Below are 57,671 nucleotides of genomic sequence, written 5' to 3'. Positions count from 1 at the left end.
ACCGAGTGCGGCGCCATCAAGGGTGCGGTGGACGACGCCAGGCTGGGCCATCTCACCGGGCTGTTGGCGCAGATCCGCCCCGCGCTCACGGCGCTGAAATACGAAGGCGTGCCCAGCTCCAAGGACAAGGCGCTGGTGCAGCGCGTGGCCGAGCGCAATGTGCACGACAACGTGGCGCGGGTGGCTGCGGCCCCCGTGCTGGCCGCGCGCCTTCAGGCGGGGCAGCTCAAGGTGGTGGGCGCCATGCACGATGTGGCCACGGGAGTGATCCGCTGGTTCTGAATCGGCAAAAAACGGCCACCCGCGGGTGGCCGTTGCGTTGTACTGCGTGGCGCGGGTTTATTGCGCCAGCTGCGCGTGCATCTCCTGCACCGAAATCACGCCGAGTTGCTGCATCGCTTGCATGCCCTGCACCGCGGCCTCGGCACCGAAGATGGTGGTGATGGTGGGCACGCGGTTGGCCAGCGCGCTGGTGCGGATCGCTCGGCTGTCGGCAATCGCGTTGCGCCGCTCTTCCACGGTGTTGATGACCAGAGCGATCTCGCCGTTCTTGATCATGTCGACCACGTGCGGGCGGCCTTCGGTGACCTTGTTCACCGTGGCGCAGGCGATGCCCGCCGCCGTGATGGCCGCCGCCGTGCCGCGCGTGGCGATCAGGTTGAAGCCCATCGCGGCCAGATCGCGTGCGATCGCCACCGCCTGGGGCTTGTCGTGGTTCTTCACGGTGAGGAAGACCTTGCCGACGGTTTTACCGGCCTTGGGCGGATGCGGCAGGCGTTCGCCCGCGCCGATCTCGGCCTTGATGTAGGCCTCGCCGAAGGTCTTGCCCACGCCCATCACCTCACCGGTGGATTTCATCTCGGGGCCCAGGATGGTGTCCACGCCGGGGAACTTGACGAAGGGGAAGACCGCCTCTTTCACGCAGAAGTAGGGCAGCTTGGGCTCTTCATGAATGCCTTGCGTGGCCAGCGTGTCGCCGACCATGCAGCGCGCCGCTACCTTGGCCAGTTGCACGCCGGTGGCCTTGGAAACGAAGGGCACGGTGCGGCTCGCGCGCGGGTTCACCTCCAGCACGTAGATCACGTCTTCCTTGCCACCGCCTTCAAGCGGCTTCTCTTGAATCGCGAACTGCACGTTCATCAGGCCCACCACATTCAGCCCCTCAGCCATCGCGGCGGTCTGGCGCTTGAGCTCGGCCACGGTGGCGGTCTTGAGGTAGTAGGGCGGCAGCGAACAGGCCGAGTCGCCCGAGTGCACGCCGGCCTGCTCGATGTGTTCCATCACGCCGCCGATGTAGACCTTGCCATCGCTGTCGCGCACCGCGTCCACATCGCATTCGATCGCATCCGACAGGAAACGGTCGAGCAGCACCGGTGAATCGTTGCTCACCTTCACCGCCTCGCGCATGTAGCGCTCCAGGCCGAGCTGCTCGTGCACGATTTCCATCGCGCGGCCACCGAGCACGTAGCTCGGGCGCACGACCAGCGGGTAGCCAAGGGCGGTCGCTTTTTCGATGGCCTCTTCCTCGGTGCGCGCGGTGGCGTTGGGCGGCTGGCGCAGCTTGAGCTGTTGCAGCAGGTGCTGGAAGCGTTCGCGGTCTTCGGCGGCGTCGATCATGTCGGGGCTGGTGCCTATGATGGGCACGCCCTCGGCAGCGAGCGCCAGTGCCAGTTTCAAGGGTGTCTGTCCGCCGTACTGCACGATGACGCCGGCGGGCTTTTCCTTGTCGACGATCTCCAGCACGTCTTCGAGCGTCAGCGGCTCGAAGTACAGGCGATCTGACGTGTCGTAGTCGGTGGACACCGTCTCTGGGTTGCAGTTGACCATGATGGTCTCGTAGCCGTCCTCGCGCATCGCGAGCGCCGCATGCACGCAGCAGTAGTCGAACTCGATGCCCTGGCCGATGCGGTTCGGGCCACCGCCCAGCACCATGATCTTCTTCTTGTTGGTGGGCTCGGCCTCGCACTCTTCGTCGTAGCTCGAATACATGTAGGCGGTGCTGGTGGGAAATTCACCGGCGCAGGTATCGACCCGCTTGTACACCGGGCGCACGCCCTGCGCATGGCGCGCATCGCGCACCGCCTTCTCGCTGGTCTTCAGCAGCTTCGCAAGCCTTCTGTCGGAAAAACCTTTTGATTTAAGCGCGAGAAGCTCTTCTTTCGATAGCTTGGCGACGGCTTGCTCGCCGTATTGCTCGGTGTGCTGATCGAGGTCGAGCTCGATCTTCACGATCTGCTCGATCTGCGCGAGGAACCACGGATCGATCTTGGTGAGCTGGTGCACCTCAGCCACTGACAGACCCATCGCGAACGCGTCGCCCACATACCAGATGCGCTCGGGGCCGGGCGCACCGAGTTCCTTTTCCAGCAGCTCGCGGTCCTGCGTCTTCTCGTTCATGCCATCGACGCCGACTTCCAGACCGCGCAGCGCCTTCTGGAATGACTCCTGGAAGGTGCGCCCGATCGCCATCACCTCGCCCACGCTCTTCATCTGCGTGGTCAGGTGGCTGTCGGCGGCAGGGAATTTCTCGAAGGCAAAGCGCGGCACCTTGGTGACCACGTAGTCGATCGAGGGCTCGAACGAGGCGGGCGTGATGCCGCCGGTGATTTCGTTTCTCAGCTCATCAAGCGTATAGCCCACCGCGAGCTTGGCCGCGACCTTGGCGATCGGGAAGCCCGTGGCCTTGGAAGCCAGCGCCGAAGAACGCGAGACGCGCGGGTTCATCTCGATCACGATCATGCGGCCGTTGGCTGGGTTGACCGAGAACTGCACGTTCGAGCCGCCGGTATCGACCCCGATCTCACGCAGAATGGCGATGCTCGCATCGCGCATCACCTGGTATTCCTTGTCAGTCAGCGTCTGCGCGGGTGCGACGGTGATCGAGTCGCCGGTGTGCACGCCCATCGGGTCCAGGTTCTCGATCGAGCAGATGATGATGCAGTTGTCGGCGTGGTCGCGCACGACTTCCATTTCGAACTCTTTCCAGCCCAGGAGAGATTCCTCGATCAGGAGCTCGTGCGTGGGCGAGGCCTCCAGCCCGCGCTTGCAGATGAGCTCGAATTCCTCGGGGTTGTAGGCGATGCCCCCGCCCGTGCCGCCGAGCGTGAAGCTGGGGCGGATCACCGTGGGGAAGCCCACCTTCTTCTGCACGGCCCAGGCATCGTCCATGCTGTGCGCGATCCCTGAGCGCGCCGATTCGAGGCCGATGCGCGTCATCGCGTCCTTGAACTTGAGGCGATCCTCGGCCTTGTCGATGGCCTCGGGGCGCGCGCCGATCAACTCGACGCGGTATTTGTTCAGCACGCCGTTGCGCCACAGGTCGAGCGCGCAGTTCAGCGCGGTCTGCCCGCCCATGGTCGGCAGGATGGCGTCGGGGCGCTCCTTGGCGATGATCTTCTCGACCGTTTGCCAGGTAATGGGCTCGATGTAGGTGACGTCGGCCGTGGCCGGGTCGGTCATGATCGTGGCGGGGTTGCTGTTGATCAGCACCACGCGGTAGCCTTCCTCGCGCAGCGCTTTGCAGGCTTGCACGCCGGAGTAGTCGAACTCGCACGCCTGGCCGATGATGATGGGGCCGGCGCCGATGATGAGAATGGTTTTGAGATCTGTACGTTTTGCCATGGTGTTCTTGCTTTATTCGGTAATGGGCAGGCTGGCGGGGCGGCGGGCCAGGTGCTGCAGGAGTTTTTCGGCGCGCTCGGGCGGCAGGTTTTTCTGCATCAGTTGCAGCAGGCCGTCGCCTTCTATCAGCGGGCGCAGCACGGCGGCTTCGGCTTCGTGAAAGCTCACGTCCCACTCGGCAAGCGCTTCATCAAACGTGGCGACGTCCCAGGTCTTGCCCTTCGCCACCAGGGTGACCAGCGGCATGGCCTTGCGTTCGATAAAGGCCTTCTTGTAGGGCTTTTGCTGCCAGTGGGCGGTGAACCATGTGCGCTCCTCACCCTGCAGCGAGAGGATGCGTTTGGCGATCGCTTTTTCCAGCATGGCCTGCGGGAAGCTGAAGAGTTTCATCGTGCTGCTGCGCGGCGGCCGTTCACTGTGCCTTGGCCGCGTGCAGCAGGTCGGCGAAGCGGTCGAACAGGTAGTCCACGTCGTGCAGGCCGGGCGAGGCTTCGGGGTGGCCCTGGAAGCTGAACATCGGCTTGGCCTTGCACTGCATGCCCTGCAGCGTGTTGTCGAACAGGCTGATGTGCGTGGCGCGCAGGTTGTCCGGCAGCTGCTGCATGTCTACCGCGAAGCCGTGGTTCTGGCTGGTGATGGCCACGCGGCCGCTGTCCAGGTCCTTCACCGGGTGGTTGGCTCCGTGGTGGCCGTGCGTCATCTTGAAGGTTTTGGCGCCACTGGCCAGCGCCATGATCTGGTGGCCCAGGCAGATGCCGAACACCGGAATGTCGCCCGCCATGATGGAGCGCACGGCAGTCACCGCGTAGTCGCAGGCGGCGGGGTCACCAGGGCCGTTGGAGAGGAAGATGCCGTCGGGCTTCATCGCGAACACCTCGGCGGCGGGCGTCTGCGCGGGCACCACCGTGACGCTGCAGCCGCGTTCGGCCAGCAGGCGCAGGATGTTGCGTTTGATGCCGAAATCGTAGGCCACCACGCGGTAGCGCGGCTCATCGAGCGTGCCATAGCCCGTGCCCAGTCGCCACTTGGTCTGGTTCCAGACGTAAGGCTCCTTGGTGCTGACCACCTTGGCCAGGTCCATGCCGGTCATGTCGGGCACGGCCTTGGCGGCGGCGATGGTCTCGGCAATCCGTTCCCTGGTGATGGTTTCATCCGCGGCCAGCGCCAGGATGGCGCCGTTTTGCGCGCCGTGCTCGCGCAAGTGGCGCGTGAGGCGGCGCGTATCGATGTTGGCGATCGCCACCGTGCGGTGGTGCGTGAGGTAGGCGGGCAGTGTTTCGATCATGCGCCAGTTGCTCGCCAGCAGCGGCAGATCCTTGATGATGAGTCCGGCGGCCCAGACTTGTCCGGCTTCGTTGTCTTCTTCGTTGGTGCCGGTGTTGCCGATGTGCGGGTAGGTGAGGGTGACGAGTTGCCGGCAATAGCTGGGATCGGTGAGGATCTCCTGGTAGCCGGTCATCGCGGTGTTGAACACCACCTCGCCGCTGGTGCTGCCTGGGCTGCCCACTGAGTTGCCTGTGAAGACCGTTCCATCGGCCAGCGCGAGGATCGCGGGCGGGAAGGTTTGCTTGAGTGACGAAAGCACGGGGTTCTCCGAAAAAAGCTCGGGTCGCCCGGTCGCGCTCGGAATGGATGGCATCCTGAGCGCGGTTTCGTGAAGCTTGCTTGGGATGCTGCCGGGCGACTGTTGTGTGTGAAAGCCGCCCATTTTAAACGGTTGCAGCCCAGACCGTTGGCTTCTGGCGAAATTTGATGCAATGCAGCATGATTGTGAATGGGACAATCGGGACATGACGACCTCCGTGAACGCCGATCCGGCCGAACTCGAAAAATTTTCTGAGCTTGCCCACCGCTGGTGGGATGCCGACGGCGAATTTCGCCCGCTGCACCAGATCAACCCGCTGCGCCTGGCGTGGATCGATGGCATTGCGCCCTTGGCGGGCAGGCAGGTGCTGGACGTGGGCTGCGGCGGCGGCATTCTGGCGGAATCCATGGCCGGCAAGGCGGTGCAGGTGACGGGGATCGATCTCGCCACCAAGCCGCTGCGGGTGGCGCAGCTGCATGCGCTGGAGGCGGGCATGACCAACCTGGCGTACCGCGAGGTGAGCGCCGAGGCGCTGGCGGAGGAAAGCCCGGCTGGCTTTGATGTCGTAACCTGCATGGAAATGCTGGAGCATGTGCCCGACCCGGCCTCGGTCGTTGCCGCCTGCGCACGCTTGGTCAAGCCTGGCGGCTGGGTGTTTTTTTCCACCATCAACCGCAATCCGAAGTCGTTCGCATTCGCCATCGTGGGCGCGGAGTACGTGCTCAAACTTCTGCCGCGCGGCACGCACGAGTGGAACAAATTCATCACCCCCAGTGAACTGGCCAGCGCCTGCCGCGCGGCCGGTCTGGACGTGCTGCACACCCGCGGCATGCAGTACAACCCGCTCACGCGCCGCTATTGGCTCGATGGCGATACCAGCGTGAACTACCTCGTTGCCACGCAGCGGCCGGCGGCATGAGCGGCGCGGTGTTTCACGGCATCCGGGCGGTGCTGTTTGATCTGGATGGCACCTTGATCGACAGTGCGCCGGATCTGGGCGCCGCCGCCGAGCAGATGCGCCTGGCGCGGGGGCTGCAGCCGCTGGGGCTGGCCGCCTATCGGGCTTATGCCGGCATGGGCGCGCGCGGCATGATGGGCGTGGCGTTTGGCGTGGCGCCCGATCAGCCAGCGTTTGCCGCGCTGCGCGAGGAATTCTTCGACCGCTACGAGGCCTGCATCCACCACCGCACGCAGGTGTTCGAGGGGGTGCTGCCACTCATTGAAGCGCTGCAGGCGCGGAGCTTGCCATGGGGTGTGGTCACCAATAAATACGAGCGGTTCACCCGCCTGATTGCTGCGCGCCTGCCCCTTTTTGCGACCAGCAGCGCGTTTGTGAGCGGCGATACCACGGCGCACATGAAGCCGCATCCCGCTTCGCTGCTGGAGGCCTGCGGGCGGCTGCAGCTTGCGCCGTCAGACTGCATCTACGTGGGTGATGACGAGCGCGACATGCTGGCTGGGCGTTCGGCGGGCATGGGGACGGTGGCGGCGCTCTATGGCTACCTTGGCGTCGATGCGAATGCGCAGGGCTGGGGCGCGGATGCCAGCGTGGAACACCCGATGCAGTGCCTGGACTTGCTCGGTTAGATTCCCGCCACTGCGCCGCCATTGCGCCGCCACTGTCTGGGACAGCTTCCCCGTCGCACTCTTGTTTCGCTGATTCGGGGCGAAAAGTGCCTCCAGCGCATATAGAGCAAGCGTAGTCAGCTATTGAAAATAAATGGCAGGCTGGGCTGGGTGCCCGCACCCAACGCGGCGCGCGGGCAATGTGCACACCCGGCGTCGGTCGCGCGGGACTTGGCTTGCATTAGGATTTACACGTTTTTTCCGCTCATCAGCCAACCGGGGAGTTCCGTGATGCGTGTGTCCTGTCTTGCCGCCGTAGCGACGGCGGTGCTGGGTCTGGCGGGGTCGGCGCTGGCCGCGCGGGCGGCGGATGATGCGTGCTACCAGAAGGCGCAAACCCAGGCCCAGCTGAACGCCTGCGCCTCGGCCGCGCTCAAGCGCGAGGACGATCAGCTCAACCAGCTCTACCGGCAGATCATGGATCGTCTGGGCGCGGACCAAAAGGCGCGCGACCTGCTGACGCATGCCGAGCGCGACTGGTTGCGGTTTCGCGGCAGTGCCTGCAGCTTCACCGCGATGCGTGTGGCGGATGGCAGCATCTACCCGATGATGATGAACGACTGCATGGCCGGGCTGACGCGGACGCGCAACATCGAACTGCAGGACCATCTGGCCTGCTACAAGGGCGGTGAGCAGGCGGCGGCCCAGTGCGCGGTGCCCGGGCCTGCGATGAAATGATGCATCCGCCTCGGCGCCGCCGCCCTGCTGCATGGCTCGCGGGCATCTGGCTGGCCTTGCTGGTGCTGGCCGCGGGGGCGGCAGGGGCGCAAACGGCGTCTGGCAAAACGCTGGCGGTGGGCGTCGCCATCGCCCCGCCTTTCGTGATGGAGGAGGGCGGGCGCACCACGGGCCTGGCGATCGAACTGTGGGAAGAACTGGCGGCGCGTGACGGCCGTGCCTTTGAATACCGCCGCTACGCCAGCTTCGGCGAGCTGCTGGATGCCGTGAGCGCCGGCCAGGTGGATCTGGCGATCAGCAGCCTGACGATCAACCAGGAGCGCGCGCGGCGCATGGACTTCACCCAGCCGTGGTTCGATGGCGGCATGCGCATCATGGTCAGCACCGAACAAGGTAGCGGCTGGCTGGGGTTTGTGCGTGGCATGCAGCGCGCGGGCTATGCCAGGGCGTATGCATGGATTGCGTTGGCGTTGCTGGTGGCTACCTTGCTGTTCACGCTGTTCGATCGGCGCTTCGACAAGGCATTTCCGCGCCGCTGGCCTGACGGCCTGGCCGAGAGTTTCTATACCGCGATGAAATTTGCCGTCAGCGGCCAGACGCCGGTGCGCAAGAACTGGTTTGGCTGGCTGGGGCGCATCTGGCAGGCGCTGCTGCTTTTGTGCGGCATTGCGGTGGCGGCCTTCGTCACCTCGTCGGTCACCAGTGTGATGACGGCGCAGACGCTGCGCAGCCAGATCAGCGGCGTGAACGATCTGCGCGGTGAACCGGTGGGCGTGCTCGCTGGCACCGTGGAGGAATCCTATGCCCGCGACCAAGGCTTGGCGGTGCGGACCTATCCGGATTTGGCGCAGGCCAGCCGCGCCCTGAGCGATGGCCAGGTGCGCGCGGTGATTGCCGATGCGCCGGTGCTGGAATACCACGTGCACGCCAACCCGGGTAGCGGCTTGGCGGTCGTGGGGCGGGTGTTCAACCGCGACCGCTACGGTTTTGCCCTGCCGCGCGGCAGCGCGCTCACCGTGCCGCTGACCCTGGACGTGCTGGGCGCACTGGACCGAGGGCGGGTGGAAGCGCTGAAGCGGCGTTATTTCGGCGCAGCACCCTGAGCCCGCGGCCTGTCAGTTGTTCTGGATGGTCTTGAAGAACGCCAGAATGTCGTTGATCTGGTCTTCCTTCAGCGTACCGCCCCAGGTCGGCATGCCGGCGTCGGGGCGGCCTTCCTCGATGGTTTGCTTGGCCTCTTTCAGCCAGTCGTCGCCGTACTTGCCCTTGAGCCGGCGCAGGTCGCGCGCGCGGATGGGGCTGGCGCCGTTGGGCGAATGGCAGTGTGAACAGGTGCTGTTGAACAGCTCGCGCCCGGCTGCCGCCGGGTCGGCGGCAGCCACTGCCATCATCCGGTAGGGCGAGGGCTGCCCGTAGGGTGTACCACCGGCAGCCGTCGGCACCAGTGCGACGTCGGCGGGCCCGGCCTGGACCTGTGCCATGCCTACCGCCACGGGTTGGCCTTGCGGAAAGCCGTATTTATCAGCGAGTGCCGTGATCTGGGGGCGCAGTTCGGTCAGTGCGGCGTCGATGCGTGCCAGCAGCGCGGCATCTTTTGCCGGCACGGCGACCGCGACCTGGTGGTCCATGTGTTCACCCGCGACCGGCGTCACGCGCCAGCGGCCGTGATAGCGGGTGAGGTTGTCGTAGCCCGCGGCGGGCCCCCACATGAAGGCGACATCGATTTCACCCTTGTCCAGCGCCGCGAGGATCTCGGCGTCGGTGCGGTAGGTGACGGTGGTGTAGCCACCCTGCGCCGCCAGGACGATCTGCGGGGTGGACGCAAATCCGACGCCGATGCGCTTGCCCTTGAGGTCGGCCAGCCGCGAGAAGCTGAATGATGGCGGCGCCACCACGGCGTAGGCGACATCCAGGAAGGCCTGGGTGCGCTTCATGCCGCGCGTGCCGTAGTCCTTGTCGGCCGGCAGGGCGAAATAGGCATCGCACTTGCCGGCGAGGATGGTGTTGCGCAGCGCCTTGCGCTGGTTCATCGAAAGCCACCAGACGTATCGCGGCTGCGCGCCGAGCTTCTGCGCCACCAGGTTGGCCAGATCCACGTACAGGCCATGCTCGGCGCCTTCGGCCTTGCTGTAGGGGAGATTGTCCGGGTCGCTGCAGATGCGCAAGGTTTCGGCGGATGCAGCCGGCGCCGCCAGGGCGCCAGCTGCCAGCACTGCAGAAACCAGACCCCAGATCCATGCTGTCTTGAGGTTCATGGTTTCACACTTTCTTCATCAGTTCAGGGCAAAGACGAACAGGGTGCCGCCTTCGGAGCTCGCGTTGACCACGTCCGCGCCGATGTCTCCCATGAAGGCCGGGATGCTTTCGGTGCGGCCCGAGACCACGGCGACATACTGCTTGCCGTCCAGGGTGTAGGTCATCGGTGCGGCCGAGATGCCGGAGCCGGTGTTGAAGCCCCAGAGCTGCTTGCCGCTCTTGGCGTCATAGGCGTTGAACCAGCCTTGCACATTGCCCTGGAAGACGATGCCGCCGGCCGTGGACATCGTCCCGCCCGTCCATGGCAGCGGGTTCTTGTCCAGCCAGGCCTGCTTGTGCGTCACCGGGTTCCATGCCGTCAGCCCGCCCATGTAGTCGCCCTTCACCGGCTTCTTGACCTGGAAATCATTGCCCAGGTAGAAGGCGCCGCGCTTGTACTCCGGCTGCGTGTCGACCATGTCCATGCACAGGTTGTTGGTCGGGATGTAGACCAGGCCCGTGGACTGGTCGTAGGTCATGGGCATCCAGTTCTTGCCACCCAGCAGGCTGGGGCAGATGTCCACCGCCTTGCGGTCCATGCCGGGGCGCATCTTGTTGCCCGGGGTTTCCACCGGCCGGCCCGTCGCCAGATCCACCTTGCTGGCCCAGTTCATGTCAACGAAAGGTTCGGCTGAAATCAGCTTGCCGTCGGCGCGGTTGAGCACATAGAAGAAGCCGTTGCGGTTGGCGTGCATCAGCACCGGCGTCTTCTTGCCGGCTATGCTCAGGTCGCCCAGCACCATTTCGTTCACGCCGTCATAGTCCCAGGCGTCGTGCGGCGTGAACTGGTAGTGCCACTTGATCTGGCCCGTGCCCGCATCCAGTGCCACCACGGACGCGGTGTACAGGTTGGTCTGCTCGCCGATGTCGGAGGTGTCGCTGCCGCGCACCACCGCCGCCCAGGGCGAGGGGTTGCTGGTGCCGTAGTACACCAGATTGAGCTGGGGATCGTAGGAGCCGACATACCAGGCGGCGCCGCCGCCGTTCTTGGCCGAATCGCCCTTCCAGGTGTTGCCGTTGGGCTCATCGGGCAACGGCACGGTGTAGGTGCGCCAGACCTCCTTGCCGGTTGCCTGGTCGAGCGCGACGATGGAGCCGCGCGCGCCATACTCGCCGCCGCCGTAGCCGGAAATCACGAGGTTTTTCACCGCGGTGGGCGGCGAGGTGATGACCGAGCCGTTCTTGTAGTCGGTGATGGCCGTCTTCCAGAGTTCCTTGCCCGTCTTGGCATCGAGTGCGACGACGTTGGCATCCAGGCGACCGACGAAAATCTTGCCATCGCTGTAGGTCACGCCGCGGTTGCCGACGTCGCAGCAGGCGTACTGGTCTATGCCCTTGGGCACGTCCGGCTGGTAGCGCCATTTGAGCGTGCCGGTCCTGGCATCCACGGCAAACACCGTGGCGGGGCCGAACGAGGAGGTCACGTACATGGTGTCGCCGATGACGATGGGCGTGGATTCCTGCGAACGCAGCGAGCCGAGCTGCAGCGTCCATTTGACATGCAGGTTGCCGACGTTCCTGACCGTGACCTGCGCGGCCTTGCTGAAGCGTGTGTTGCCGGCGTCGCCGCCATACGTGCCCCATTCCTGGGCGTTCGCCAGGCTGGCGGCAAAGAGAAGCGCCGATGCTGCCGCCGTCAGAGCAAAAGCGCTTCGCTTCATCGTTCTGTTAAGCATGAATAGTCTCCCGGTGGTTGCAGGCGGGCTGAGCCCTCAACCCCCTGGCGGCACCCGGCTCCCGTTTGGCTGCGGCGCTGCGTTTCCATTATCAAAACGCGCCTGCGCGGCAGCAACGCGGCGTGTAACAGCAGCCTTGCCGGCTGGTCGTGCCTTCGATGGCTGTGAAAAGACCTGTAAAGCCGCCTGCTGCACGCGTGACCGTTGTTACGCTTGAATTACCGGCCGGCAATGAAAATGCTCAAAGCAACAAACTGACACGTTCGCGCACCCTGGGCAGCAACTCGGCCTCGAACCACGGGTTGTGCTTGAACCAGCCGTTGTTGCGCGGGCTGGGGTGCGGCAGCACCAGGGTGTGCGGCCACCAGCGCTGCCATTCCTGCACGGCGCGGGTCACGCCCAGCTTGCGCGCCTCGGGCAGGTGCCAGGCCAGGGCGTACTGGCCGATGAGCACGGTCAGCTCGATGTTTGGCAGCTGGGTCATCACGCGCTTGCGCCACAGCGGCGCGCATTCGGGGCGAGGCGGCGCGTCGCCCGAGCCCTGGGCGGCGCGGCCGGGGTAGCAAAAGCCCATGGGCACGATGGCCACTTTCTCGCGGTCGTAGAAAACCGCGTCGCTCATGCCCAGCCACTGGCGCAGGCGCCGGCCGCTGGCGTCGTCGAAAGGGATGCCGCTCTGGTGCACCTTGATGCCGGGCGCCTGGCTGGCCAGCAGGATGCGCGCGCCATGCCCGGCCTGCAGCACGGGCCGGGGGCCCAGCGGCAGAAAGGGGGCGCAGACGGTGCAGGCGCGGATTTCGCGCAACAGCTGGTTGAGAGATCGTTGGGAAGCCATGCGCGCATTGTCCCGCCCGCAAAGGCAGCGGGCCGCTACCATCGTGCACACCACTACTTGCTTATCCAGCAGCCATGAATTCGAGCCCGCATGTTCCTTTGGCCGAACGCCTGCGCCCGCACACGCTGGCCGAGGTGATAGGCCAGCAGCAGGTGCTGGGGCCGGGCAAGCCGCTGCGCCTGGCGTTTGAATCGGGGCAGCCGCATTCCTGCATCCTCTGGGGGCCGCCGGGCACCGGCAAGACCACCATTGCGCGGCTGATGGCGCGGGCGTTTGATGCGCAGTTCATCGCGATCAGCGCGGTGCTGGGCGGCGTGAAGGACATCCGCGAGGCGGTGCAGCAGGCCGAAGCCGCACGCGATGGCCTGGCGCCGCAGCGCACCATCGTCTTCGTCGATGAGGTGCACCGCTTCAACAAGAGCCAGCAGGATGCCTTTCTACCGCATGTGGAAAGCGGCCTGTTCACCTTTGTCGGCGCGACCACGGAGAACCCCTCGTTCGAGGTGAACGGCGCGCTGCTCTCGCGCGCCACGGTGTACGTGCTGCAGCCGCTCACGCCAGAGGATTTAAAGGAAATAGTGGTCCGAGCGCAGGCACAGCAAGCGCTGCCAGCTATCGAAAACGATGCAATCGAACACCTGGTGGCCTATGCCGACGGCGATGCGCGGCGGCTTCTCAATACGCTGGAGCAGCTCGCCGTCACCGCGCAGCAGACGCGGGTGGAAACGATCACCGATGCCTGGCTGCTGCAGGTGCTGGGCCAGCAGATGCGCCGCTACGACAAGGGCGGCGAGCAGTTCTACGACACCATCAGCGCGCTGCACAAATCGGTGCGCGGCAGCGACCCCGACGCCGCGCTGTACTGGCTGGTGCGCATGCTCGACGGCGGGGCCGATCCGCGCTATCTGGCGCGGCGCATCGTGCGCATGGCCTGGGAGGACATCGGCCTGGCCGACCCGCGCGCGATGCAGATCACCAATGAAGCGGCGCAGACCTACGAGCGCCTGGGCAGCCCCGAGGGGGAACTCGCGCTGGCGCAGGCGGTGATTTACCTCGCCGTCGCGCCCAAGAGCAACGCCGGCTACACCGCCTACAAGAAGGCGCGCGCCCTGGTGGCCCAAGAGGGCACGCGGCCGGTGCCGCTGCAGCTGAGGAATGCCCCGACCAGGCTCATGAAGCAGCTCGATTACGGCAAGGGCTACCGCTACGCGCACGACGAGGAGGGTGGATTTGCGGCGGGCGAGACCTACCTGCCCGAGGGCATGGCGCCGCCCGGGTTTTACGAACCGGTGCCGCGCGGGCTGGAGATCAAAATCGGCGAGAAGCTGCGGGAGCTGCGCGCCCGCAATGCAGGAGCCGCCAATGCAGCGCCGCGCGAATCCGATTGATGGTGGTTCAGGCGATCGCCACGCGCATCATGTTGGTGGAGCCGCTTTCGCCGAACGGCAGGCCCGCGAGGATCACGATGGGGTGGCCGGGCTGCGCGAAACCCTGGCTGCGCGCGACTTCGGTGGCCATGGGCGCGAGCTGGTCGAGCGATGCCGGGTCGGCCACGTGCACCGAATGCACGCCCCAGGCCAGCGCCAGCTTGCGCGCGGTGCCCAGGTGCGGCGACAGACTGAGGATGGCGGAGCCGGGCCGCTCGCGCGCAGCGCGCAGGCTGGTGCGGCCGCTGCTGGTGTAGCTCACGATGGCGTCGGCCTGCAGCAGCTCTGCGGCGCGCCGCATGGCGCAGCACACGGCCTGCGTCACGTCGCGGGCGTTCGCTTCGGCGGCGGCCTGCGAGGCTTCGATGAGCTGGCGGTACTGCGTGTCGGCCTCGGTGCCCTCGATGATGCGGTTCATCATGGTCACGGCCTCGACCGGGTACTTGCCGGCCGCCGATTCGGCCGAGAGCATCACCGCGTCGGCGCCGTCGTAGATGGCGGTGGCCACGTCGGAGGCCTCGGCGCGCGTCGGCACGGGGCTTTCGATCATGGATTCGAGCATCTGCGTGGCGACGATCACCGGCTTGCCGAGCTTGCGGCAGAGCTTGACGATGCGCTTCTGGATGGCCGGCACCTGCTCGGCCGGCATCTCCACGCCCAGGTCGCCGCGCGCCACCATCACCGCATCGGTGGCGGCCACCACATCTTCCAGGCGTTCGATGGCGGAAGGCTTTTCCAGCTTGGCGAGCAAACCGGCGCGGCCGTTGATGAGCTGGCGTGCCTCCATCAGATCTTCGGGCCGCTGCACGAAGGACAGCGCGACCCAGTCGGCGCCCAGTTCCAGCGCGGTTTCCAGGTCGGTGCGGTCCTTGGCGGTGAGCGCCGAGATGGGCAGCACCACGCCGGGCACGTTCACGCCCTTGCGTTCGGAAAGACGCCCGCCGACCAGCACCGTGGTATCGGCCGATGCCGCGTCGCAGCGCTCGACGCGCACGCGCAGCTTGCCGTCATCGAGCAGCAGCTCGGCGCCGGGCACCAGCGCGGCAAAGATCTCGGGGTGGGGCAGGTTGACGCGCTCTGCCGTGCCCGCTGCCTTGTCCAGGTCAAAGCGGAATTTCTGGCCTGCCTGCAGCTGCACCGGGCCGCTCTCGAACACGCCCACGCGCAGCTTGGGACCTTGCAGGTCGGCCAGGATGCCGATGGGGCGGCCGGTTTCACGTTCCACCGCGCGCACGGCGGCAAAGCGCGCGGCGTGGTCTTCCTTGGTGCCGTGGCTGAAATTCATGCGGAACACATCGGCTCCGGCAAGAAACAGCTTGCGGATCATGTCTGGGCTGGAGCTGGCGGGGCCGAGGGTGGCGACGATCTTGGCGCGGCGGGTACGGTGCATGGCGGTGTGGTGATGGTTGAGCGTGAGGCGTGAGGCGGTGCATCGTGCTCAGGCGGTGATGAGCACGACGCGAAAGTCATTGACGTTGGTGAGCGTGGGGCCGGTGATGACCGAATCCCCCAGCGCCTCGAAGAAGCCGTGGCCGTCGTTGGCGTCCAGGCTGCGCTGTGGATGGATGCCCTGGGCGAAAGCGCGTGCGAGCGTGTCGGGGCTGGCCACGGCGCCCGCGATTTCCTCCATGCCATCGACACCATCGGTGTCTCCCATCAGCGCGTGGATGCGGGCGTGGCCGCGGGCGGCGATGGCGAACGACAGCAGGCATTCGACATTGCGCCCGCCGCGGCCTTTGCCCCGCAAGGTCACGGTGGTCTCGCCACCCGACAGGATGGCGCAGGGCGTCTTGAACGGTTCGCCGCGTTCGGCCACCTGCAGCGCCAGCGCCGCCAGTACCTTACCCACATCGCGCGCCTCGCCTTCGATGGCGTCGCTCAGGATGTGGGGCGTATAGCCGTGCTGGCTGGCCACCGTGGCGGCGGCCTGCAGCGCCTGCTGCGGCGCGGCGACGATGTGGGTGGTGATGTTTGCCAGGCGCGGATCTTCGGGTTTGACCGATTCACCGGCGCCGCTCTCCAGCACCTGGCGCACCTGCGCGGGGAGCTCAATGCCGTAGCGCTGCACGATGCCCTGCGCATCCTGGCAGGTGCTTGCATCGCCCACCGTGGGGCCGGAGGCGATGTCGCGCGGCGCGTCGCCCGGCACGTCCGAGAGCAGCAGCGTGATGACGCGCGCCGGGTGGCAGGCCGCGGCAAGACGCCCGCCCTTGATGGCCGAAAGATGACGGCGCACGGTGTTCATCTCGCTGATGCTGGCGCCGCTGGCGAGCAGCGCGCGGCTGACCTGCTGTTTGTCTTCCAGCGTGAGCCCCGGCAGCGGCAGGGGCAGCAGCGAGGAGCCGCCGCCGGAGATCAGGCACAGCACCACGTCGTCCGCCGCGAGGCTCTGCGCCAGCGCCAGCATGCGCTCTGCCGCCGCAAGCCCGGCGGCATCGGGCACCGGGTGCGCGGCCTCCACGATTTCGATGCGCTCGCAGGGCACGCTGTAGCCGTAGCGCGTGACGACCAGGCCGGTGAGCGCGCCCGGCCAGTGGTCCTCGACCGCGCGCGCCATCGCCGCCGATGCCTTGCCCGCGCCCAGGACCACGAGCCGGCCCTTGACGTCCTCGGGCCGTGGCAGGTGCGGCGGCACGCACAGCGCCGGCTGGGCCGATGCGATGGCCGCATCGAACATGGCACGCATCAGCGCACGCTCGGTCATGGTGCTCATCCGGCCTGCTGGCCGATCTCGAAGTTGGAGAGCTTTTCCAGCGCGCGCACCATGCCGGAGTGGTCCCAGCCTTCGCCGCCGTGGGCCACGCAGGCGGAAAAGAGCTGCTGCGCCGTACCGGTGGCAGGCAGCGCCAGGCCGAGCTGGCGCGCGGCGGTGAGCGCAAGGTTCAAATCCTTCTGGTGCAGCTTGATGCGGAACCCCGGGTTGAAGGTGCGCTTGATCATGCGTTCGCCCAAAATTTCCAGAATGCGCGAGGTGGCCAGGCCCCCCAGCAGCGCCTCGCGCACCTTGGCCGGGTCGGCACCGGCGCGCGCGGCAAACAGCAGGCCTTCGGAGACGGCGTTGATGGTCAGCGCCACCACGATCTGGTTGGCGACCTTGCAGGTCTGGCCGTCGCCCGTGCCGCCCACGCGCGTGATGTTCCTGCCCATGCAGGCAAGCACCGGCTGCACGCGCTCGAACACCTCGGGCTTGCCGCCGCACATGATGGAGAGCGTGGCGTTCTTCGCGCCCACGTCGCCGCCGGAGACCGGGGCGTCGATGTAGTCGCAGCCCAGTGCTTCGATTTTTGCGGCGTATTCCTTGGTTTCCACGGGCGAGATCGATGACATGTCTATGACCACCTTGCCTTTGGAAAGCCCTTCGGCCACGCCGTTTTCATCAAACAGCACCTTGCCCACGTCAGGCGTGTCCGGCACCATGATGATGACGATGTCGGCCTTCTGCGCCACCTCCTTGCCGCTGGCGCAGGCGCTGCCGCCGGCTTCCATCAGTTCACCCGGCACCGTGCCGCGGCTGTGCAGAAAGACCTTGTGCCCGGCCTTGATCAGATGCCCCGCCATGGGCGTGCCCATGATGCCCAGGCCGATGAAGCCGATGTTGATTTGCTGTGTACCCATGGTGCAGATTCCCTTTGGTTATGCGGCGGATGTCATGCGGTGAGGGCCTTGATCCAGCCCAGGCCGGCTTCGGTGGTGCCCGCCGGCTTGTATTCGCAGCCGATCCAGCCGTCGTAGCCGATGCGGTCCAGGTGCTGGAACAGGAAGCGGTAGTTGAGCTCGCCCGTGCCCGGCTCGTTGCGCCCCGGGTTGTCGGCGAGCTGGATGTGGGCGATGTGCTTGAGCTGCTTTTGCAGCGTGGCGGCGATCTCGCCTTCCATGCGCTGCATGTGGTAGATGTCGTACTGGATGAAGAGGTTGTCCGAGCCCACCTGCTCGATGACCTCCAGTGCCTGCGCGGTGCGGTTCAGGTAGAAGCCCGGAATATCGAAGGTGTTGATCGGCTCCATCACCAGGCGCAGGCCGGCGGCCTTGAGCTCGCCCGCGGCAAAGCGCAGGTTTTCGACGAAGGTCTGCTGCACCTGGTGCGCATCGGCGCCCGCGGGCACCTTGCCGGCCAGGCAGTTGAGCTGCGGCGCGCCCAGCGCCTTGGCGTAGGCGATGGCTTTGGCCACGCCGTCGCGGAATTCGGCGGTGCGGGCCGGGTCGCAGGCCATGCCGCGATCGCCCGCATCCCAGTCGCCCGCGGGCAGGTTGTGCAGCGCGAGTTGGAGGCGGTATTCCTCGAGCAGCGCCTTGATTTCCTCTGGCTTGTAGGCATAGGGAAAGAGGAACTCCACGGCATCAAACCCGGCCGCGCGCGCGGCGCCAAAGCGCTCGAGGAACGGGCGCTCGGTGAAGAGCATGGTGAGGTTGGCGGCAAATGTCGGCATGGCGATCCTTTCAATCCAGCAGGGCCAGGGCAGTGGGGGCATCGGCGCCGCTGCCGGCGAGTTCTTCGAATTCGTTCACATTGTCGATCTCCGTGCCCATCGCGATGTTGGTCACGCGCTCGAGGATCACTTCGATCACCACCGGCACCCGGAATTGCTCCATCCAGGCCTCGGCCTGCTGGATGGCGGGGGCAATCTCCTTTTGCTCGTGCACGCGGATCGCCTTGCAGCCCAGGCCTTCGGCGACCTTCACATGGTCTATGCCGTAGCCCTTGACCTCGGGCGAATTGATGTTCTCGTAGGCCAGCTGCACGCAGTAATCCATGTCGAAACCGCGCTGGCTCTGGCGGATCAGCCCGAGGTAGCTGTTGTTCACCACGATGTGGATGTAGGGCAGCTTGAATTGCGCGCCGACGGCGAGCTCTTCCACCAGGAACTGGAAGTCGTAATCGCCCGAGAGGGCAACGATCTTGCGCTTGGGATCGGCCACGCGCACGCCCAAAGCGGCGGGCAGCGTCCAGCCCAGTGGCCCGGCCTGGCCGGCGTTGATCCAGTGGCGCGGCTTGAACACATGCAGGAACTGGCCGCCCGCGATCTGCGACAGACCGATGGTGGAGACATAGCAGGTGTCGCGGTCGAACGCATTGTTCATGCACTGGTACACGCGCTGGGGCTTGAGCGGCACGGTGTCGAAATTGGTCTTGCGCAGGTACTGGAGGTCCTTCTTGCGCGCCTGGCATTCATCCGCCCAGCCGCTGAAGTCGCGCAGCTTGCCCGCCTGCTTCCATTCCTTGGCGACCTGCACGAAGAGCTCCAGCGCGGCCCTGGCGTCGGAGACGATGCCGAGCTCGGGCGCGAAGATGCGGCCGATCTGCGTCGGTTCGATATCCACATGCACGAAGCGCCTGCCCTTGCAGTACACGTCGGTCGAGCCGGTATGGCGATTCGCCCAGCGGTTGCCTATGCCGAGCACAAAGTCGCTGGCAAGCATGTTGGCGTTGCCATAGCGGTGCGCGGTCTGCAGGCCCACCATGCCGGCCATCAGCGGGTGGTCGTCCGCCATGGCGCCCCAGCCCATCAGCGTCGGCACCACGGGCACGCCGGTGAGCTCGGCAAACTGCACCAGCAGATCGGCCGCATCGGCGTTGATGACGCCGCCGCCTGCGACGATCAGCGGCCTGGCGCATTCGTTCAGGATGGCGAGCGCCTTCTCCACCTGCTTGCGCGTGGCCGCCGGCTTGTAGGCTGGCAGTGGCTCGTAGGTCTCGATGTCGAACTCGATCTCGGCCATCTGCACGTCAAACGGCAAATCGATCAGCACCGGCCCGGGGCGACCGGAGCGCATCAGGTGAAACGCCTGCTGGAACACGCGCGGCACCTGGGCGGGTTCCAGCACCGTGGTGGCCATCTTGGTCACGGGCCTGGCGATGCTGGCGATGTCCACCGCCTGGAAGTCTTCCTTGTGCAGCCGGGCGCGCGGCGCCTGGCCGGTGATGCACAGAATCGGAATCGAATCCGCGCTGGCGGAATACAGCCCCGTCAGCATGTCGGTGCCGGCCGGCCCCGAGGTGCCCAGGCACACGCCGATGTTGCCGGCGACTGCGCGGGTATAGCCCTCGGCCATGTGCGAGGCGCCTTCCACATGGCGCGCGAGCACATGGGCGATGGTGCCGCGCTCCTTGAGCTGGGCGTACAGCGGGTTGATGGCGGCACCGGGCACGCCGAAGGCTTGCGTGATGCCTTCCTTTTCCATCACCAGCACCGCGGCCATTGCGGCTTTCATTTTTGCCATTGCCATTACTCCTTGGAAACTTGGATTGCGTTGGCGGCTATCGTCGTTTCGCGGGCCATCGGAGGGAAGGTGGCTATTGCGCATGACGCTTATTCCGTGATGGAATAGAGCGATGGACCGCATCCAGGACATCCGCCTTTTCATCCGCATCGTTGACCTTGGCTCGTTCAGCAAGGCCGCGCAGGAGCTGGGCATAGGCCAGCCGGCCGCCACCAAGCAGATCAACCGCATGGAGCAGCAGCTGGGCGCGCGGTTGCTGCACCGCACCACGCATGGCGTGAGTGCTACGGAAATCGGCCTGCTGTACTACGAAAAATGCAAGCTCATCTGCCTGCATGCCGATGAGGCGAGCTCCGTGGGCACGCTGCTGCAGACCCAGGCCGAGGGCAGCATGCGCATCAGCTCATCGGTCGCCTTCGGGCGGCGCGTGATGGCGCCGCTGGTGCTGGAATTCATGCGCATGAACCCGCAGCTGCAGATCGAGCTGCTGTGCGACGACCGCTATGTCAACCTGGTGGAGCAGGGCGTGGACGTGGCGGTGCGCCTGGGCAAGCTCGCCGATTCCACGCTGGGCGCGGCCTGGCTGGGCGTGAACCCGTGGGTGCTGGTGGCGTCCGGCGCCTACCTCAAGGAACATGGCACGCCGCGCAAGCCCGAGGATCTGGCGCGCCACGGCGTGCTGATCTACAGCAGCGTGCAGGGCGATGAGCGCTGGCACTTCACCGGGCGCGCCGGTGAACACCGCAGCGTGGCGGTGCGCGGGCGGCTGCGCTCCAACAACCTCTCCATGCTGCTGCTGGCGGCGCGCAGCAGCATGGGCGTCGCCGCGCTGCCGCGCTATGTGGCGCAGCGCTCGCTGATCGATGGCGCGGTCGTGAGCCTGCTGGACGCCTGGCAACTGCCGCAGCAGGAGGTGCATGCGGTCTTCCCCTCGCCGCGCCTGGTGCCGGCCAAGGTGCGCCAGTTCATCAGCTGGATGCAGGGGCAGTTCGGGCGCGAGTGGTGGGAGCGGGGGGAGGGGTGAAACGCACTCCGCTGGCCGACCATATGTTCTGCGGCGCTGGGGTGGCTTGTTCAGTCAAAATGCTGTTCAGTGATGCTTCATCAGTCAGCCGTTCAAGAGAAGAGACCATGCATGCAAAGGGTTTTTGGCTGAGCCATCAAGGGTATTTATGTTTGGAGACGTAGTCGGATGAGTCAACTCCTGATCAATGATTACCTCAGCCAGCTCGAGCTCATCAAGAAAATCAGTGGCAGCCAGCGCGAAACCATTGTCCGGGAGGCCTTCAAGGACCTGCTCAAGGCTTGGGGCAAGCAGCAGGGTTTGGTGTTTTTGGCTGAATATCCGTTGAAGACCGCCACCAAGGCCCATATCAACGTCGATGGTGCGTTGTTGCATGAATTGCGTATGCCCCTGGGCTATTGGGAGGCGAAGGACGCACAGGACGACCTCGATGAGGAAATTACAAAAAAATTCAGGCGCGGCTATCCGCAGGACAACATCGTCTTCAGCGATGACGCCAGCGTCGTGCTTTGGCAGCACCGGCAGGAGGTGATGCGCTGCCCAGTGGAAGACACCGCTGCGCTGGAGAAGCTGCTCAAGCTGTTTTTTGGTTACGAGCGCCCTGAGATCGCCGGCTTCCGTGCCGCCGTCGCGCAGTTCAAGACCGACCTGCCGGCCGTGCTGGAAGCACTCCGGCAGATGATTGACGGCGCACACCAAGGCAATACCCGCTTTCGCGCGGCTGAAGTCAGATTCCTCGCTCACGCGCAGGAGGCCATCAACCCGGCGTTGACCGATGCTGACGTGCGCGAGATGCTGATCCAGCACATTCTGACGGAAGAAATTTTCGCCAAGGTGTTCGATGACAGCGACTTCCATCAACACAACAACGTCGCGCGCGAGCTGTACGCGCTGGAAGCCGAATTTTTCACTGGCGCGCTGAAGAAGAACACCTTGAAAGGGCTGGAGGCGTATTACGCTGCCATCCGCGCCGCTGCCGCGCAGATCGGCAGCCATGGCGAGAAACAGGCCTTCCTCAAGGTCATTTACGAGAATTTCTACAAGGTCTACAACACCAAGGCTGCTGACCGCCTGGGCGTGGTCTATACGCCCAATGAAATCGTGCGCTTCATGATCGATGGCGCAGACTGGCTGTGCCAGCAGCACTTTGGCAAGAACCTGATTGACCGCGACGTAGACATCCTCGACCCAGCCACCGGTACAGGCACCTATATCTGTGAGTTGCTGGAGCGCTTTCGCGGTCAGCCGAAAAAGCTGGCGCATAAATACCGCCACGAACTGCACGCCAATGAAGTCGCCATCCTGCCCTACTACGTGGCCAATCTGAACATCGAAGCCACGTACGCTGCGATCACCGGCGACTGGGCCGAGTTTCCGAACCTGTGCTTTGTCGACACGCTGGACAACGTCGGCCTGCACACCGCCGCGCGCGGTACCACGGCGGAGCTGTTCGGCAGCGTCAGCGAGGAAAACGTCGAGCGCATCCGGCGCCAGAACGCGCGGCGCATCAGCGTCGTCATCGGCAACCCGCCCTACAACGCCAACCAGCAAAGCGAAAACGACAACAACAAAAACCGGGAGTACCCACATATCGATGCGCGCATCAAGCAGACCTACATCGCAGACAGCACGGCGCAGAAGACCAAGCTCTACGACATGTACGCGCGCTTCTTCCGCTGGGCCAGTGACCGGCTGGATGAAAACGGCATCCTGGCTTTCGTCACCAACCGCAGCTTTCTGGATGCCCGCACCTTTGACGGCTTTCGCAAGACTGTGGCGCAGGAGTTCAGCGACATCTATGTGGTGGATCTGGGCGGCGACGTGCGCGCCAACCCCAAGTTGAGCGGAACGAAACACAACGTCTTCGGTATTCAGACCGGCGTGGCCATCAGCTTCATGGTCAAGCGCGCACAGAGCGCCAAGGTCAAGAAGCCCGCGCGCGTGTACTACGGGCGCCGGCCGGAACTGGAAACGGCGGATGAAAAACTCGCCTTCCTGGCCAGCCAGCCGCTGCGCAGCCTGCAATTGGACGAGGTGTCGCCGGACAAGGCCGGTCACTGGCTGAACTTGACGAGCAATGATTTCGAGTCGCTGCTGCCGATGGCCAGCAGGGAGACCAAGGCAGCGAAAACAGCGGTGAGGGAACGGGCGATCTTCAAGCTGTTTTCATTGGGTGTTTCGACGAACCGTGATGAGTGGGTCGTCGGCAATACGCCGAGCGAGCTGAGCGCCAAAGTGCAGTTTTTCCTGAATCTCTACGACCGGCACATCGGGCATCCGGGCGGGTACGACACGCGTATCAAGTGGTCACGAAATTTGAAGCGGCGCGCCCAGCAGGGACGTATTGAGCGATTCGACTTTCAGCGTGTTTATCCCTATATCTACCGTCCATTCATCACGCGTCTGATCTACGCCTCCGATGTGTTGGTGGATGAGCCCGGTGCCATGCGCGAGTTCATTCAGGGCCGCACCCTTTGCCTGTCCATTTCCTCTGGTTTCCGTGTGCTGGCCGGGGGTGCGCCATTTGATTTGCACTATGTTGGAGACACCTACGGTCTTCCATTGCAGCGGCATGACGCGGAAGGCAACGTGGTTGACAACATCACCGACTGGGCGCACAGGCAGTTCACTGCCCATTACAAAAACGTGCAGGCCGCGCCCTTGCCTTCTTCCAGTGGTGGAGGGCGCAAGACCAATGCGCGCAAGATCACCAAGCCCGACATATTTCATTACTGCTATGCCGTGCTGCATGATCCGGTGTACCGCGAAAAATACGAGCTCAACCTGGCGCGTGAATTTCCGCGCATCCCCTTTTATGTCGACTTCTGGCGTTGGGCGGACTGGGGCGCGCAGCTGATGCAGTTGCACATTGGCTACGAGGCGGTGGAGCCCTTTGGACTGACGCGCCACGACGAGCTCGACGCACAAGCGCGCGCCGCAGGGATCACACCCAAAGTGCTGCTCAAATCGAACCCGGCGGCAGGCAGTATTGAGCTGGACAGCGAAACTACATTGCGTGGGATCCCGCGTCAGGCTTGGGACTATCAGCTGGGCAACCGCTCGGCTATTGATTGGGTGCTGGATCAACACAAGGAAAAAAAGCCGAGAGATCCCACCATCCGCGAAAATTTTGATACCTACCGCTTTGCCGACCACAAGGAGCGCATGGTTGATCTTCTGCGTCGCGTGGTGTCGGTAAGTGTGCAAACTGAGCACATCGTCCAGACGATGAGGGATTTGGCACGATAACGTGTGTGTGGGGATCTCCCGCGCGGCTGAGGCTGCCTTGAGCCAGTTCACCGCCGCTGCCACACCGCCGCAAAAAAACCATCCGTCCGATGCCGGTGCGGCCACAGGCGCAGGTAGCGCTGGCCGTCGGGGCCGCCGCTGCAGAGGCTTGGCGGCTCTGCCACCTTCAGTTGCGCCAGCAGCTCGCCCGCAGGCAGCGGCGTGAAATCCGGGTGCGCGGCGCCGAAGGCTTCGGCAATGGCTTCGTTTTCCTCGGCCAGCAGGCTGCAGGTGGCGTAGACAAGGCGCCCGCCGGATTTCACCAGGCGCGCACTGCTTGCGAGGATGGCGGCCTGCTTGGTGGACAGCTCCTCCAGGGCCTGCGGCGACTGGCGCCACTTCAGGTCGGGGTTGCGCCTGAGCGTGCCCAGACCGGAGCAGGGCGCGTCCACCAGCACCCGGTCGATCTTGCCCGCCAGGCGTTTGATGCGCTCGTCGCGCTCGTGCGCGATCGCCGCCGGATGTACGTTGGAGAGGCCCGAGCGGGCCAGGCGTGGCTTCAAGGCGTCCAGCCGGTGCGCGGACACATCGAACGCATACAGCCGCCCGGTGTTGCGCATGGTGGCGCCGATGGCCAGCGTCTTGCCGCCCGCGCCGGCGCAGAAATCCACCACCATCTCGCCGCGTTTGGCGTCCAGCAGCAGCGCCAGCAGTTGCGAGCCTTCGTCCTGCACCTCGATGGCGCCGCTGGTAAAGAGTTCGAGCTTGTTCAGTGCCGGCTTGCCCTGCACGCGCAGACCCCAGGGGGAATACGGTGTTTCTTCAGATTTGATAGCTGCTTGCGCAAGTTGATGCTGCGCCGCAGGCCTTTTCAGCTTCAAAGTATTGACGCGCAGATCCAGCGGCGCGGGCGTCAGCAGGCTCTCGCAGAGGGGCCAGAAGCCGTCGCCCGCCTGCGCCTTGAGCCGATCGGCCAGCCAGGCGGGCAGGTTGTGGCGCTCGGGCTCGAACCATTCCTCGGGCTGCACGGCGTTGCAGGCATCGAGCCAATCCGATTCCTGTCCGGACAGCGCGCCTTGCAGAAAGCCGCGCACCCCGGCAAATCCGAGGATGGCCAGGCGCCGCTCGCGCGCTCCCGAGCCCGAGCGCGCCAGGCGCTCGAACTGCAGCTTGCGCCGCAGCACGGTGTAGGTGGTCTCGGCCAGCGTGGCGCGCTCGCGTGGACCGAGGTGGCGGTGCTCGCGAAAGAAGCGCGAGACCACGGCGTCCGCCGGGTATTCAAAGGTCAGGACTTGCCGCAGCAGATCGCTGCAGGCTTCAACCAGGGCTTGTGGGTGCATGGAATATCAGTGAAATAAGGTGTTGACGCAGGCAGCACATGCGCCTGCAGCTATCAATGGGAGAGAAATTGGGCGACCGCGCGCGGATAGATCAGGTGCTCCTGCGTGAGCACGCGCGCGGCCAGCCGGTCGGCGCTATCGCCCGGCAGGATGGGCACGGCCGCCTGGTCGACGATGGGCCCCACGTCCAGTTGCGCCGTCACCTGGTGCACCGTGCAGCCGGCGACTTTGCAGCCCGCCTCGATCGCGCGCTGGTGCGTGTGCAGCCCGGTGAACGCCGGCAGCAGCGAGGGGTGGATGTTGAGCAGCCGCCCCGCGTAATGCGCTACAAAACCTGGTGTGAGAATGCGCATGAAACCCGCGAGCACGACGAGCGCCGGCTGGTAGCCATCGATGCGCTGCATGAGCGCGGCGTCGAACGCCTCGCGGCTGTCGAAGGCCTTGTGGTCCAGCACGCCGGTGGCAATGCCCTGCTCCTGCGCAAACGCCAGGCCCTTGGCATCCGCGCGGTTGCTCAAAACCGCGGCCACACGGGCATCCAGGCGTGCTGCCCAGTCCTGCTGCACGGCGGTGCGCACGATGGCCGCCATGTTGGAGCCCGTGCCAGAGATGAGAATCACGATGTTTTTCGTCACCCCAGGATTATCCCCGCCATGCCCTTAGATCCGCGCCTGCAGCCCCTGTCCGCCACCGAGGCCCGCGTGCTTGCCACGCTGCTGGAGAAATCCCGCACCGTGCCCGACAGCTATCCGCTGACCCTGAACAGCCTGGTGCTGGGCTGCAACCAGAAAACCAGCCGCGAACCGGTGATGCAGCTAGCGGACGCCGAGGTGCAGCAGGCGCTCGACAGCCTGCGCGGGCGCGCGCTGGTGGTGGAAATCGGCGGCGCGCGCGTGGCGCGCTGGGAGCACAACTTCAGCCGCGGCATCGGCGTGCCCGATCAATCTGCGGCGCTGCTGGGCCTTCTGATGCTGCGCGGCCCGCAGACCGCCGCCGAGCTGCGCATCAACGCCGAACGCTGGCACCGCTTTGCCGACACCTCGTCGGTCGAAGCCTTCTTGCAGGAGCTGGCCGAGCGCAGCGATGAAAAAGGCGGTCCGCTGGTGCTGCTGCTGCCGCGTGCGCCCGGCGCGCGCGAGCCGCGCTGGGCGCAGCTGCTGTGCGGGCCGGTGGATGTGCAGGCGTTTGCCGCAGCTGCACCCGCGCCACGCAGCGGCGATGCGCTGGAGCAGCGCGTGCAGGCGCTGGAGGCTGAGGTGGGGCAGTTGAGAGACCTGGTGCAGCGTCTGTGCGAGCAGTTGGGGTGAACCACATATTCCCGCGTTCCTGCGACCCTGCCTGGCCGAAAAACGTAAGGCATGTGTGGCAGCCGCTCAACCCCGGCTTCGATGCTGCGGCGCAAGGTGCGCGCCGCCTGCGGCGAGGATTGTTCGATGTAGCCTTGAATATCCGCCAAGTCGAACTGGGCCTCGTCCGACCACTCAACCGGCAGCACGCTGCTTCCTTCGCTCTTCGAGCAAGCGGTCCACGCGCGCCATTGCCTCGTCGTGTGGCAAGCGCGGCTTCTTGCTGTCTATGGCTTCCTGCACCTTGGCGCGGAACCAGCGGTCGTAGTTGTCGGCCTGCTCCTGGGTCTCGAACTCGGAGATGCGCGGGTCCAGGGCAGTTTTCATGGCAGGGCTCCTCGATTTGTCAGGGCGATATCGGGTCGATTATGGTCGTTCTGCTCCTGCCTGCAAGCGTTCAGGCTGGCTCGGCATCTGTCCTGCCGTTGACAGGTGCCACGCCTGGTGCGTGCTACAACCGCCGCTGCAAAGGAGACGCCCTTATGGATCTGGCATTCACCCCCGAAGAACAGGCCTTCCGCGACGAGGTGCACGGCTGGGTGCGCGCCCACCTGCCGCCGGAGATTTCGCACAAGGTGCACAACGCCCTGCGGCTGACGCGGGACGACATGCAGGGCTGGGCCAGGATTCTCGGCAAGAAGGGCTGGCTGGGCTACGGCTGGCCCAGGGAGTTCGGCGGCCCGGGCTGGAGCGCGGTGCAAAAGCACCTGTTCGAGGAAGAATGCGCGCTGGCCGGCGCGCCGCGCATCGTGCCCTTCGGGCCGGTGATGGTGGCGCCGGTCATCATGGCGTTTGGCTCACCAGAACAGCAACGGCGCTTTCTGCCCGGCATCGCCAGCGGCGAGGTCTGGTGGAGCCAGGGCTATTCCGAGCCGGGCTCGGGCTCGGATCTGGCCAGCCTCAAGACCCGCGCCGTGCGCCAGGGCGACAAATACATCGTCAACGGCCAGAAGACCTGGACCACGCTGGGCCAGTACGGCGAGTGGATGTTCAACCTGGTGCGGACGAGCACTGAAGGCAAGCCGCAGACCGGCATCAGCTTTTTGCTGCTGGACATGAAATCCCCCGGCGTCACGGTGCGCCCGATCCGGCTGCTGGACGGCGAATGCGAGGTCAACGAGGTGTTCTTCGACAACGTCGAGGTGCCGGCGGAAAACCTCATCGGCGAGGAAAACAAGGGCTGGAACTACGCCAAATTTCTGCTGGCGCACGAGCGCACCGGCATTGCCGACGTGAACCGCAGCAAGCGCGAGCTCGAGCGTTTGAAGCGCATCGCCAAACGCGAAGGCCTGTGGGACGACCTGCGCTTTCGCGATCAGATCGCGCTGCTGGAGGTGGACATCGTGGCGCTGGAAATGATGGTGCTGCGCGTGCTGGCGGCGCAAAAGAGCGGCAGAAATCCGCTGGACATTGCCGGCCTGCTCAAGATCCGCGGCAGCGAGATCCAGCAGCGCTACGCCGAGCTGATGATGCTCGCGGCCGGGCCGTTCGCGCTGCCGCTGATCCACGAGGCGATGGACGCCGGCTGGCAGGGCGACTTCCCCGGCGGCGATGCAGGCCTGGCGCCGCTGGCCTCGACCTACTTCAACCTGCGCAAGACCACGATCTACGGTGGCAGCAACGAGGTGCAACGCAACATCGTCGCCCAGACGGTGCTGGGCTGAACGGAGACGGACATGGACTTTGATTTTTCCGACGACCAGGAACAACTGCGCGACGCGGTGCGCCGCTGGGTGGACAAGGCCTACGGCTTCGAGCGCCGCCGCGCCATCGTCGCGGGCGGCGGGTTTGACCGCGCGGCCTATGGCGAGCTGGCAGGACTCGGCCTGACCGCGCTCACCGTGCCCGAGGCGCATGGCGGCCTGGGGCAGGGCGCGGTCGATGCGATGCTGGCCATGGAAGAGCTCGGGCGCGGCATCGTGCTGGAGCCGCTGGCGCAGACCTTCATCGCCACCGGCGTGCTGGCGCGCTGCGCCGCGGATGCCGTGCAGGCCGCCTGGCTGCCGCGCATCGCCAGCGGCGCGGCGCTGGTGGTGCTGGCGCAGCAGGAGAGAAAGGCGCGCTACCGTCTGGATGTCTGCGAATCAAAAGCGGCTTCAGCGCAAGGTGGATATGCGCTGACAGCTCATAAAAGCATAGTCAACGCCGGTGACCAGGCCGATGCCTGGCTGGTGCCTGCGCAGCTTGGTGGCGCCATTGCGTTGTTCCTCGTCGAAAAAGGCGCGCGCGGCGTGAAGTGCCAAGGCTACGGCCTGCAGGACGGCGGCCGCGCGGCCGAGTTGCAGCTTGCCGATGCGCCCGCGACGCTGGTCACCCAGGACGGCCTGGCGGCACTGGAACTGGCGCAGGACATTGGCATTGCCGCCACCTGCGCCTACGCCGTCGGCGTGATGGACCAGACCGTGCGGCTGACGGCCGACTACCTGAACCAGCGCAGGCAGTTCGGCGTGCCCATTGCCAGCTTTCAGGCGCTGCGCCACCGCATGGCGGACATGAAGATGCAGCTGGAGCTCGCGCGCTCGATGAGTTACTACGCCAGCCTCAAGCTCGGCGCGCCGGCGGATGAGCGCCGCCAGGCCCTGTCGCGCGCAAAGGTGCAGCTGGGGCAGTCCATGCGCTTCGTCGGCCAGCAGTCGGTGCAGCTGCACGGCGGCATCGGCGTGACCGATGAATACATAGGCAGCCACTACTTCAAGACACTGACGCTACTGGAAATGACCTGGGGCGATACGCTGCACCATCTGGGTGAAGTTTCCAGCAGGATGCAGGAGACGGCGGGGGTGTTTGCCTGAAACGCTGTCGGCGCAGGGCGCGCGGGGCGCGTGCGCAGGCCTGACCATCTTTTGCCTTTTCCCTCCTGGGATTGCAGGCACCGGCCAGTGCGCATCTGTAACAATCAGCAGTGATTTTTTCTGGCAGTCCATCGATGAGTTCCGTGTCCCCCGTGCTGGCCGGCGCACTGCCGGCGAGCGAAATCTTTCCGCACGTGCGCATCGTGATGGGCATGGTGATCGGTCTTGGGGTGACGACGCTGCTGTCCGGGGTGGCGCGCATCATCCAGCATCCGCGCAGCAATCGCCCGGACGCCATTCATCTGGCCTGGGTGTTGTCGATGTTGCTGGCCATGGTGCATTTCTGGTGGTGGCAGTTCGGCCTGTATGCGGTGAGCCACTGGAGCTTCGGCACCTATGCCTTCCTCGTCGGGTACGCGATCGTTCTGTTTCTGCTCTGCGCCCTGTTGTTTCCGGCGAGCATGAATGACTATGCGGGATACCGGGACTACTTCCTTGCCCGGCGTGTCTGGTTTTTCGGCCTGCTGGCCGTCAGTTACCTGCTGGACGTGGTTGACACCTGGATCAAGGGTGAAGCGCATTTCGCGGAATTCGGACGGGAATATCTGATCCGCACCCCTGTACTGCTGGTTCTCTGCGCCGTAGCCGTCAAGACCCGCCGCACAGGCCTGCATGCCTTGTTCGTTGCGGCGCTTTTAACCTATCAGGTGGCGTGGATTGTTCGCTTTTTCATCAATCCATGACGCGAGATTCGGCCTCGGGCGCGAAGCCCGGGCAATCCCGCGGGGCGGTTTCCCACGCTGCCCGCCGCTTCCATGCCGTCGGCTGGGTATTGGGCGCTGCCCTGTCTGCCATGCTCGTTGGCTGCGCAAGCCAACCCGCCGTTGAGATCGCTGCAGATTCCCCTCTCGCAGCAGCTGCCGCTGCTGCGCGGGATGTTCGCGGATGATGTGCCGCGCGCCGATCTGGTGCTGGCGGCCGTCACCGTCGTAGACCATCAACTTCCGGGCTTCAAACGATGAACCACAGGCACGCTCCACACTTTTCATTCCTGGCCGGCAAGGGAATGGCTGTCCTTCTGGCGGTTCTGTTTCTGGCGGGTTGTGGCGCATTGGGCGACAGGGCGGCTTCCGCGCCCGAGGCCGCCGCGACAGCGGCGAGTGCGGACGCCTATCTGATGCGTGCCCGCACGCAGACCGGCATGCAGGACGGGGTGACGGTACACGCCAGCGTATTGCGCCCTTTGGAGAGCGCCGCCCATTTCGGGCTGCAGCTTGAGGACAAAGGGGTACAGCCGGTGTGGCTGGAAATCGAGAACCGCGGCAACCGGCCGTACTGGCTCATGCGCTCCTTCATGGACGACAGCTACTACGCGCCGCGCGAAGTGGCGCGGCTGTTCCATGGGCAGACCGCCCCGGACGTACTGCAGGCCGCCGAACGCCAGCTGATCGAGGGTGCCATCCGGCTGCATGTGCCGGCGGGGCAGACGGTGAAGGGCTTTGTCTACACCCGCGTGGACCGCGGGTTCAAGCTGATGAATGTGGAGCTGCTGGGCCTGGGGAAGGTGCTGCGCTTTGACCTTGCAGAAGAGCTGCCTGGGGATGGCTTTGATTTCCGCGCCAGCCGCCTGCAACGCGCGCAGCGCCACGCCACGCAGCGCACGGTGGCTTTGCCTGAGCTGGCGCAGGCGCTGCGCACCATGCCCTGCTGCACCACGGATGCCGCAGGCACGGGGCAGGGCGATCCGCTCAATATCGCGCTGGTCGGCGAGGAAAATGACGTGCTCATTGCCCTGGACCGCTCGGGCTGGGACTTCACCGAAACCATCAACGCCGACAGCGTGACGCATATGGCGTCGGCGTTCGCGTTCGGGCGGGCGTACCGCAACTCGCCGGTGAGTCCGCTGTATTTCAACGGCCAGCCGCAGGATCTGGCGATGCAGCGTGCGCGCGCTGATATTTCGCAGCGCGGCCATCTGCGGCTGTGGCTGACCTCGCTGCGGATCGCGGGGCAGCCGGTGTGGATTGGGCAGATCAGCCGTGATATCGGCGTCAAGCTGACGACCTTGTCCAAGACGCTCACCACCCACGTCATCGATCCGCAGGTGGACCATGCGCGCTTTCGACTGCTGGAAACCCTGCTGCGCAATGGCCATGTGGAGCGCTGGGGCTACGTGGGTGGCGTCGGCGCTGCCAGCCGTGGTGCACCGCGCACCAATCTGACGCAAGACCCGTATTTCACCGATGGCGAGCGGCTGGTGGTGTTCATCACCAGGACGCCGCGGGCGATGGACAGTGCCCGGTACATCCAGTGGGAGGTACCGGGACGTTGAAGGTCGCCAGGGTTCCGAGTCTCGGTTTCCCGCGCTGCAGCGGGGCAGGGCGTTGCGTCAGGAACGCTTTTGGACCATCTTGATCACGCTGGAAAAATCCTCCGGGCCGTGCCCCGCCAGGCTGTGCGCGGCGTAGAGCGCGCGCGCCAGGCCCCCCAGCGGCGTGGCGGCGCGCACGGCGGTGGCGGCTTCCTGCGCCAGGCCCAGGTCCTTGAGCATCAGGTCGGTGCCGAAGCCGCCGGCGTAGCCCTTGCTGGCCGGGGCGTTTTCGTGCACGCCGGGGTAGGGGTTGTACTTTTCCAGCGCCCAGTTGCCGCCCGAGCTGCGGCGCATGATTTCCGCCAGCACCTTGGGATCGAGCCCGTTGGCCACGCCCAGCGCCATGGCTTCGCTGGTGCCTATCATCAGGATGCCCAGCAGCATGTTGTTGCAGATCTTGGCGGTCTGGCCCGCGCCGACGGCGCCGGCGTGGAAGATGTTCGCGCCCATTTTTTCAAGCACCGGGCGCGCGCGTTCCAGGTGCGCATCCGGGCCGCCGACCATGAAGGTCAGCGTGCCGGCCACCGCGCCGCCCACGCCGCCGGAAACCGGCGCGTCGATGAAGGCGATGCCGGCCGCTTCCGCCGCCTGGGCGACCTTCTGGCTGGTGGCGGCGGCGATGGTGGAGCTGTCGATGACCAGCGTGCCCTTGGCGATGTGGCTGAGTAGCCCGCCCTGACCATCGCGGCCCAGGTACAGGCCTTCGACGTGGTGGCTGGCGGGCAGCATGCTGATGACGATGTCGGCGCCCTTGACCGCCGCCTCGCTGCTGGCGGCGATGGCGATGCCGGCGGCCTTGGCGGCCTCGCAGGCTGCGGGCACGAGGTCAAAGGCGTGAATCCTGTGCCCGGCCTTGTGCAGGTTGATGGCCATGGGGCCACCCATGTGGCCCAAACCGATGAAAGCGATCTGCATGATGGAGTCTCCTGTGGTGGGTAAGCGTGAACTATGGATTTGTGAGCTGCTTGCGCTTGTGGATTGGGCGCTGCGGCAATGAATGGCTTGTACTTTTCTGGCGCCGGGGCGTGGCCCGGGCTGCGGGGTTGTAGGCCAGCGCGGCGGTGATCCAGTGCCGCCACTGCGCGCGTGTGGCGTAGGCGGCGGGCTCTATCCAGAAGTAGCCGGGCATGCCGCCGCGGGGGTCCAGCTCGCGCACGGCAGGGGTCTCGGCGATGCGCGCATGCTGTGCCGGCGGCAGGCGCACCAGCAGGTCTTCGCCCCTGACGGCGAGGCACAGCTTGTTGTTGACCATGAAGGCGTGGCAGCCGAACAGCGGGCGCTCCCGCACATCCGCCTCGGCACCCAGGTGCCCGGCCAGCGCGTCCTGCACCGCGGCGATGAGCTGCAGGGTCTCGGGGGCGATGGGGCGTGCAGGCATGGTGGATAAAACGCCTTCAAACGCTGGTGAAGCAAGCGTCGGCAGCCATGGGTTTTCTATCGGATCGCATCGGGCGCATCGCCGTCCAGCATTCTGCGGCCGACGATCACGCGCATGATTTCGTTGGTGCCTTCCAGGATCTGGTGCACGCGCGCATCGCGCAACAGGCGCTCCAGCGGGAAGTCGCGCAGGTAGCCGTAGCCGCCGTGCAGTTGCAGCGCGTCGTTGATGACCTCAAAGCACGCATCGGTGGCAAAGCGCTTGGCCATGGCGCAATAGGTGGTGGCATCCGGCGCGCCGGCATCGAGCTTGCTGGCGGCCAGGCGCACCATCTGGCGCGCGGCCACCAGGTTGGTGGCCATGTCGGCCAGCTTGAACTGCAGCGCCTGAAAGCTCGAAAGCTGCTTGCCGAACTGCTTGCGCTCCTGCAGATAGCGCTGGGCATGAGCCAGCGCCCCCTGCGCCGCGCCGACCGAGCAGGTGGCGATGTTGATGCGCCCGCCATCGAGCCCCTTCATCGCGATCTTGAAGCCTTCGCCCTCGCGCCCCAGAAGGTGGCTGGCGGGGATGCGCACGTTGTCAAAGCTGATGGTGCGCGTGGGCTGGCTGTTCCAGCCCATCTTGTGTTCCTTTTTGCCGTAGCTGATGCCGGGAAGCTGCGCCGGCACGGCAAAAGCGCTGATGCCGCCCGCGCCCGCGTCGCCGGTGCGCGCCATGAGCACCAGCAGGTCGGTGCTGCCCGCGCCGCTGATGAAGGCCTTGCCGCCGTTGATGAGGTATTCGCTGCCCTGCAGTTCGGCGCGGGTCTTGATACTGGCGGCGTCCGAGCCGCTGCCGGGTTCGGTCAGGCAGTAGCTGGCGAGCTTCTGGCCGCTGGTGAGTGCCTCGCCCCATTCGGCGCGCACTGCGTCGGTGGCCCAGGTGCCGAGCATCCAGGTGGCCATGTTGTGGATGGAGATGAAGGCGGTGGTCGATGGATCGACGGCCGCGAGCTCTTCAAAAACCAGTGTGGTATCGAGGCGGGGCAGCGCAAGCCCCCCGGCGTTCTCGGGTGCGTACAGGCCGCAGAAGCCCAGTTCGCCGGCCTTGGCAATCGCCTCGCGCGGGAAGACGGCCTCCTCGTCCCACTGCGCGGCATGCGGGGCGAACTCGCTTTGCGCGAACTGGCGCGCGGTTTCGGCAAAGGCGCGCTGGTCTTCGGTGAGTTCGAAATCCATGCGGGGCGTCTCCTGCTTGTTGTTTTGTAGCTGTCAGCACTTGCCTGGCAAGGGCTGGGGCCAGATTTGGCTTGTATTTTCCCTCCCCCTCCGGGGGAGGGTAGGGTGGGGGCTTGCCGCAGCGCGGTGCTTGAACCAGCGCCGCAGGCCCCCATCCCGGCCTTCCCCCAGCGGGGGAAGGAGCTGGTCACTTCAGGCTGATGGTGGTATTCATCGCGTGGTGTTCTTCATCGTCAAACCAGCGCTCGGTGATGGTCTTGGTCTGCGTGTAGAACAGCACGACCTGCTTGCCGTAGGGGCCCAGGTCGCCGAGCTTGGAGCCGCGGCTGCCGGTGAAGGAGAAGAGCGAGACCGGCACCGGCACGGGCAGGTTGATGCCCACCTGGCCGACGTCGATGTCTTCCTTGAACTTGCGCGCCGCGGCGCCCGAGCGCGTGAAGATCGCGGTGCCGTTGCCGTTGGGATTGGCGTTGATGAATTCGATCGCCTGCTCCAGGTTGTCGGCGGGCACGATGCACAGCACCGGGCCGAAGACTTCCAGGTCGTAGATGCTCATGCCGGGCTTGACGTTGCTGAAGATGGTCGGGCCGACGAAGTTGCCCTTCTCGTAGCCGGGCACGCTGGGGTTGCGGCCGTCGAGTTCCAGCTTGGCGCCTTCCTTGATGCCCTGCTCGATCAGGCCTTCGACACGGTCGCGCGCGGCGCAGGTGATCAGCGGGCCGACGTCGGTGCCATCGGCGGTGCCGACGTTCACCTTCAGCCCCTTGGCCTTGGCGACGACGTCGGGAATCCACTGCTGCGCTTCGCCCACGAGCACCATCACCGAGATCGCCATGCAGCGCTGGCCGGCGGCGCCGAACGAGGCGCCCAGCAGCGCGTTGAGCGCCTGCTCCTTGTTGGCGTCGGGCATCACGATGGCGTGGTTCTTGGCGCCCATCATGCACTGCACGCGCTTGCCGGCGAGGCTGGCGCGGTGGTAGACGTGGGTGCCGACCTTGGTCGAGCCGACGAAGGAAATCGCCTTGATGTCCGGGTGGTCGCAGATGGCGTTCACCGTGTCGGCCATGCCGTGCACGACGTTGAGCACGCCGGGCGGCACGCCCGCTTCGATGGCCAGTTCGCACAGGCGCATGGTGACCATCGGGTCCTGCTCGCTGGGCTTGAGCACGAAGGTGTTGCCGCAGGCGATCGCCATCGGGAACATCCACAGCGGGATCATGGCCGGGAAGTTGAACGGCGTGATGCCGGCGCACACGCCCAGCGGCTGCATCAGCGTGAAGGTATCGACGCCGGTGGCGATGTTGTTGCCCACTTCGCCCAGCTGCAGCGTGCCGATGCTGGCCGCGTGCTCGACGATTTCCAGGCCGCGGAACACGTCGCCCTCGGCGTCCGGCAGCGTCTTGCCCTGCTCGGCGGTGAGGATGGCGGCCAGCTCCTTCATGTGCAGGCGGATCAGCTCCTGCAGCTTGAGGAAGACGCGCCCGCGCGCCATCAGCGAGGTCTTGCGCCAGGTCTTGAAGGCCTCCTTGGCGCTTGCCACGGCGGCGTTGATTTCCTCCGGCGTGGCTTCGGGCACGCGCGCCAGCACCTGCTGCGTGGCGGGGTTGACCACGTCGCGCCACTTGGTGGTCTTGGATTCGACGAGCTTGCCGCCGATGAGCAGCTTGACGGTGGGGGCGAGCACGCCCTGCGAGGTGGATGCGTCCATTGCGCTGGTCTCCTGGTGAAAAGGGGTGAAGAACCCGTGCATGTTAGTTGTGCAAAATTGAATATGCAATAGACAATACTGCACTTTGGCTTTGCAAATTTGCACATGACTAAGCCCGCAGGCAACGATTGGGACAATCTGCGCTACTTTCTGGAGCTGGCGCGCACCGGCACCCTGGCGGCGGCCGCGCGGCGCACCGGCGTGGAGCACACCACGGTGGCGCGGCGCATTCTGCAGCTGGAAAAAAGCATGGCGGTGCCGCTGTTTGCGCGCGAGGCGGCGGGCCATCGCCTGACCGAGGCCGGCCGCCAGCTGCTGCCCGCGGTGGAGGCGATGGAAGCGGCCGTGCTGGGCGCGCAGCAGCTGGTGGCGCCCGATGCGGCGGGCAGCGGGCCGGCCGGGCTGGTGCGCGTGGGCGCGACCGAGGGCTTCGGCACGCTGATCCTGGCGCCGCACCTGGCGCGGCTGACCCAGAAATACCCGCACCTGTCGGTGGACCTGCTGGCGGTGCCGCGCATGCTGCACCTGTCCCGGCGCGAGGCGGACATCGTGATCTCGCTCGAACGTCCCAAGCGCGGCTCGGTCGTCGTCACGCGGCTGACGGACTACGCGCTGCTGCTCTACGGCCAGCGCGAATACCTTGCGCGCCACGCGCTCATCACGCGCCGCGAGGACCTGAGCGGGCATGTCTTCGTCAACTACGTGGACGATCTGCTCTTCACCAAGGAACTGCAGTTTCTGGAGGATGTGTTTCCGCCCCGGCGCTTCTCGCTGCGTTCCACCAGCATCATGGCGCAGTACCAGGCGGTGCGCGCCGGCGCCGGCCTGGCGGTGCTGCCGGCCTTCCTGGCCGATGGCGATACCTCCCTGGCCCGCGTGCTGCCCAATGAGGCCCGGTTTACGCGCACCTTCTGGATGAGCATGCCGGCCGAGGGCAAGCACCAGGCGCGCATCCAGGCGGTGTGGGCGTTCCTGAAGGAGGTGGGGCAGCTGGAGGCGGCCAGGCTGCGGCCGCGGCTGGCGGCCTGATGCGGTGAATTGGCGCGGCATTTCCCCCCGGTTCCGGGGCATCGATGCAGTATTTTTCATATATTCTCAGGCGGGCCTGACTCCTTCAAGACAGATCGGTTTGCCGCACGCTTCGCTCTCACGCACCGGATGGTGGCACTGGCTGCCAGCGCTGCTGGTGCTTGTCGCCGGGGTGGCGGGAACGCTTGCCACATGGATGTACAGCAGCCGCCAGGTCCATGACCTGGCGCAGGAGCGCTTCATGCTCCGCACCGATACGGCAAGAAGCGATCTGCTGCAGCAGGTGGACACGCAGGTCGGCCTGCTGATGAGCCTGCGCAATCTGGTGGAGCAAAGCCCCCGCATCAGCCGGCGCAATTTCGAACTGGCGATGGGGCGCATGGATATCGAACGGGTGCTGCCCGCGATCAGCAACATCCAGCTCATCCGCAGCGTGGAGGCCGGGCAACTGCCCCTGTTCGAGTCGCAGACCGCCTCGGACCCGCATCTGAACGGTGCGCTGCCGCTGGATTTCGCGGTGCACCCGCGCACCAGCCTGCCCCGCTACCTGGTCACGGACTTCGTCTGGCCGCCCGCGGGCCATGAGGCCTTGCTGGGGCAGGAACTGCACGCGCTGCCCGAGGTGCTGCAAGGCGCGGAGCGCGCCATTGCCGAGGGGCAGGCGGCCGCCACCGCCGCGCTGCCCGGCAAGGGCGGCGCGCGGATCATGGTGTTCATGCCGCTGGATCACCAGATGGGTGGGCGTGAGGGCGAGGCGGGGTCCGCCGGGCTGGTGGCGCTGACCGTGGACATGTCCACGCTGCTGGCGGGGCTGGCGGGGCCGGATAATTTCAGAGGGCTGTCTTTCAGCCTGAGCGATCACGGGCTGGCGGCGGCCCCCGATGCCGATGCCTCGCATGTACTGGTGTCCTATGGCGACACCGCATGGAACGAGACGGTGGGCCGCGAAGTGCTGCTGCCCGTGGAAGGCCGGCTGTGGCAATTGCGCTTCATGCCCGAAGCCGGGCTGCTCAGCCGCGCGGAAGGGCAGCGCCCGCTGGTCAACACCGGCATCACGGGGTTGATCACCCTCGTGATCGCCGCCTGGATGGCCTACCTGGGGCTGCGGCGCCAGCGTGCCCAGGAGCAGGCCGCCACGGCGCGCCAGGCGCTGCAGGAAAACGAAGCCAAGCTGCAGGCGGTGTTCGAGCATGCGCCGGTCGGCATCAGCCAGAGCGAATCGGCGAGCGGCCGGCGCCTCTACGTCAATCCGGCCCTGTGCGCCATCCTGGGCTACAGCGCCCAGGAGCTGATGCAGGCGCACTTCCAGGCCTATACGCACCCGGACGACCTGTCCAGGAGCATGGCGATGCGCGACCGCATGCTGCGCGGCGAGATCGACAGCTACCAGATGGAAAAGCGCTACCTGCGCAAGGACGGCAAGACCATCTGGGCCAACCTGCGCATGGTGAAGATACCGGGCACGGCCTGCCACGTGTCCGTCATCTCCGACATCACTGAAACCAAGCACGCGCAGGATGCATTGGCGCGCAGCGAGCAGCGCTACCGCGAGATGTTCAACCAGCTGCCGGTGGGGGTGTCGCTGGTGGACCAGGACGAAATACGCTTCATCAACCACCGGTTCACGCACATCTGCGGCTATGCGGCGCACGAGGCTCCGAACGTGGATGCCTGGTGGCGCGCCGTCATGCCTGACGAGCAGGAGCGCGAGCGGGTGCGGGGGCAATGGCGTGCGGCGCGTGCGGCGGCCGATCTGGGTGACGAAGGAGCCATTGGCCCGATTGAATTCGCGCTGACGGCCAAGGGCGGCATCCGGCGCCACGTGGAGCTCTCCGGCATGGCGCTGGGCAGCGCCCATATCGCGGTGCTGGTGGACCAGACCCAGCGCCGCCAGGCCGAGCAGCAGATCGCCTATCTGGCGCAGACCGACGTGCTGACCGGCCTGGCCAATCGCAGCGCCTTGCAGGATGGCCTGCGCAAGGCGCTGGCGCAGGCAGCGCAGGGCCATTCGCGGGGCGCGCTGCTGATGCTGGGCATAGACGGCTTCAAGGCGATCAACGAAACCAGCGGGCACGAGGTGGGAGACCGCCTGCTCGCCCTCGTCGCCCGCAGGCTGCTCGCGGGCGTTCCCGCCGGCGCGCTGGTCGCGCGCCATGGCGGCGATGTCTATGCCGTGGTGCTTCCCAGGGTGCCGGGCGATGCGGACGGGGCGGCGGCGGCCGTGCAGGCGCTGGCGCAGGCCTTGATGCAGGCGGCCAGCCAGCCGTGCGATCTGGAGCAGGGGCAGTTGCTGCGCGCCACGCTCGGCATTGGCGTGGCGGTGTTCGACGGCAGCGAGCGTTCGGCCGACGAGCTGCTCAAGCGCAGCGACATGGCGCTTTATGCCGCCAAGGCCCAGGGGCGCGGCGAATTGCGTTTCTTCACCCCGCAGATGCAGGCCCAGGTGGCCGAGCGCGTGCAGCTTGAAACGGATATGCGCAAGGGCCTGGAGGCGGGCCAGTTCGAACTGTTCTACCAGCCCAAGGCCGAGGGCGACCGCATCATCGGCGCCGAGGCGCTGGTGCGCTGGCGCCACCCGCAGCGCGGCATGGTCCCGCCGGCGCAATTCATCGCATTGGCGGAGGAAACCGGGCTGATCCTGCCGCTGGGCGATGCGGTGATGCGCATGGCTTGCGAGCAGCTGGCGCACTGGGCCGGCCACCCGGTGCTGGGGCGCCTGACGGTCTCGGTCAACGTCAGTGCGCTGCAGTTTCGCCAGGCGCAGTTCGCGCCGCGGCTGCTGGCGCTGCTGGCGCAAACCGGCGCGCCCACGCGCGCCATCAAGCTGGAGCTGACCGAAAGCATGCTGCTTCAGGATACCGAGGGCACGATCACCAGGATGCGCCAGCTCAAGGAGTACGGTGTGAGCTTCTCGCTCGATGATTTCGGCACCGGCTACTCCTCGCTCTCCTACCTCAAGCGCCTGCCGCTCGACGAGCTCAAGATCGACCAGAGCTTCGTGCGCCACGTGCTCACCGACCCGAACGAGGCGGCGATCGCACGCACCATCATCGCGCTGGGCGCCAGCCTGGGGCTGGACGTGGTGGCCGAGGGCGTCGAGACGGAAGAGCAGCGCGCCTTTCTGCAAAGCAATGGCTGCGACCTCTGGCAGGGCTACCTGCTCAGCCCGCCGGTGGCGGCCGATGACTACGAGGCGCTGGTGCTGGAGCGTTCCGAGCCGGTATCGCAGTGGGGCGCGCCGCTGTAGCCGGCACTTGCTTTGTAATTGCTAGCTGCCAGTGCTTGTGTGCATTGCGCTGGAGCCTGTTTTTATATGTAACAATTCAGCCTGCGATGGGACAGTATGATTGCCGCTCCCGCCGTTTGCGCGCTTTCCCTGCACCGCCCGCCGTGCGCCTGACCTCCATCAAACTCTCCGGCTTCAAGTCGTTTGCCGAGCCCACGCATTTCCAGTTGCCGGGCCAGCTCGTCGGCGTCGTCGGGCCCAATGGCTGCGGCAAGTCCAACATCATGGACGCGGTGCGCTGGGTGCTGGGCGAGTCGCGCGCCAGCGAGCTGCGTGGCGAGAGCATGCAGGACGTGATCTTCAACGGCACCACGCACCGCAAACCCGCCAGCCGCGCCAGCGTCGAGCTGGCCTTCGACAACCAGAGCCACCGCGCGGGCGGGCAGTGGAACCAGTTCAACGAGATCGCCGTCAAGCGCGTGCTCACGCGCGATGGCAATTCCAGCTACTACATCAACAACCAGCCGGTGCGCCGGCGCGACGTGCACGACGTGTTCCTCGGCACGGGCCTTGGGCCGCGCGCCTACGCCATCATCGGCCAGGGCACGATCAGCCGCATCATCGAAAGCCGGCCCGAGGAGCTGCGCCTGTTCCTGGAAGAGGCGGCGGGCGTTTCCAAATACAAGGAGCGCCGGCGCGAGACGGAAAACCGCCTGGCCGACACGCGCGAGAACCTCACGCGCGTGCAGGACATCCTGCGCGAGCTCAACGCCAATCTCTCCAGGCTGGAAAAGCAGGCGGAGGTGGCCGCGCGCTACCGCAGCCTGCAGCAGCAGGTGCAGCTGGCGCACCAGCAGCTGTGGTTCTTCAGGCGCCGCGACGCCGCCACCGAGCTGGAGCGCGTGCGCACCGACGGTCTGCAGGCGGTGAATGACCTGGAAGCACGCATGGCCGAGATGCGCCATGTGGAGGCCGAGCTGGAAACCCTGCGCCAGGCGCACTATGCGGCAGGCGATGCGGTGAACCAGGCGCAGGGCAAGGTCTATGAGGCCACGGCCGAGGTCGGCAAGCTGGAGGCCGAAATCCGCTACGTCGTCGAAGGCCGTGCGCGCGTGGAGCTGCGCCTGGCGCAGCTGGCGGCGCAGATCGCCGAATGGGCGGCGCGCAGCAGCGAGGCAGAGACCGAGCTGGCGGGCCTCACCGGTGCTGGCGACGATGCCGAGGAACAGGCCGAGCTGCTGGCCGCGCAGGCCGAAGAGCAGGCCGCGCAACTGCCCGAGCTGGAAGACGCGCTGCACCAGGCGCGCGGCAGCAGCGAGGCGCAGCGCACGCTGGTGGCGCAGGTGCAGCAGCAGATCCAGGTGCTGGCGGCCGAGCAGCGCAGCATGGGCGAGCAATCGCGCCAGCACGAGCTGCGCCATGAGCGCCTGCGCGGCGACCAGGGCGCGCTGGCCTTGCCCGATGAACAGCGCCTGACCCAATTGCGTGAAAGCCACGGGATGGCTGCCGCCGCGGCGCAGGAGGCGGAGGCGCGCCTGGCCCAGCTGCAGGACAGCGTGCCCGCGCTCGATGATGAACGCCGGACGCGCCAGCAGGCGGTGGCGGCCGAAGGCACGCGCCTGGCCGACCTGGCCGCGCGCCTGGCGGCGCTCAAGGATTTGCAGGAAAAGCTCAAGAGCAACGACAAGCTCGCCCCCTGGCTGGCCGAGCAGGGCCTGGATGGCCTGCAGGGCCTGTGGACGCAGCTGCACATCGAGCCCGGCTGGGAAAACGCGCTCGAATCCGCGCTGCGCGAGCGCCTGGGTGCCTTGCCCGTGGGCAGGCTGGAGATGCTGCGCGGCTTTGCCGGCGCCAGCGCTCCGCCAGCCCGGCTGAGCTTCTACAGCGCGCCCGGCGCGTCGCTGCCGGCGCAAGGCCAGGGCCGTTTGGTGGACCTGCTGCGCATCGCCGATGCCGGCCTGCGTGCGCTGCTGCACGACTGGCTGCACGGCTGCCTCACGGCCGCCACGCTGGACGACGCGCTGGCGCGCCGCGCCAGCCTGCACGGCGGTGAAGCCATCTACACCCCGCAGGGCCATGCGGTGAGCGCGCATGGCGTGGATTTTTATGCGGCGGATTCCGCGCAATCCGGCTTGCTGGCGCGCGCGCAGGAGATCGAGCACCTCGAAAAGGAGGTGCGGGCCCAGAACCTGATTGCCGAAGAATCGCGCACCGCCTTGCTGCGCGCCGAAAGCAGCTATCAGGATGCGAGCGCCCGGCTGCAGCAGGCGCGCCGCGAAGCGGCCGAGGCGCAAAGGCGCGCGCACGACGAAGAAGTGGAGCTGCTGCGCCTGACGCAACTGGCCGAGCAGGCGCGCGAGCGCAGCCGCCAACTGGAGAGCGATCTGGCCGAGGTGCAGGCCTTGCTGGAAGAACTGACCGAGCGCCGCGCCGTCGCCGAGGGCCGGTTTGAAGAACTCGACATGCAGCTGGCCGACAGCCAGGAGCGCCACGCCCAGCTGGACGACCGGGTGATCGCCGCCGAGCAGCAGCTCACGCAGTGGCGCGAGCAGCAGCGCCAGCTGGAGCGCCGTGCGCAGGAGGCGCAGTTTGCCCGCCGCAGCCTGCAGGCGCGCCGCGACGAGCTCACGCGCGCGGTGGCGATGGCGCGGCAGCAGAGCGCCAGCCTGCAGGCCGAGATTGAGCGCGCCCGCGATGAGCTCTCGCGCCTGTCCGACGCCGCCGCCCAGGGCGGTTTGCAGCAGGCGCTGGAGAGAAAGCTGGCGAGCGAGCAGCAGCTGGGCGAGCGCCGCGGCGAGTACGACAGCCTGACCGCCCGCCTGCGCGCCAGCGACGAGCTGCGCATGCAGGCCGAGCGCCAGCTCGAACCCCAGCGCGCACGCATCACCGAGCTGCAGCTCAAGGAGCAGGCCGCGCGTTTGGCATTGGAGCAATACGAGACCTTGCTGACCGAGGCCGAAGCGGATTTGGCGCAGGTGGAGCAATCGATTGCCGACGGGCAGGTGCAAGGCGAAGACCTGCAGGCGCGCATCGAGCAGTGGCAGCGCGCCATCGAGCAGCTTGGCGCCGTCAACCTGGCGGCGCTGGAGGAACTCACGCTCGCGCGCGAGCGCCAGGGCTTTCTCACGGCGCAGAACGAGGACCTGCAGCTGGCCATGGCCACGCTGGAGGACGCCATCCGGCGCATAGACGCCGAGACGCGCACGCTGCTCTCGGGCACCTTCGAGACGGTGAACCGCCATTTCGGCACCATGTTCCCCGAACTCTTCGGCGGCGGGCGCGCGCAGCTTTTGATGACGGGCGACGAAATCCTGGATGCCGGCGTGCAGGTGATGGCGCAGCCGCCGGGCAAGAAGAACCAGACCATCCACCTGCTCTCGGGCGGCGAGAAGGCGCTCACCGCCATTGCGCTGGTGTTCGCCATCTTCCAGCTCAACCCGGCGCCGTTCTGCCTGCTCGACGAGGTCGATGCGCCGCTGGACGATGCCAACACCGAGCGCTATGCCAGGCTGGTGGCCAGCATGTCGCGCGGCACCCAGTTTCTCTTCATCAGCCACAACAAGATCGCGATGGAAATGGCCGAGCAGCTCATTGGCGTGACCATGCAGGAGCAGGGCGTTTCGCGTATCGTTGCGGTGGACATGGCCGGCGCGATGGCGATGGCCGAAGCCTGACTACGCTGACCACGATTACCCATGAGTTCCTTTCAAACCGCTCTTGCCATCGTCGGCGCCGTCGTGCTGATCGTCGTCGTCGCCTACAACGCCTGGAACAACCACCGCAACGCGCCACGCCGCGCGCGCCAGGTCGCGCAGGCCGCGCCGGGCGAGGGGGCGGAAGAGCCCGTGCGCCGCGATCCGCTGCTCGACGGTGCGATCGCCGACCTGGGCGGGCACGAGGGCACGGCCCCGGCGCCCGCCTGGCAGGATCTGCGGATCGACCCCGTGGCCGCCGCGCCGCATGAATCCGCGCCGCAGCAGCGCGGCGCGCTGGATGCGCTGATCGATGCCATCGTGCCGCTGGCGGCCGAACAGCTGGTCTCGGGCGATGCCGCGCTGGCGGCGTTGCCGGCGACGCGCCGCGTCGGCAGCAAGCCGTTTGCGGTCGAGGGCCTGAACGAGGCCACGCAGCAGTGGGAGGCACCCCAGCCTGGCGCGCGCTACCGCCAGTTTCAGGCCGGGGTGCAGCTGGCCAACCGGCTGGGCGCGCTCAACAACATCGAGTTTTCCGAATTCGTCGCCAAGGCGCAGGCCTTTGCCGATGCGATCAACGCGGCGCCGGAGTTTCCGGACATGCTGCACGAGGTGGGCCGCGCGCGCGAGCTCGACCAGTTCGCCAGCGCGCACGATGCGCAGCTGTCCTTCGCCCTGCGCGCGCGCCAGGCCGCCTGGAGCCCGGGCTACATCCAGCAAAGCGCCGCGCCGCTGGGTTTCATCGTCGGCAGCATGCCGGGGCGCCTGGTGCTGCCCGCCGCCGACGCCGGCCTGCCGCCGCTGCTCACGCTCTCCTACGACGCGCAGGCCGCGATGTCCGACGAGCCCGAACGCTCGGCGCTGCGCGAGGTAAGCCTGGCGCTGGACGTGCCGCAGGTGGCGCGTGGCGAGCAGCCCTTTGCGCGGCTGCGCGAGGTGGCCAAGGCCTTGGGAGAAGCCATGGATGGCGTGCTCTGCGATCCCGACGGGCAGATGATCCCGGCGATGGCCATGGACCCGATCGCGGCCGATCTGGAGCAGCTCTATGACCAGCTCGATGAACGCGAGCTTTCCGCCGGCTCCGTGCTCGCACGGCGCTTGTTCAGCTGAAAGCCATGTCCGGGCAGACTGAGCTTTTTTCGCCTCCAGCGCAGGATGGGCAAGCGCTGGCAGCTATGCAAATTGAAGAACTCCGGGCGCAACTCACACGCTGGGCGCATGCGTATTACGTGCTCGATGCGCCCAGCGTGCCCGATGGCGAATACGACCGCGTCTACCAGCAACTGGAGCGGCTGGAGGCCGCCCACCCCGCGCTGATCACGCCCGATTCGCCCACCCAGCGCGTGCTCGGCAGCGTGCTGCCTGGCCTCGCTGCCGTGCGCCACGCGGTACCCATGCTCAGCATCCGCACCGAGACCGATACCGAAGCCACCGGCGCGCAGGCGTTTGACGCCCGCATCCGCCGCGAGCTGGGCCTGGCCGAGGGCGATCCGCCGGTGGAATACATCGCCGAGCCCAAATTCGACGGCCTGGCGATGAACCTGCGCTACGAGCAGGGCCGCCTGGTGCAGGCCGCCACGCGCGGCGATGGCGAGCTGGGCGAAGACGTCACGCACGCCATCCGCACCATCCGCCAGATTCCGCTGAGCCTGCAGGGCGAACAGGTGCCGCCGGTGATCGAGGTGCGCGGCGAGGTTTATATGCGCGGGGCGGATTTCGAACGCCTGAACCAGCGCCAGCAGGCCGCCGGCGAGAAACTCTTCGTGAACCCGCGCAATGCGGCGGCCGGCGCCGTGCGCCAGCTCGACGCCCGCATCGCCGCGCAGCGCCCGCTGTCCTTCTTTGCCTACGGGCTGGGCGAGGTCACGCCGCCGGAGCAGGGCGGCCCGCGCTTTGCCACCCACTACGCGCTGCTGCAGCGGCTCAAAAGCTGGGGTTTTCCCGTCGCGGCCGAAGCGCGCATCGCCCATGGCGCCGCCGAGCTGGCGGCGTTTCACCGGGCCATGGGCGCGCAGCGCGCGGCTCTGCCCTATGGCATCGACGGCGTGGTCTACAAGGTCAATGGCCTGGCCTTGCAGCGCCAGCTGGGCTTCGTCACGCGCGAGCCGCGCTGGGCCGTGGCGCACAAATACCCGCCGCAGGAAATGGTGACGACGGTGCAAGCCATCGACGTGCAGGTGGGCCGCACCGGCAAGCTCACGCCGGTGGCGCGCCTGGCGCCGGTGTTCGTCGGCGGCGCCACGGTGACCAATGCCACGCTGCACAACCTGTTTGAACTGCGGCGCAAGCGCGTGCGCGTGGGCGATGCGGTCATCGTGCGCCGCGCGGGCGATGTGATTCCCGAGGTGCTCGGCCGTGTGGAGGAGGGCGCCGTGCGCCAGCCTTACGTGCCCAACTTCCACATGCCGCGCGCCTGCCCGGTGTGCGGTTCCGCCGTGGTGCGCGAGCCGGGCGAGACGGACCATCGCTGCAGCGGCGGGCTGTTCTGCGGTGCGCAGCGCAAGCAGGCGCTGCTGCACTTCGCCAGCCGCAAGGCCATGGACATCGAAGGCCTGGGCGAGAAGCTGGTCGACCAGCTGGTCGATCAGGACATCCTCCACAGCCTGCCCGGAATCTACGGCCTGCAGGTGGATCAGCTGGCGGGTCTCGATCGCATGGGCGAAAAATCCGCGCAAAACCTGTGCGACGCGCTCGAAAAATCAAAGCACACCACGCTCGCGCGCTTCCTCTACGCGCTCGGCATCCGCAACGTCGGCGAGGCCACCGCCAAGGATTTGGCGCGCCATTTCGGCCAGCTGGATGCGCTCCTGGCGGCCGACGTGGATGCACTGATGCAGGTGAACGATGTCGGCCCCGTCGTCGCCGAATCCATTCGCACCTTTTTCGCCCAGCCGCACAATACCGAGGTGGTGCAGCAGCTGCGGGCCGCCGGCGTGCGCTGGAGCGAGGCCGCGCCCGCGGCCGCCGCGCGGCTGCCGCTGGCGGGCAAAACGGTGGTGCTCACCGGCCAGCTCCCCACGCTCTCGCGCGACGCGGCGAAAGACCTGCTGGAAGCCGCCGGCGCCAAGGTGGCCGGTTCGGTCAGCAAGAAGACCAGCTACGTGGTGGCGGGCGCCGAGGCGGGCAGCAAGCTGGCCAAGGCGCAGGCGCTGGGCCTGCCCGTGCTCGACGAAGAGGGGCTGCGCCGTTTGCTGGCAAAAGAGCCGGACTAGTCCGAATGACCCATGGACGAATCGCCCAGCGCCTGCAAGAATGAAGAAAAGAGGCTGTTTATCGGCTCTTTTCAATGGATTGGTTTTGACAATGGGGGCGCAATGATCAAGGCACTGAAGTGGACAGCCCTGGGGACGGTGCTGATGGGCGCGGGTCTGGCGGCGAACGCGGCGTCGCTTTCACTGACCGGCGTGCCTGAACAAATCTACCAGCAAAGCAAGGATTCGCCTTGCATCATTTCGGGTCAGAACTGCCCGCAGCAACCGTCCACGTTTGCCTACACGAATTACAACAACACCGGAGCCATGGAAGAAACGGAGCAGACGTCGCCTTTCTACACGGTGGGGCAACTGCTTTCAATGTTCGAATACGGCTTTTCCGTTGGATTGGATGTCAATCAGGCGGGCAAGAAGGATCAGACGCTGGACTATTTTCATATGTCCCTCGGCGCTTCATCCACGAGCATGTCGGTCGTCGATACCTACACGGGCGCATCGGGCAATATCCCGGCTTTCAACCAGGGCGCCGGGTGGGCGGATTACGTGATTTCCGGCTTCACCAGCCTGGTCGGCTTGCCGTTGGCCACGGTGGTCGCGTTCGACATGAAACTCAGCGACATGAGCTCGGGTGCCGAATCTTTCTTCCTGATCGCCAATTCGGCGCCACCTGTTTCCACGGTGCCGCTGCCTGGCGCGGCACTGCTGCTGGCCAGCGGCCTGGGCGGCATGGCAGCCCTGCGCCGCCGGCGCAAGGCCATCTGATCATTGGGGGCCGGCGCTGGAAAGCGGCGCGCGGCAAGGCAGACAAAGGGTTGCAGTGGCGCACTGCAACCCTTTTGCCGTTCTATGATCCCCGCATGACCGCCCTCATGCTGTCCCGCCGCGATGCCGCGGATTGCCTGTCCACCGGGACGGCCTTGTTCAACCCCTCGGAGGACGTGATCCGATGACGCTCGCGCGCCGCGCCCCTCGTCTTGGTCTGGTGCTGGGCAGTGGCTCGGCGCGCGGCTGGGCGCACATTGGTGTGCTGCAAGTGCTGGAGGAAGAGGGCTTGCGGCCCGACGTGGTCTGCGGTGCGTCCATAGGCGCACTCGTCGGCGCGGCCTATGCGGCGGGCGAACTGCCGCGCTTTGCCCAATGGGTGCAGAGCCTGGGCATGCGCGAGGTCTTTGGCTTCATGGACTTCAATCTTTCGGGCGGCATGCTCAAGGGCGAGAAGCTGATCGCCTTCTGGCGCCGCAATTTCGCCGATTTCGGCATCGAAGCCTCGCCGGTGCCGTTCGCCGCGGTGGCCACCGACCTGCATTCCGGCGCCGAGGTCTGGCTGCGCGAGGGCTCGATCGCCGACGCGGTGCGTGCCTCGATTGCCTTGCCAGGACTCTTCACGCCGGTACAGCGCGAGGATGGCCGCATCCTGGTGGACGGCGGCATAGTGAACCCGGTGCCCACGTCGCTGGCGCGCGCGATGGGGGCGGACATCGTGATTGCGGTGGACCTGAACGCCGACATTCTGCAGCGCCACATGCAGCCGCTGACGGTGGAAGAACCCATGGCCGAGCCGCAAGCCGCCGAGCCTGACGCCGACGCGGAGCCGGCGCCGCCCGCGGGCTGGAAAACGCGCCTGCGCCAGTGGCTGCCGTCCCATGATGCCAGGCACGGGCCCAAGACGCCTTCGGTGCTGGATGTCGTCATGACCAGCGTGGCCATCATGCAGATGCGCATCACGCGCAGCCGCATGGCGGGTGATCCGCCGGAATTGGTCATCAGCCCGAGCCTGGCGCATCTGGGCCTGCTCGATTTTCACCGCTCGGCCGAAGCGATCGAAGAGGGCCGGAGGGCCGCGCAGGCCGCGCTGCCGCACCTGCGCCGTTTCATGGCGCAGGCTTGATGCTTGCCCGCGTTTGCAGCAGGGCCGAGACTGGCTTGCACCAGGGCGGCGCCGTACACTGAAGTGTCATTTTCAATGCACTTTTGATTCCCATGCACGACCACACCACTGCCGAAGCGATCTACCCGTTTGATGCCCGCGGCATTGCCCGGCGCTTTCGCCATTCGGCGATCTTCGGCGCGCTGGATGCGCTGCATCCCGGCGAAACCATGCGCTTCATGAACGACCACGACCCGCTGCCGCTGCTCAGCCAGATCGAGATGCGCTATGGCGACGGCGTGGCCATCGAATACCGCCAGCGCGAGCAGGGTGCCATCGTCATCGATTTTCTGCGGCAGTAGCACGACGTGCCTGTCCGCGTCCGGCGTTGATCCGAGCAAAAAAAGGGCCAGACGTTGCTGGCCCGTGAATCGCTGCATGCCCGAGAACCGTGGGCCTGCGACGCAAAGCCATCTTGCCCACCAGGAGGATGGCCCGGCGATTGCCACGATGGCTCGCCGCTTGTGCTTATGCAGCGTTTGGGTGCTGACCTCTCTCCAACCCTCTTGTCCGTGCTTTGTCTGCAGCATCGCAGGCGGTGTCGGAGGGCGACAGTGCCGAAAGTCACGCAAGCGCGGCAGAAGTGTTTCCGTTTGTATTGCCCACGGGCGTGGGCTGCGCACTGATCGCCGCCAGCAGCTGCTGCGTGTTCACCGGCTTGAACAGCACGGGCACGCCGGCGGCGCGCACGTAGCGCAGCCGTTCGGGCGCGGTCTCGCCGGTGACGAGCAGCAGCGCCAGTGGGGCAAAGCGCCGCGCCAGCGCCAGACCGCAGCGCAGTCCATCCACGCCGTGCGCCAGCCGCAGGTCGCAAATCAATTGCCCAAACGGCTGACCCCTCGCCTGTGCTGCCTGCAGCATGGCGGCCGCCTCGGCTTCGGTGCTGGCGGCCCGGGCCTGCACCCCGTGGCTGAGCAGCAACTCGCACATGGCGATGCGCACGTCGGCTTCGTCGTCCAGGATCAGGATGGGCCGCGCAGGCGGCGGTAGCGAAGGCGTGTAGTGGGTGACCGCCGCCGCCAAGGCGAGGTCGATGCCAACGGGCGCCTGTGCCAGCGGCAGGTGCAGCCGGAACCTGCTGCCGCGCCCGGGGCTGGAATCGAGCTGCAGGCGATGACCGAGCAACTGCGACAGCCGGGCGACGATGGACAGCCCTATCCCCAGGCCCAGCGCGCGGTCGCGCCCCGGGTTGTTGACCTGGTAGAACTCCTGATAGATAAGCTTTTGCTGCTCTGGCGCGATGCCGATGCCGGTGTCGTGCACTTCGATGCAGGCCTGGCCCCGGCGTTGGCGCGCCAGCACCAGCACCCCGCCGCGCGCGGTGTATTTGATCGCGTTGTCGATCAGATTGGACAGCAGGCGCAGCAACAGTTGCGGGTCGCTGTCGACCCAGAGCCCGGTGGCGCGGACACGCAGCGCCAGCTCTTTTTCGCTGGCGGCGTCCACGAAGCTCTGGTTCAGCGACTGGAACAGATCCTGCAGTGCGATCGGCCGGCGTTCGGTGGCGACCACGCCGGCATCCAGACGCGAGATGTCCAGCATCGAATCGAGCGAATGGCCCAGCGTGCCCACCGCCTGCATCAGGCGATCGGCGTTGATGCCGGCGGGCTGCCCGTGCAGCTGGTGCTGCAGCGCGGCCCCCAGCAGGCTGATGGCGTGCAGGGGCTGGCGCAGGTCATGGCTGGCCGAGGCAAGAAAGCGCGTTTTTTGCCGGCTGGCCTCCTCGGTGGCCTTCACCTGCGCCGCGAGCTGCTCCGCCAGGGCTTCCTTCTCGAAGCGTGAGCGCAGCGATTGCGCCATCAAGTCCGACTGGGCCCCGGCGAAGCGCAGCACCGAGCCCAGAAAAATCAGGCAACAGACCGCCAGGACGGCATTCATCACACTGGGACGCAGCAGCAGCGCCAGCGTGAGGCACAGCATCATCGGCAGCAGATAGTTCCAGGCCGCGCGCCTGAGCGGCGAGACCGCCGAAACCCCGGCCGCGCACAAACCCATCATGATCAGCATCATCAATGCCGTCAGCGGCAGGGTGTCCGGCAGGAACAGCAGGGGCGCAAGCCCCCAGGTGATGCTGTTGAGACGCAGTTCGCGGCAATAGGTGTCGGCCCAATGCGTCAGGTGTCCGTCCGCGGCCTGGTCCTTGAAGTACGCCGTCAGCACCGGCAGGCGCGAGGTGTTGTACAGGTGCAGCAGCATCCAGGCCAGCACCAGCCAGTGCGGTGCCTGCCAGTACATGGCGGCGCCGAAGGTCAGCGCCAGCAGCGCGTCGCCCAGCGTGGCTGCGCGGATCGTGGAGTAGAGCATCGCCACCTGTTCGCGCAGGACGAGCCGCTCCAGCCGGTCGCCGGCGGCCTGGCTGGCGGGCGGTGGATCTGCAGTGATCGCCATGGGTGCGGGCTGGCCGGCAAGGATCAGCCGCGCAATTTGGCGATCAGCTGCGCCCGCGAGCGCACGGCAAACGACAGCAGCAGCATGGAGACGTGGTTTTTCACGGTGCCCTCCGACAGGCAGGTGATCTCGCCGATTTCCCGGTTGGACTTGCCTTCCAGCACCCATTGCAGAGTCTGCAGCTGGCGCGCGGTGAGCTGGCTGCCCGCATCTGCCATCGGGTCTGGCGAGGTGGCCAGGCGGGTCAGGCTGTCGCAGGAATGCAGGGGCGCACACTGCATCCGCTGCGCAGCCTGCGCACCCCGCAGCGCGCAGGTGCGCACGAATTCCAGCATGTGGCTGAGATCGCCGGTCTTGGGGAAGAACGCGACCGCGCCGAGCGCCAGTGCATCGCGGGCCGTCGACGGACTTGCCGTGCCCGAAAGCACCACCACCGTGGCATCCGGACAGGCCTGGCGCAGGGCGATCAGCGTATCCAGCCCGTGGCTGTCGCGCAGCGTGAGATCCAGCACCACGACGGCGATGTCGGCTGCGTTGCCCTGGTAGAGCGCGAGGGCCTGGGCGAGCGTGTCCGCTTCGTGGATGGCCAGCGCCGGCTGGCCCGCTTCGCGCGGCTGCTCCGCCAGCAGGGCCCGAAACCCCAGGCGCACCAGCTCGTGGTCGTCCACCAGAAGGATGGCGCATGGGTCGCGCCCCGCACCGCGCGGCGCAGGGCGCCTGTCGACGGAGGCGAATGCCTCGGAATGGGTGGGGATCATGAGGGGCGTCGTCCTGAAGGGTTTCTTATGTGACGTCAATTGCCTCTCCCTGCCAAGTGCCGAAAGTCACTGCGCCCGTCAATAGCTCAGCCGCTCAGGCCGTATTTCCTGCAGGATGGTGGTGGCGATCTCCTCGATCGACTTGGTGGTGGACGACAGCCAGCGTATGCCCGAGCGGCGCATCATGGACTCTGCCTCATGCACCTCGGCGCGGCAGTTCTCCAGGCTGGCGTAGCGCGAGCCGGGGCGGCGCTCGCTGCGGATCTCCGACAGGCGCTCGGGGCTGATCGTCAGGCCGAAGATTTTCTTGCGGAACGGCATCAGCGCCGGCGGCAGCTGCTTGCGCTCGAAGTCTTCCGGAATCAGGGGGTAGTTGGCCGCCTTCAGACCATGCTGCATCGCCAGGTAGAGGCTGGTCGGCGTCTTGCCGCTGCGCGAGACACCGACGAGGATCACGTCGGCACCTGCCAGGTCGTCGTGCGTCTGGCCGTCGTCGTGCGCCAGGCTGAAATTGATGGCTTCGATGCGATCGTGGTACTGCTTGTTCTGGCTGATGTCCGAAAACCGCCCCACGCGGTGGTGGCTCTTGATCCCCAGCTCGTCTTCCAGCGGCTGCACGAAGGTGCCGAACATGTCCAGCATCATGCCCTTGCAGCCTTCGCGGATGACTTTCAGCACCTGCATATCCACCAGCGTCGTGAACACCAGGGGCTTGCGCGCCTCGACTTCCGCCGTGTGGTTGATCTGGCGTACCACCTGATGGGCCTTGTCTTCCGAGTCAATGAAGGGCAGGCGCACGCGCCGCGGCTCGATGTCGAACTGGGCCAGGATGGCGTTGCCAAAGGTCTCGGCGGTGATGCCGGTGCCGTCGGAGACGAAAAATACGGTGCGGGCGTTCATGCGTTCGGTGGGGTGCGGATTGGGCATGGGGTGGCGCGGCCTGGGCAGCGCCTACAATCGCCCGATTATTCCTGTTTCTCACCATGCAGCACGCTGGCCCACAACTCCAACGACAAAGCCTTGCAGGCTGCATGGGCGCTTGCCTGCCCGTTTTCGAGGGCGCGGCGGCAGACCCGGTTTCAACTTCTGGAGCTTTCCCATGTCTGCACGCTTTGAGGCGACCGCCCTGGTCGTACCGTTTGAAAACCTGAGGATGACCGACGTCGAGGTCGTTGGCGGCAAGAACGCCAGCCTTGGCGAGATGATTTCGCAATTGCCCCAAGGGGTACGCGTGCCCACGGGTTTTGCCACCACGGCGCACGCGTTTCGCGAGTTCCTGAAACACGAAGGCCTGCACGGCCGCATCAGCGATCGCTTGGCCAGGCTGGACGTGGACGACGTGCGCGCGCTGGCGGCGGCCGGCGCCGAAATCCGCGGCTGGGTCGAGAACCAGCCCTTTCCGAAAGATCTGGAACAGGCCGTACGCGTCGCCTTCGCCACCTTGAGCGCTGGCAATGCGCAGGCCAGCTTCGCCGTGCGCAGCTCGGCCACGGCCGAGGATCTGCCCGATGCTTCCTTTGCCGGCCAGCAGGAGACCTTCCTGAACGTCGTGGGCATCGAGGATGTGCTGCACAAGATGAAGGAAGTGTTCGCTTCGCTGTACAACGACCGCGCCATCAGCTACCGCGTGCACAAGGGCTTCGCGCACGACGTGGTGGCGCTCTCGGCCGGTGTGCAGCGCATGGTGCGCTCCGATCTCGGTGCAGCTGGCGTGATGTTCACCATCGACACCGAGAGCGGCTTTGATCAGGTCGTCTTCATCACCAGCAGCTACGGCCTGGGCGAGACGGTGGTGCAGGGCGCGGTGAACCCCGACGAGTTCTACGTGCACAAGCCCATGCTCAGGGCAGGCAACCAGGCCGTGATCCGCCGCAACCTCGGCAGCAAGCTGATCCAGATGGTGTTCTCCACGCCCGAGGAAAAGGCAGCAAGCGGTAAGCTGGTCAAGACCGTGGACGTGGCCACCGAACAGCGCAACCGCTATTCGCTCACCGACGCCGAGGTGCAGCAGCTGGCGCACTACGCGCTCACGATCGAGCAGCACTACGGCCGCCCCATGGACATTGAATGGGGCAAGGACGGCACCGACGGGCAGCTCTACATCCTGCAGGCCCGCCCCGAGACGGTGAAGAGCCAGTCCAAGGGCCAGGCCGAGCAGCGCTTCAAGCTCAAGAGCACCGGCCCCGTGCTGGTGGAAGGGCGCGCCATCGGCCAGAAGATCGGCACCGGCCCGGTGCGCCTGGTGCACGACATCCGCGAGATGGACAAGGTGCAGGCGGGTGATGTGCTGGTCACCGACATGACCGACCCGAACTGGGAGCCGGTGATGAAGAAGGCCTCGGCCATCGTCACCAACCGGGGCGGGCGCACCTGCCACGCGGCCATCATCGCGCGCGAGCTCGGCATCCCGGCCGTGGTCGGCTGCGGCGATGCGACCGATTTGCTCAAGGAAGGCACCTTGGTCACCGTGAGCTGTGCCGAGGGTGATACCGGCAAGATCTACGACGGCCTGCTCGAAACCGAAGTGACCGAAGTGCAGCGCGGCGAGATGCCTGCCATCAAGACCAAGATCATGATGAACGTGGGCAACCCGCAGCTGGCGTTCGACTTTGCCCAGCTGCCCAACGAGGGCGTGGGCCTGGCGCGGCTGGAATTCATCATCAACAACAACATCGGGGTGCACCCCAAGGCCATTCTGGACTATCCGGCCGTCGATGCCGACCTGAAGAAGGCCGTCGAAAGCGTGGCACGCGGCCACGCTTCGCCCCGCGCGTTCTACGTGGACAAGGTGGCCGAAGGCGTGGCCACCATCGCGGCCGCGTTCTGGCCCAAGCCCGTGATCGTGCGCCTGTCGGATTTCAAGTCGAACGAGTACCGCAAGCTCATCGGCGGCAGCCGCTACGAGCCCGACGAGGAAAATCCGATGCTGGGCTTTCGCGGTGCGGCGCGCTACATCAGCGAAGATTTCGCCGAAGCGTTTGCGATGGAATGCGATGCGCTCAAGCGCGTGCGTGGCGAGATGGGCCTGACCAATGTGCAGGTGATGGTGCCTTTCGTGCGCACGCTTGGTCAGGCCGGGCGGGTCACGGAACTGCTCGCGCAGCACGGTCTCAAGCGTGGCGAGAACGGCCTCAAGACCATCATGATGTGCGAGGTGCCCAGCAATGCCGTCCTGGCCAACGAATTCCTCGAATACTTCGACGGCTTTTCGATCGGTTCCAACGACTTGACGCAGCTGACGCTGGGGCTGGACCGCGATTCCGGGCTGGAACTGCTGGCGCATGACTTTGACGAGCGCGATCCGGCCGTGAAGGCCTTGCTCAAACAGGCGATTGCGGCCTGCAAGACGCAGGGCAAATACGTGGGCATCTGCGGACAGGGCCCCAGTGATCATCCGGATTTTGCGCAATGGCTGGCCGACGAGGGGATCGTCTCGATCTCGCTCAATCCCGACACCGTGGTCGCTACCTGGCAACAGCTCGCCCGCTGACGCTACCGGCCCACGCCGAGCATGCCCACGGCCGCCACGCCTGACTCAGACGCCGAGCGGGTGGGCGTGCCGCTGGACCCGGCACTGGCGGACCTGCACCACCTGGGACTGAAACTGGCCTTGCTGGCCGTGTGGGCCGCGGTATCTTTTGGCGTGGGCTATTTCGCCGCAGATCTGCAATTTTCGGTTGGCCCCTGGCCTTTCAGCTACTGGGTCGCGGCGCAGGGCGGGGTGCTGGTATTCATCGTCCTGGCATGGGGCTACTGCTGGGCGATGCAGCGTTTTGAACGCCAGCAAGGGATGGGAGCGGGCGCGGCCCCCGAGGGCGAGTCGCATGGCTGATCCGGCCAGCGCCGAGCGCTCCTACAGCAGCCGCATCCGCCACATCCTGGGGCTGTATGTTATCGGCCTGATCGGCTTCATTGCCACGATGGCCTGGGCCGAGCAGCAGGGCCTGTCGCGGCACTGGATAGGGCCGATCTTCCTGTTTCTCACGGTGATGGCGTATGCCGCCATCGGCGTGCATGGCCGCACCTCGGATCCAGCCGAGTATTACGTCGCGGGACGGCGCATTCCGCCGATCTACAACGGCATGGCGACGGCTGCCGACTGGATGAGCGCCGCATCGTTCATCAGTTTGTCCGGTGCGCTTTATCTGCAGGGATTTTCAGGTACGCCCGGGGCCCCCGGCGGTCTGGCCTACATCCTCGGCTGGACGGGTGGCTTCGTGCTCGTGGCCATGCTGATTGCGCCGCCGCTCAGGGCAATGGAACTCTATACCATCCCGGACTTTTTCCAGGTACGTTTTGGCGGCCGCTGGCCCCGCATTCTCGCCGCCCTGGGGGCGGTGCTGTGCTCGTTCACCTATGTGGTGGCGCAGATCTACGGTGTCGGTCTGATCGCCTCGCGGCTCACGGGCGTGCAGTTCGAAATCGGCATCATGCTGGGCCTGGGCGGGGTGCTGCTGTGCTCGTTCCTGGGCGGCATGCGCGCCATCACCTGGACCCAGGTGGCGCAGTACGTGGTGCTGCTGCTGGCTTTTCTCATCCCGGTATCGTGGCTCGCGTACAAGCAGCTGGGCAACCCGATGGCGCCGCTGGCCTATGGGCAGCAACTGGGAAAGATCGCGGAACGTGAAAGCGTGCTGCTGGCGTCTGCTGCCGAGCGCCAGGTCATCGCCGCCTATGAACAGCGCATGCGTGAAGATGCCGAGCGCCTGGCGGACGTGCCTGCGGCCCTTGAGCGCGAGCGGCGTGAAGCGCGCGAGCGCATCCAACTGCTGCGCTCGCGCAATGCCGATGTGGATCTGATCGTGGCCGCCAGCCGGGAACTGCTGGCCATGCCGCGCGACGAGGCCGAGGCGCGTGCACGCTGGACACGCGATCTGCGCGAGAACCAGCAGCGCGCACAGCCGCTGGGGGGGCTGCCGCGGCACATCCAGCCGTTTGTCGGTGACCCGGTGGGCGACGAGACGCAGCAGGCGCAGTACGACCTGTCACGGCGCAATTTCATCGCATTGCTGTTCTGCCTGATGCTGGGAACAGCCGGCATGCCGCACCTGTTGATGCGCTACTACACCGTGC

The 57,671-nt window shown here is 66.3% G+C and carries 46 protein-coding genes and 1 pseudogene (2 of these 47 cut by a window edge); 25 read left to right on the top strand and 22 right to left on the bottom strand.

The genetic code is table 11. From position 1 onward, the window contains the following. Positions 1–282 carry the 3' end of a carbonic anhydrase family protein gene (locus K320_RS0105985; RefSeq protein WP_084301179.1) on the top strand. It extends 426 nt beyond the left edge of the window, so only the last 282 of its 708 coding nucleotides appear in the window; its start codon lies beyond the left edge, outside the window; its stop codon occupies positions 280–282. A gap of 57 nt (positions 283–339) precedes the next feature. Here K320_RS0105985 and carB read toward each other — a convergent pair whose 3' ends face one another. The 3 genes from carB to carA are packed head-to-tail and all read right to left on the bottom strand — an operon-like array spanning position 340 to position 5,206. Beyond that, the gene (gene carB, locus K320_RS0105980) at positions 340–3,621 is read right to left on the bottom strand and encodes a carbamoyl-phosphate synthase large subunit (RefSeq protein WP_024537936.1); all 3,282 of its coding nucleotides are present in this window, start codon (positions 3,619–3,621) and stop codon (positions 340–342) included. 12 nt (positions 3,622–3,633) lie between these two features. Then, positions 3,634–4,011: a hypothetical protein gene (locus K320_RS0105975; RefSeq protein ID WP_024537935.1), complete on the bottom strand. Its 378-nt coding sequence runs from the start codon at positions 4,009–4,011 to the stop codon at positions 3,634–3,636. Positions 4,012–4,033: 22 nt separating this feature from the next. Beyond that, positions 4,034–5,206 carry a glutamine-hydrolyzing carbamoyl-phosphate synthase small subunit gene (carA, locus tag K320_RS0105970; protein WP_024537934.1) on the bottom strand — a complete coding sequence of 391 codons (1,173 nt, stop codon included), beginning with the start codon at positions 5,204–5,206 and terminating at the stop codon, positions 4,034–4,036. A gap of 205 nt (positions 5,207–5,411) precedes the next feature. Here carA and ubiG point away from each other — a divergent pair, with 205 nt between their 5' ends. The 4 genes from ubiG (at position 5,412) to K320_RS0105950 (ending at position 8,613) form a co-directional block, all read left to right on the top strand. Beyond that, positions 5,412–6,125 (top strand): bifunctional 2-polyprenyl-6-hydroxyphenol methylase/3-demethylubiquinol 3-O-methyltransferase UbiG, encoded by a 714-nt coding sequence (ubiG, locus tag K320_RS0105965; protein ID WP_024537933.1) that lies wholly within the window; start codon positions 5,412–5,414, stop codon positions 6,123–6,125. Then, on the top strand, positions 6,122–6,793 hold the full coding sequence (locus K320_RS0105960) for an HAD-IA family hydrolase (protein WP_024537932.1): 672 nt from the start codon (positions 6,122–6,124) through the stop codon (positions 6,791–6,793). The genes ubiG and K320_RS0105960 overlap by 4 nt, the downstream gene beginning before the upstream one ends. Before the next feature lie 270 nt (positions 6,794–7,063). Further along, the gene (locus K320_RS0105955) at positions 7,064–7,510 is read left to right on the top strand and encodes a lysozyme inhibitor LprI family protein (RefSeq protein ID WP_024537931.1); all 447 of its coding nucleotides are present in this window, start codon (positions 7,064–7,066) and stop codon (positions 7,508–7,510) included. Continuing rightward, the gene (locus tag K320_RS0105950; protein ID WP_156913842.1) at positions 7,507–8,613 is read left to right on the top strand and encodes a transporter substrate-binding domain-containing protein; all 1,107 of its coding nucleotides are present in this window, start codon (positions 7,507–7,509) and stop codon (positions 8,611–8,613) included. The genes K320_RS0105955 and K320_RS0105950 overlap by 4 nt, the downstream gene beginning before the upstream one ends. A 12-nt stretch (positions 8,614–8,625) precedes the next feature. On the opposite strand, the gene K320_RS0105945 is transcribed toward K320_RS0105950, so the two are convergent. From K320_RS0105945 to K320_RS0105935, 3 genes are all read right to left on the bottom strand, one after another. After that, a complete protein-coding gene (locus K320_RS0105945) occupies positions 8,626–9,765 on the bottom strand; it encodes a c-type cytochrome (RefSeq protein WP_024537929.1) in 1,140 nt (379 codons plus the stop codon). An 18-nt stretch (positions 9,766–9,783) separates the two neighbouring features. Continuing rightward, the gene (locus K320_RS0105940) at positions 9,784–11,481 is read right to left on the bottom strand and encodes a PQQ-dependent dehydrogenase, methanol/ethanol family (protein ID WP_156913840.1); all 1,698 of its coding nucleotides are present in this window, start codon (positions 11,479–11,481) and stop codon (positions 9,784–9,786) included. Between the two features lie 241 nt (positions 11,482–11,722). Further along, positions 11,723–12,316 carry a uracil-DNA glycosylase family protein gene (locus tag K320_RS0105935; RefSeq protein WP_024537927.1) on the bottom strand — a complete coding sequence of 198 codons (594 nt, stop codon included), beginning with the start codon at positions 12,314–12,316 and terminating at the stop codon, positions 11,723–11,725. Positions 12,317–12,390: 74 nt separating this feature from the next. Between K320_RS0105935 and K320_RS0105930 the strand changes: the two genes are divergently transcribed. Next, positions 12,391–13,704, top strand: coding sequence for a replication-associated recombination protein A (locus tag K320_RS0105930; protein WP_024537926.1), 1,314 nt, complete (start codon positions 12,391–12,393; stop codon positions 13,702–13,704). 7 nt (positions 13,705–13,711) lie between these two features. Here K320_RS0105930 and pyk read toward each other — a convergent pair whose 3' ends face one another. From pyk to gcl, 5 genes are read right to left on the bottom strand one after another with little or no spacing between them, the layout of a single operon-like run. Beyond that, on the bottom strand, positions 13,712–15,133 hold the full coding sequence (gene pyk / locus K320_RS0105925; RefSeq protein ID WP_024537925.1) for a pyruvate kinase: 1,422 nt from the start codon (positions 15,131–15,133) through the stop codon (positions 13,712–13,714). A gap of 48 nt (positions 15,134–15,181) precedes the next feature. Continuing rightward, entirely contained in the window at positions 15,182–16,456 is a 1,275-nt protein-coding gene (locus K320_RS0105920; RefSeq protein WP_024537924.1) for a glycerate kinase type-2 family protein, read from the bottom strand. Next, on the bottom strand, positions 16,453–17,358 hold the full coding sequence (locus tag K320_RS0105915; protein WP_029695861.1) for a 2-hydroxy-3-oxopropionate reductase: 906 nt from the start codon (positions 17,356–17,358) through the stop codon (positions 16,453–16,455). Before K320_RS0105915 ends, K320_RS0105920 begins: the two co-directional genes overlap by 4 nt. Positions 17,359–17,390: 32 nt before the next feature. Beyond that, complete coding sequence (gene hyi, locus K320_RS0105910; protein ID WP_024537922.1) at positions 17,391–18,170, bottom strand: hydroxypyruvate isomerase; 780 nt, start codon at positions 18,168–18,170, stop codon at positions 17,391–17,393. Between the two features lie 10 nt (positions 18,171–18,180). Continuing rightward, positions 18,181–19,962, bottom strand: coding sequence for a glyoxylate carboligase (gene gcl, locus K320_RS0105905; RefSeq protein WP_024537921.1), 1,782 nt, complete (start codon positions 19,960–19,962; stop codon positions 18,181–18,183). A gap of 112 nt (positions 19,963–20,074) precedes the next feature. Here gcl and K320_RS0105900 point away from each other — a divergent pair, with 112 nt between their 5' ends. After that, positions 20,075–20,986: a LysR family transcriptional regulator gene (locus K320_RS0105900; protein ID WP_024537920.1), complete on the top strand. Its 912-nt coding sequence runs from the start codon at positions 20,075–20,077 to the stop codon at positions 20,984–20,986. Positions 20,987–21,154: 168 nt separating this feature from the next. Continuing rightward, on the top strand, positions 21,155–24,235 hold the full coding sequence (locus tag K320_RS0105895) for a type ISP restriction/modification enzyme (protein ID WP_024537919.1): 3,081 nt from the start codon (positions 21,155–21,157) through the stop codon (positions 24,233–24,235). A gap of 47 nt (positions 24,236–24,282) precedes the next feature. Here K320_RS0105895 and K320_RS0105890 read toward each other — a convergent pair whose 3' ends face one another. After that, positions 24,283–25,554, bottom strand: a complete 1,272-nt coding sequence (locus tag K320_RS0105890; protein ID WP_024537918.1) for an RsmB/NOP family class I SAM-dependent RNA methyltransferase — start codon at positions 25,552–25,554, stop codon at positions 24,283–24,285. A gap of 53 nt (positions 25,555–25,607) precedes the next feature. Next, positions 25,608–26,174 carry a phosphoribosylglycinamide formyltransferase gene (gene purN, locus K320_RS0105885; protein WP_281172607.1) on the bottom strand — a complete coding sequence of 189 codons (567 nt, stop codon included), beginning with the start codon at positions 26,172–26,174 and terminating at the stop codon, positions 25,608–25,610. A gap of 33 nt (positions 26,175–26,207) precedes the next feature. On the opposite strand from purN, the gene K320_RS0105880 reads away from it, so the two are divergent. Beyond that, positions 26,208–26,861 (top strand): YceH family protein, encoded by a 654-nt coding sequence (locus K320_RS0105880; protein WP_024537916.1) that lies wholly within the window; start codon positions 26,208–26,210, stop codon positions 26,859–26,861. A 56-nt stretch (positions 26,862–26,917) separates the two neighbouring features. On the opposite strand, the pseudogene K320_RS18605 reads toward K320_RS0105880, so the two are convergent. Both K320_RS18605 and relB read right to left on the bottom strand, forming a co-directional pair. Beyond that, positions 26,918–27,049 (bottom strand): annotated as a pseudogene (locus K320_RS18605) (type II toxin-antitoxin system RelE/ParE family toxin); the annotation flags it as partial. After that, positions 27,036–27,227 carry a type II toxin-antitoxin system RelB family antitoxin gene (relB, locus tag K320_RS0105875; RefSeq protein ID WP_024537915.1) on the bottom strand — a complete coding sequence of 64 codons (192 nt, stop codon included), beginning with the start codon at positions 27,225–27,227 and terminating at the stop codon, positions 27,036–27,038. The gene relB and the pseudogene K320_RS18605, both read right to left, overlap by 14 nt. Positions 27,228–27,382: 155 nt before the next feature. Here relB and K320_RS0105870 point away from each other — a divergent pair, with 155 nt between their 5' ends. From K320_RS0105870 to K320_RS0105850, 5 genes are all read left to right on the top strand, one after another. Next, positions 27,383–28,564 (top strand): acyl-CoA dehydrogenase family protein, encoded by a 1,182-nt coding sequence (locus K320_RS0105870; protein WP_024537914.1) that lies wholly within the window; start codon positions 27,383–27,385, stop codon positions 28,562–28,564. Between the two features lie 12 nt (positions 28,565–28,576). Then, entirely contained in the window at positions 28,577–29,692 is a 1,116-nt protein-coding gene (locus K320_RS0105865; RefSeq protein WP_024537913.1) for an acyl-CoA dehydrogenase family protein, read from the top strand. A 143-nt stretch (positions 29,693–29,835) separates the two neighbouring features. Further along, on the top strand, positions 29,836–30,435 hold the full coding sequence (locus tag K320_RS0105860; protein ID WP_211236093.1) for a hypothetical protein: 600 nt from the start codon (positions 29,836–29,838) through the stop codon (positions 30,433–30,435). A gap of 117 nt (positions 30,436–30,552) precedes the next feature. Continuing rightward, on the top strand, positions 30,553–30,714 hold the full coding sequence (locus K320_RS18970; protein ID WP_156913838.1) for a hypothetical protein: 162 nt from the start codon (positions 30,553–30,555) through the stop codon (positions 30,712–30,714). 44 nt (positions 30,715–30,758) lie between these two features. Next, entirely contained in the window at positions 30,759–32,024 is a 1,266-nt protein-coding gene (locus tag K320_RS0105850; protein ID WP_024537911.1) for an LssY C-terminal domain-containing protein, read from the top strand. Positions 32,025–32,081: 57 nt separating this feature from the next. Here K320_RS0105850 and mmsB read toward each other — a convergent pair whose 3' ends face one another. From mmsB to K320_RS0105830, 4 genes are all read right to left on the bottom strand, one after another. Then, positions 32,082–33,017, bottom strand: coding sequence for a 3-hydroxyisobutyrate dehydrogenase (gene mmsB, locus K320_RS0105845; RefSeq protein ID WP_407059756.1), 936 nt, complete (start codon positions 33,015–33,017; stop codon positions 32,082–32,084). Then, complete coding sequence (locus tag K320_RS0105840; protein ID WP_024537909.1) at positions 33,010–33,441, bottom strand: TfoX/Sxy family protein; 432 nt, start codon at positions 33,439–33,441, stop codon at positions 33,010–33,012. The genes mmsB and K320_RS0105840 overlap by 8 nt, the downstream gene beginning before the upstream one ends. Positions 33,442–33,497: 56 nt before the next feature. Next, positions 33,498–34,658 carry an acyl-CoA dehydrogenase family protein gene (locus K320_RS0105835; RefSeq protein WP_024537908.1) on the bottom strand — a complete coding sequence of 387 codons (1,161 nt, stop codon included), beginning with the start codon at positions 34,656–34,658 and terminating at the stop codon, positions 33,498–33,500. 187 nt (positions 34,659–34,845) lie between these two features. Then, positions 34,846–36,366 (bottom strand): CoA-acylating methylmalonate-semialdehyde dehydrogenase, encoded by a 1,521-nt coding sequence (locus tag K320_RS0105830; RefSeq protein ID WP_024537907.1) that lies wholly within the window; start codon positions 36,364–36,366, stop codon positions 34,846–34,848. A 105-nt stretch (positions 36,367–36,471) separates the two neighbouring features. On the opposite strand from K320_RS0105830, the gene K320_RS0105825 reads away from it, so the two are divergent. The 8 genes from K320_RS0105825 (at position 36,472) to K320_RS0105785 (ending at position 49,754) form a co-directional block, all read left to right on the top strand. Beyond that, on the top strand, positions 36,472–37,395 hold the full coding sequence (locus tag K320_RS0105825; RefSeq protein WP_024537906.1) for a LysR family transcriptional regulator: 924 nt from the start codon (positions 36,472–36,474) through the stop codon (positions 37,393–37,395). A gap of 100 nt (positions 37,396–37,495) precedes the next feature. Then, positions 37,496–40,642, top strand: coding sequence for a bifunctional diguanylate cyclase/phosphodiesterase (locus K320_RS0105820; protein WP_024537905.1), 3,147 nt, complete (start codon positions 37,496–37,498; stop codon positions 40,640–40,642). Between the two features lie 143 nt (positions 40,643–40,785). Next, positions 40,786–44,295 (top strand): chromosome segregation protein SMC, encoded by a 3,510-nt coding sequence (smc, locus tag K320_RS0105815; RefSeq protein ID WP_024537904.1) that lies wholly within the window; start codon positions 40,786–40,788, stop codon positions 44,293–44,295. 21 nt (positions 44,296–44,316) lie between these two features. Further along, positions 44,317–45,423, top strand: a complete 1,107-nt coding sequence (locus tag K320_RS0105810) for a cell division protein FtsZ (RefSeq protein WP_024537903.1) — start codon at positions 44,317–44,319, stop codon at positions 45,421–45,423. Positions 45,424–45,428: 5 nt separating this feature from the next. Continuing rightward, entirely contained in the window at positions 45,429–47,525 is a 2,097-nt protein-coding gene (gene ligA / locus K320_RS0105805) for an NAD-dependent DNA ligase LigA (protein ID WP_024537902.1), read from the top strand. Between the two features lie 12 nt (positions 47,526–47,537). Next, the gene (locus K320_RS0105800) at positions 47,538–48,287 is read left to right on the top strand and encodes a VPLPA-CTERM sorting domain-containing protein (protein WP_024537901.1); all 750 of its coding nucleotides are present in this window, start codon (positions 47,538–47,540) and stop codon (positions 48,285–48,287) included. 184 nt (positions 48,288–48,471) lie between these two features. Next, positions 48,472–49,413 carry a patatin-like phospholipase RssA gene (gene rssA, locus K320_RS0105790; protein WP_024537900.1) on the top strand — a complete coding sequence of 314 codons (942 nt, stop codon included), beginning with the start codon at positions 48,472–48,474 and terminating at the stop codon, positions 49,411–49,413. 92 nt (positions 49,414–49,505) lie between these two features. Next, positions 49,506–49,754, top strand: a complete 249-nt coding sequence (locus K320_RS0105785) for a DUF2249 domain-containing protein (RefSeq protein WP_029695856.1) — start codon at positions 49,506–49,508, stop codon at positions 49,752–49,754. Between the two features lie 262 nt (positions 49,755–50,016). Here K320_RS0105785 and K320_RS0105780 read toward each other — a convergent pair whose 3' ends face one another. The 3 genes from K320_RS0105780 to ppsR form a co-directional block, all read right to left on the bottom strand. Beyond that, entirely contained in the window at positions 50,017–51,840 is a 1,824-nt protein-coding gene (locus K320_RS0105780; RefSeq protein WP_024537898.1) for a hybrid sensor histidine kinase/response regulator, read from the bottom strand. A 23-nt stretch (positions 51,841–51,863) separates the two neighbouring features. Beyond that, positions 51,864–52,598, bottom strand: coding sequence for a response regulator transcription factor (locus tag K320_RS0105775; RefSeq protein WP_024537897.1), 735 nt, complete (start codon positions 52,596–52,598; stop codon positions 51,864–51,866). 78 nt (positions 52,599–52,676) lie between these two features. Further along, entirely contained in the window at positions 52,677–53,498 is an 822-nt protein-coding gene (gene ppsR, locus K320_RS0105770; RefSeq protein ID WP_024537896.1) for a posphoenolpyruvate synthetase regulatory kinase/phosphorylase PpsR, read from the bottom strand. A gap of 199 nt (positions 53,499–53,697) precedes the next feature. On the opposite strand from ppsR, the gene ppsA reads away from it, so the two are divergent. The 3 genes in view from ppsA to K320_RS0105755 are tightly spaced (at most 21 nt apart) and all read left to right on the top strand, a layout consistent with a single transcriptional unit that may run on beyond the window. Continuing rightward, the gene (gene ppsA, locus K320_RS0105765) at positions 53,698–56,088 is read left to right on the top strand and encodes a phosphoenolpyruvate synthase (protein WP_024537895.1); all 2,391 of its coding nucleotides are present in this window, start codon (positions 53,698–53,700) and stop codon (positions 56,086–56,088) included. A gap of 21 nt (positions 56,089–56,109) precedes the next feature. Further along, positions 56,110–56,430 (top strand): DUF4212 domain-containing protein, encoded by a 321-nt coding sequence (locus K320_RS0105760; protein WP_024537894.1) that lies wholly within the window; start codon positions 56,110–56,112, stop codon positions 56,428–56,430. Continuing rightward, positions 56,423–57,671, top strand: the 5' portion of a protein-coding gene (locus K320_RS0105755) for a VC_2705 family sodium/solute symporter (RefSeq protein WP_024537893.1). Its footprint extends 815 nt past the window's final position; the window shows 1,249 of its 2,064 coding nt (coding positions 1–1,249); the start codon lies at positions 56,423–56,425; the stop codon falls past the right edge of the window. Before K320_RS0105760 ends, K320_RS0105755 begins: the two co-directional genes overlap by 8 nt.

Source organism: Comamonas badia DSM 17552, from assembly GCF_000484635.1.
Taxonomy (GTDB): domain Bacteria; phylum Pseudomonadota; class Gammaproteobacteria; order Burkholderiales; family Burkholderiaceae_C; genus Comamonas_C; species Comamonas_C badia.
This window is presented reverse-complemented; position numbering and strand designations above follow the sequence as displayed.

Coding starts and splice junctions, on each gene's coding strand:
- carB (WP_024537936.1), bottom strand. CDS start 3,621: ATGGCAAAACGTACAGATCTCAAAACCATTCTCATCATCGGCGCCGGC.
- K320_RS0105975 (WP_024537935.1), bottom strand. CDS start 4,011: ATGAAACTCTTCAGCTTCCCGCAGGCCATGCTGGAAAAAGCGATCGCC.
- ubiG (WP_024537933.1), top strand. CDS start 5,412: ATGACGACCTCCGTGAACGCCGATCCGGCCGAACTCGAAAAATTTTCT.
- K320_RS0105960 (WP_024537932.1), top strand. CDS start 6,122: ATGAGCGGCGCGGTGTTTCACGGCATCCGGGCGGTGCTGTTTGATCTG.
- K320_RS0105955 (WP_024537931.1), top strand. CDS start 7,064: ATGCGTGTGTCCTGTCTTGCCGCCGTAGCGACGGCGGTGCTGGGTCTG.
- K320_RS0105950 (WP_156913842.1), top strand. CDS start 7,507: ATGATGCATCCGCCTCGGCGCCGCCGCCCTGCTGCATGGCTCGCGGGC.
- K320_RS0105945 (WP_024537929.1), bottom strand. CDS start 9,765: ATGAACCTCAAGACAGCATGGATCTGGGGTCTGGTTTCTGCAGTGCTG.
- K320_RS0105940 (WP_156913840.1), bottom strand. CDS start 11,481: ATGCTTAACAGAACGATGAAGCGAAGCGCTTTTGCTCTGACGGCGGCA.
- K320_RS0105935 (WP_024537927.1), bottom strand. CDS start 12,316: ATGGCTTCCCAACGATCTCTCAACCAGCTGTTGCGCGAAATCCGCGCC.
- K320_RS0105930 (WP_024537926.1), top strand. CDS start 12,391: ATGAATTCGAGCCCGCATGTTCCTTTGGCCGAACGCCTGCGCCCGCAC.
- pyk (WP_024537925.1), bottom strand. CDS start 15,133: ATGCACCGTACCCGCCGCGCCAAGATCGTCGCCACCCTCGGCCCCGCC.
- K320_RS0105920 (WP_024537924.1), bottom strand. CDS start 16,456: ATGAGCACCATGACCGAGCGTGCGCTGATGCGTGCCATGTTCGATGCG.
- K320_RS0105915 (WP_029695861.1), bottom strand. CDS start 17,358: ATGGGTACACAGCAAATCAACATCGGCTTCATCGGCCTGGGCATCATG.
- hyi (WP_024537922.1), bottom strand. CDS start 18,170: ATGCCGACATTTGCCGCCAACCTCACCATGCTCTTCACCGAGCGCCCG.
- gcl (WP_024537921.1), bottom strand. CDS start 19,962: ATGGCAAAAATGAAAGCCGCAATGGCCGCGGTGCTGGTGATGGAAAAG.
- K320_RS0105900 (WP_024537920.1), top strand. CDS start 20,075: ATGGACCGCATCCAGGACATCCGCCTTTTCATCCGCATCGTTGACCTT.
- K320_RS0105895 (WP_024537919.1), top strand. CDS start 21,155: ATGAGTCAACTCCTGATCAATGATTACCTCAGCCAGCTCGAGCTCATC.
- K320_RS0105890 (WP_024537918.1), bottom strand. CDS start 25,554: ATGCACCCACAAGCCCTGGTTGAAGCCTGCAGCGATCTGCTGCGGCAA.
- K320_RS0105880 (WP_024537916.1), top strand. CDS start 26,208: ATGCCCTTAGATCCGCGCCTGCAGCCCCTGTCCGCCACCGAGGCCCGC.
- relB (WP_024537915.1), bottom strand. CDS start 27,227: ATGAAAACTGCCCTGGACCCGCGCATCTCCGAGTTCGAGACCCAGGAG.
- K320_RS0105870 (WP_024537914.1), top strand. CDS start 27,383: ATGGATCTGGCATTCACCCCCGAAGAACAGGCCTTCCGCGACGAGGTG.
- K320_RS0105865 (WP_024537913.1), top strand. CDS start 28,577: ATGGACTTTGATTTTTCCGACGACCAGGAACAACTGCGCGACGCGGTG.
- K320_RS0105850 (WP_024537911.1), top strand. CDS start 30,759: ATGGCTGTCCTTCTGGCGGTTCTGTTTCTGGCGGGTTGTGGCGCATTG.
- K320_RS0105840 (WP_024537909.1), bottom strand. CDS start 33,441: ATGCCTGCACGCCCCATCGCCCCCGAGACCCTGCAGCTCATCGCCGCG.
- K320_RS0105835 (WP_024537908.1), bottom strand. CDS start 34,658: ATGGATTTCGAACTCACCGAAGACCAGCGCGCCTTTGCCGAAACCGCG.
- K320_RS0105830 (WP_024537907.1), bottom strand. CDS start 36,366: ATGGACGCATCCACCTCGCAGGGCGTGCTCGCCCCCACCGTCAAGCTG.
- K320_RS0105825 (WP_024537906.1), top strand. CDS start 36,472: ATGACTAAGCCCGCAGGCAACGATTGGGACAATCTGCGCTACTTTCTG.
- K320_RS0105810 (WP_024537903.1), top strand. CDS start 44,317: ATGAGTTCCTTTCAAACCGCTCTTGCCATCGTCGGCGCCGTCGTGCTG.
- ligA (WP_024537902.1), top strand. CDS start 45,429: ATGTCCGGGCAGACTGAGCTTTTTTCGCCTCCAGCGCAGGATGGGCAA.
- K320_RS0105800 (WP_024537901.1), top strand. CDS start 47,538: ATGGACGAATCGCCCAGCGCCTGCAAGAATGAAGAAAAGAGGCTGTTT.
- rssA (WP_024537900.1), top strand. CDS start 48,472: ATGACGCTCGCGCGCCGCGCCCCTCGTCTTGGTCTGGTGCTGGGCAGT.
- K320_RS0105785 (WP_029695856.1), top strand. CDS start 49,506: ATGCACGACCACACCACTGCCGAAGCGATCTACCCGTTTGATGCCCGC.
- K320_RS0105780 (WP_024537898.1), bottom strand. CDS start 51,840: ATGGCGATCACTGCAGATCCACCGCCCGCCAGCCAGGCCGCCGGCGAC.
- K320_RS0105775 (WP_024537897.1), bottom strand. CDS start 52,598: ATGATCCCCACCCATTCCGAGGCATTCGCCTCCGTCGACAGGCGCCCT.
- ppsR (WP_024537896.1), bottom strand. CDS start 53,498: ATGAACGCCCGCACCGTATTTTTCGTCTCCGACGGCACCGGCATCACC.
- ppsA (WP_024537895.1), top strand. CDS start 53,698: ATGTCTGCACGCTTTGAGGCGACCGCCCTGGTCGTACCGTTTGAAAAC.
- K320_RS0105760 (WP_024537894.1), top strand. CDS start 56,110: ATGCCCACGGCCGCCACGCCTGACTCAGACGCCGAGCGGGTGGGCGTG.